Source organism: Streptosporangium sp. NPDC049376, from assembly GCF_044466505.1.
In the GTDB taxonomy this organism is placed as follows: domain Bacteria; phylum Actinomycetota; class Actinomycetes; order Streptosporangiales; family Streptosporangiaceae; genus Streptosporangium.
The window spans coordinates 1-41258 of sequence record NZ_JBITMT010000037.1; the positions used below are offsets into that span (position 1 = coordinate 1).

Annotated in this window: 36 protein-coding genes and 1 pseudogene; 8 read left to right on the plus strand and 29 right to left on the minus strand. The window is 71.8% G+C overall.

What is annotated here, in order from left to right; translation table 11 throughout:
* From ACIBVQ_RS39715 to menC, 3 genes and pseudogenes are all read left to right on the plus strand, one after another.
* Window positions 1-219: pseudogene (locus tag ACIBVQ_RS39715) on the plus strand (membrane dipeptidase); the annotation flags it as partial.
* The gene (locus tag ACIBVQ_RS39720; protein WP_399184078.1) at window positions 216-1022 is read left to right on the plus strand and encodes a GNAT family N-acetyltransferase; all 807 of its coding nucleotides are present in this window, start codon (window positions 216-218) and stop codon (window positions 1020-1022) included. The pseudogene ACIBVQ_RS39715 and the gene ACIBVQ_RS39720, both read left to right, overlap by 4 nt.
* 80 nt (window positions 1023-1102) lie before the next feature.
* Window positions 1103-2221 (plus strand): o-succinylbenzoate synthase, encoded by a 1119-nt coding sequence (menC, locus tag ACIBVQ_RS39725; RefSeq protein ID WP_362775925.1) that lies wholly within the window; start codon window positions 1103-1105, stop codon window positions 2219-2221.
* Between the two features lie 66 nt (window positions 2222-2287).
* On the opposite strand, the gene efeB is transcribed toward menC, so the two are convergent.
* The 3 genes from efeB to efeU are packed head-to-tail and all read right to left on the minus strand — an operon-like array spanning window position 2288 to window position 5596.
* Window positions 2288-3547, minus strand: a complete 1260-nt coding sequence (efeB, locus tag ACIBVQ_RS39730; protein ID WP_362775927.1) for an iron uptake transporter deferrochelatase/peroxidase subunit — start codon at window positions 3545-3547, stop codon at window positions 2288-2290.
* Window positions 3548-3590: 43 nt separating this feature from the next.
* On the minus strand, window positions 3591-4733 hold the full coding sequence (gene efeO / locus ACIBVQ_RS39735) for an iron uptake system protein EfeO (protein ID WP_352012074.1): 1143 nt from the start codon (window positions 4731-4733) through the stop codon (window positions 3591-3593).
* Window positions 4734-4747: 14 nt separating this feature from the next.
* On the minus strand, window positions 4748-5596 hold the full coding sequence (gene efeU, locus ACIBVQ_RS39740) for an iron uptake transporter permease EfeU (RefSeq protein WP_399184082.1): 849 nt from the start codon (window positions 5594-5596) through the stop codon (window positions 4748-4750).
* A gap of 242 nt (window positions 5597-5838) precedes the next feature.
* Between efeU and ACIBVQ_RS39745 the strand changes: the two genes are divergently transcribed.
* A complete protein-coding gene (locus ACIBVQ_RS39745) occupies window positions 5839-6690 on the plus strand; it encodes a hypothetical protein (protein WP_399184084.1) in 852 nt (283 codons plus the stop codon).
* Window positions 6691-6694: 4 nt separating this feature from the next.
* Here ACIBVQ_RS39745 and ACIBVQ_RS39750 read toward each other — a convergent pair whose 3' ends face one another.
* The 4 genes from ACIBVQ_RS39750 to ACIBVQ_RS39765 all read right to left on the minus strand — a co-directional run bounded on the left by ACIBVQ_RS39750 (window position 6695) and on the right by ACIBVQ_RS39765 (window position 11801).
* Window positions 6695-7390, minus strand: coding sequence for an ATP-binding cassette domain-containing protein (locus ACIBVQ_RS39750; RefSeq protein ID WP_352012071.1), 696 nt, complete (start codon window positions 7388-7390; stop codon window positions 6695-6697).
* A complete protein-coding gene (locus tag ACIBVQ_RS39755; protein ID WP_399184086.1) occupies window positions 7387-9210 on the minus strand; it encodes a dipeptide/oligopeptide/nickel ABC transporter permease/ATP-binding protein in 1824 nt (607 codons plus the stop codon). The genes ACIBVQ_RS39750 and ACIBVQ_RS39755 overlap by 4 nt, the downstream gene beginning before the upstream one ends.
* On the minus strand, window positions 9210-10136 hold the full coding sequence (locus ACIBVQ_RS39760; protein ID WP_399184088.1) for an ABC transporter permease: 927 nt from the start codon (window positions 10134-10136) through the stop codon (window positions 9210-9212). The genes ACIBVQ_RS39755 and ACIBVQ_RS39760 overlap by 1 nt, the downstream gene beginning before the upstream one ends.
* A 78-nt stretch (window positions 10137-10214) precedes the next feature.
* Window positions 10215-11801, minus strand: coding sequence for an ABC transporter substrate-binding protein (locus ACIBVQ_RS39765; protein ID WP_399184090.1), 1587 nt, complete (start codon window positions 11799-11801; stop codon window positions 10215-10217).
* Between the two features lie 115 nt (window positions 11802-11916).
* Between ACIBVQ_RS39765 and ACIBVQ_RS39770 the strand changes: the two genes are divergently transcribed.
* On the plus strand, window positions 11917-13023 hold the full coding sequence (locus tag ACIBVQ_RS39770; RefSeq protein ID WP_399184092.1) for an RNA-guided endonuclease InsQ/TnpB family protein: 1107 nt from the start codon (window positions 11917-11919) through the stop codon (window positions 13021-13023).
* A 220-nt stretch (window positions 13024-13243) separates the two neighbouring features.
* On the opposite strand, the gene ACIBVQ_RS39775 is transcribed toward ACIBVQ_RS39770, so the two are convergent.
* From ACIBVQ_RS39775 to ACIBVQ_RS39860, 18 genes are all read right to left on the minus strand, one after another.
* Entirely contained in the window at window positions 13244-14833 is a 1590-nt protein-coding gene (locus ACIBVQ_RS39775; protein WP_352012066.1) for a helix-turn-helix domain-containing protein, read from the minus strand.
* Between the two features lie 29 nt (window positions 14834-14862).
* Complete coding sequence (locus ACIBVQ_RS39780) at window positions 14863-15741, minus strand: serine hydrolase (RefSeq protein ID WP_399184094.1); 879 nt, start codon at window positions 15739-15741, stop codon at window positions 14863-14865.
* Window positions 15734-17080, minus strand: a complete 1347-nt coding sequence (locus ACIBVQ_RS39785; RefSeq protein WP_386188028.1) for a serine hydrolase domain-containing protein — start codon at window positions 17078-17080, stop codon at window positions 15734-15736. The genes ACIBVQ_RS39780 and ACIBVQ_RS39785 overlap by 8 nt, the downstream gene beginning before the upstream one ends.
* Window positions 17081-17089: 9 nt before the next feature.
* Window positions 17090-18415 carry a serine hydrolase domain-containing protein gene (locus tag ACIBVQ_RS39790; protein ID WP_399184096.1) on the minus strand — a complete coding sequence of 442 codons (1326 nt, stop codon included), beginning with the start codon at window positions 18413-18415 and terminating at the stop codon, window positions 17090-17092.
* Window positions 18364-20292 carry a S9 family peptidase gene (locus tag ACIBVQ_RS39795; RefSeq protein WP_399184098.1) on the minus strand — a complete coding sequence of 643 codons (1929 nt, stop codon included), beginning with the start codon at window positions 20290-20292 and terminating at the stop codon, window positions 18364-18366. Before ACIBVQ_RS39795 ends, ACIBVQ_RS39790 begins: the two co-directional genes overlap by 52 nt.
* Window positions 20293-20389: 97 nt before the next feature.
* Window positions 20390-20935: a ferritin-like domain-containing protein gene (locus ACIBVQ_RS39800; protein WP_352012061.1), complete on the minus strand. Its 546-nt coding sequence runs from the start codon at window positions 20933-20935 to the stop codon at window positions 20390-20392.
* Window positions 20936-21020: 85 nt separating this feature from the next.
* Window positions 21021-21662: a GntR family transcriptional regulator gene (locus ACIBVQ_RS39805; protein ID WP_352012060.1), complete on the minus strand. Its 642-nt coding sequence runs from the start codon at window positions 21660-21662 to the stop codon at window positions 21021-21023.
* Window positions 21663-21710: 48 nt separating this feature from the next.
* Window positions 21711-22556: a DUF4438 domain-containing protein gene (locus ACIBVQ_RS39810; protein WP_399184101.1), complete on the minus strand. Its 846-nt coding sequence runs from the start codon at window positions 22554-22556 to the stop codon at window positions 21711-21713.
* Window positions 22553-23395 carry a DUF4438 domain-containing protein gene (locus ACIBVQ_RS39815; RefSeq protein WP_352012058.1) on the minus strand — a complete coding sequence of 281 codons (843 nt, stop codon included), beginning with the start codon at window positions 23393-23395 and terminating at the stop codon, window positions 22553-22555. The genes ACIBVQ_RS39810 and ACIBVQ_RS39815 overlap by 4 nt, the downstream gene beginning before the upstream one ends.
* The gene (locus tag ACIBVQ_RS39820) at window positions 23392-24735 is read right to left on the minus strand and encodes a TldD/PmbA family protein (protein ID WP_399184103.1); all 1344 of its coding nucleotides are present in this window, start codon (window positions 24733-24735) and stop codon (window positions 23392-23394) included. Before ACIBVQ_RS39820 ends, ACIBVQ_RS39815 begins: the two co-directional genes overlap by 4 nt.
* A gap of 62 nt (window positions 24736-24797) precedes the next feature.
* The gene (locus tag ACIBVQ_RS39825; RefSeq protein WP_352012056.1) at window positions 24798-26279 is read right to left on the minus strand and encodes a TldD/PmbA family protein; all 1482 of its coding nucleotides are present in this window, start codon (window positions 26277-26279) and stop codon (window positions 24798-24800) included.
* Window positions 26276-27448, minus strand: coding sequence for a Gfo/Idh/MocA family protein (locus tag ACIBVQ_RS39830; RefSeq protein WP_399184106.1), 1173 nt, complete (start codon window positions 27446-27448; stop codon window positions 26276-26278). The genes ACIBVQ_RS39825 and ACIBVQ_RS39830 overlap by 4 nt, the downstream gene beginning before the upstream one ends.
* Window positions 27449-27483: 35 nt before the next feature.
* Window positions 27484-28416, minus strand: coding sequence for an ABC transporter permease (locus ACIBVQ_RS39835; RefSeq protein ID WP_352012054.1), 933 nt, complete (start codon window positions 28414-28416; stop codon window positions 27484-27486).
* A 4-nt stretch (window positions 28417-28420) separates the two neighbouring features.
* Window positions 28421-29323, minus strand: coding sequence for an ABC transporter permease (locus ACIBVQ_RS39840; RefSeq protein WP_399184109.1), 903 nt, complete (start codon window positions 29321-29323; stop codon window positions 28421-28423).
* Window positions 29320-30291 carry an ABC transporter ATP-binding protein gene (locus ACIBVQ_RS39845; protein ID WP_362911785.1) on the minus strand — a complete coding sequence of 324 codons (972 nt, stop codon included), beginning with the start codon at window positions 30289-30291 and terminating at the stop codon, window positions 29320-29322. The genes ACIBVQ_RS39840 and ACIBVQ_RS39845 overlap by 4 nt, the downstream gene beginning before the upstream one ends.
* A gap of 35 nt (window positions 30292-30326) precedes the next feature.
* The gene (locus tag ACIBVQ_RS39850; RefSeq protein WP_362911784.1) at window positions 30327-31340 is read right to left on the minus strand and encodes an ABC transporter ATP-binding protein; all 1014 of its coding nucleotides are present in this window, start codon (window positions 31338-31340) and stop codon (window positions 30327-30329) included.
* Window positions 31341-31346: 6 nt separating this feature from the next.
* On the minus strand, window positions 31347-32996 hold the full coding sequence (locus ACIBVQ_RS39855) for an ABC transporter substrate-binding protein (protein ID WP_352012050.1): 1650 nt from the start codon (window positions 32994-32996) through the stop codon (window positions 31347-31349).
* 326 nt (window positions 32997-33322) lie between these two features.
* Window positions 33323-34354: a D-2-hydroxyacid dehydrogenase gene (locus ACIBVQ_RS39860; RefSeq protein ID WP_399184111.1), complete on the minus strand. Its 1032-nt coding sequence runs from the start codon at window positions 34352-34354 to the stop codon at window positions 33323-33325.
* Window positions 34355-34611: 257 nt separating this feature from the next.
* Here ACIBVQ_RS39860 and ACIBVQ_RS39865 point away from each other — a divergent pair, with 257 nt between their 5' ends.
* Together ACIBVQ_RS39865 and ACIBVQ_RS39870 are read left to right on the plus strand one after the other, a co-directional pair.
* The gene (locus ACIBVQ_RS39865) at window positions 34612-35112 is read left to right on the plus strand and encodes a hypothetical protein (RefSeq protein ID WP_352012048.1); all 501 of its coding nucleotides are present in this window, start codon (window positions 34612-34614) and stop codon (window positions 35110-35112) included.
* Window positions 35113-35164: 52 nt separating this feature from the next.
* Window positions 35165-35974 carry a GntR family transcriptional regulator gene (locus ACIBVQ_RS39870; protein WP_399184113.1) on the plus strand — a complete coding sequence of 270 codons (810 nt, stop codon included), beginning with the start codon at window positions 35165-35167 and terminating at the stop codon, window positions 35972-35974.
* Between the two features lie 150 nt (window positions 35975-36124).
* Here the strand turns inward: ACIBVQ_RS39870 and ACIBVQ_RS39875 are convergent, their stop codons facing one another.
* The 4 genes from ACIBVQ_RS39875 to ACIBVQ_RS39890 form a co-directional block, all read right to left on the minus strand.
* Window positions 36125-36679, minus strand: coding sequence for a cysteine hydrolase family protein (locus tag ACIBVQ_RS39875; protein ID WP_399184115.1), 555 nt, complete (start codon window positions 36677-36679; stop codon window positions 36125-36127).
* Window positions 36680-36831: 152 nt separating this feature from the next.
* Window positions 36832-38292 (minus strand): serine hydrolase domain-containing protein, encoded by a 1461-nt coding sequence (locus ACIBVQ_RS39880; RefSeq protein WP_399184117.1) that lies wholly within the window; start codon window positions 38290-38292, stop codon window positions 36832-36834.
* A 78-nt stretch (window positions 38293-38370) separates the two neighbouring features.
* Window positions 38371-39033 carry a response regulator transcription factor gene (locus ACIBVQ_RS39885; protein WP_352012044.1) on the minus strand — a complete coding sequence of 221 codons (663 nt, stop codon included), beginning with the start codon at window positions 39031-39033 and terminating at the stop codon, window positions 38371-38373.
* Entirely contained in the window at window positions 39030-40184 is a 1155-nt protein-coding gene (locus ACIBVQ_RS39890; RefSeq protein ID WP_362911779.1) for a histidine kinase, read from the minus strand. Before ACIBVQ_RS39890 ends, ACIBVQ_RS39885 begins: the two co-directional genes overlap by 4 nt.
* Before the next feature lie 321 nt (window positions 40185-40505).
* Here ACIBVQ_RS39890 and ACIBVQ_RS39895 point away from each other — a divergent pair, with 321 nt between their 5' ends.
* Window positions 40506-41066 carry a hypothetical protein gene (locus ACIBVQ_RS39895; protein ID WP_399184120.1) on the plus strand — a complete coding sequence of 187 codons (561 nt, stop codon included), beginning with the start codon at window positions 40506-40508 and terminating at the stop codon, window positions 41064-41066.
* Window positions 41067-41258: the final 192 nt, after the last annotated feature.

Here is a 41258-nt window from a genome sequence, read left to right on the forward strand (position 1 = left end):
GACTTCGTCCGCGAAGTCATCCACGACACCACCCCACCCTGCTGCGAGGACACCGCCCCCGACGGACTCGACGCCACAGCCGCCATCCCCGGCCTCGACGGGCCGCGTGGCCTGCCCATGGTCACCGAGGCGCTCCTGCGGCGCGGGCTGCCCGAAGAGGACGTCCTCAAGATCCTGGGCGGCAACGTGCGGCGTCTGTTCCAGCGGGAACTGCGATGAGCGGGGTCGGGCTCGACGCGACCGCGACCGGGGTCAGTCTCCGTGAGCTCCACCGCCTTGAGGAGCTGGAGGAGGTGTACCGGCTGCTCGTCGAGATCTGGCAGTCGGAGCCGGGCAACGCGCCGATCAGCGTCGAACTGATGCGGGCGCTGTCGCACGCGGGCAACTACATCACCGGGGCCTACCTGGACGGGCGCATGGTCGGGGCCTCGGTCGGCTTCCTCGCCGCCCCCGCCGGACGGGCGCTGCACTCCCACATCACCGGGACCACCCTGGGCAACGGCGTCGGCTTCGCCCTCAAACAGCACCAGCGTCTGTGGGCCCTCGACCGCGGCCTGGACACCATCACCTGGACCTACGATCCGCTCGTGCGCCGCAACGCCCACTTCAACCTGGCCAAGCTCGGCGCCTTCCCCACCGAGTACCTGCCGTCCTTCTACGGCGTCATGGGCGACGCGATCAACGCCGGTGACGAGTCCGACCGTGTCCTGGCGACCTGGCCGCTGACCGTCCCGCACGTCGTCGCCGCGGCGGCGGGCACGCCGTACGCGGTGGACGTCCCGGTGGACGCCGTCGTCGGGCTGCGCGACAGGGACGGCCGCCCCGCGCCCGGCCGTACCGACGCGGAGATCGTGCTGATCGACCTGCCCGCCGACATCGAGACGCTGCGCCACACCGACCCGTCCGCGGCCCGCGCCTGGCGCCAGGCCCTGCGCGAGGTCCTCGGCGGCCTGATGGCGCGGGGCGCCCAGGTCGTCGGCTTCCACCGCAAGAGCAGCTACGTCGTCCGGCTCCCCGCCTGACCCCTCAGGACGCTCCGAAGACCGCAGGCACACCACAGCAGGCACATCGCAAAGGAGACGCGGCACCGGCCGCACACATCATGAAGATCACCGGAATCGAACTCCGTCGCATCACGATGCCCCTCATCGCCCCCTTCCGTACCTCCTTCGGCACCGAGCACCACCGCGACACCCTCCTCGTGCGCGCGGTGACCCCGGACACCGAGGGGTGGGGCGAGTGCTCCGCGATGACCGCCCCGCTCTACTCCCCCGAGTACACCGAGACGGCCATCGACGTCCTGCGCCGCTACCTCGTCCCCGCGCTGGTCCCCCACCTGGCCCAGCCCGGCCCCTTCGACATCAACGCCGTCCACCGGGCCCTGCGCCGCTACCGGGGCCACCAGATGGCCAAGTCCGCCCTGGAGACCGCGGTTCTCGACGCCGGGCTGCGCACCGCGGGCCAGTCTCTCGGCTCCTATCTCGGCGCCGCCGTCCCGTCCGTCCCCTGCGGCGTCTCGGTCGGCATCATGAACTCCGTCGAGGCCCTGCTCGACGCCGTCGACGACTACGTCGGCCAGGGTTACCGGCGCATCAAGCTCAAGATCGAGCCGGGCTGGGACCTGGCCCCGGTCCGCGCCGTCCGGGAGCGCTTCGGCCCCGACCTGCTCCTGCAGGCCGACGCCAACGCCGCCTACACCCTCGCCGACGCCCCCCACCTGGCCAAGCTCGACGCCTTCGACCTGCTGCTGATCGAACAGCCCCTGGCCGACGACGACCTCGTCCAGCACGCCCAGCTCGCCAAGCGGATGAGCACCCCCGTCTGCCTCGACGAGTCCATCCACTCCGCCGAGCACGCCGCCGCCGCCATCACCCTGGGCTCCTGCTCGATCATCAACATCAAGCCCGGCCGGGTCGGCGGTTACCTCGAAGCCCGCCGCATCCACGACCTCGCCAGTGCCCACGGCGTGGCCGTCTGGTGTGGCGGCATGCTCGAAACCGGCATCGGCCGCGCCGCCAACGTCGCCCTGGCGGCCCTGCCCGGCTTCACCCTGCCCGGTGACACCTCGGCCTCAAGCCGTTACTACACCACCGACATCACCGCCCCGTTCGTCCTCCAGGACGGTCACCTGCCGGTTCCCACCGGCCCGGGCATCGGCGTCGAGCCCATCCCCGAGCTGCTCGACGAGGTCACGGTCTCCACCGAGTGGATCCCCTTCTGAGCACGCCGTACGGCCCGCGCGCGACCTCCGCGCGGGCCGTCTCCGTACGTCACGGCCGGGCCCGGCTCAGGTGAGCAGGGTCCTGCCCCAGTAGTCTCCGGCGTCGCGGACCCCGCCCGGGCAGGCGAACAGGCCGCTCGACACGTGCTTGATGTACTCGTTGAGCGCGTCGTGCCTGGCCAGGGAGAGCTGGATCGGGACGAACTGGCGGTGCGGGTCGCGCTGGTAGGCCATGAAGAACAGGCCCGCGTCCAGGCGGCCGAGCCCGTCCGAGCCGTCCACGTAGTTGTAGCCCCTGCGCAGCAGATGGGCGTTGCCGTTGCTGCTGGGGTGGGCCAGCCGTACGTGGGCGTCGGCCTTGATGAACGGCTGTCCCGCCGCGTCCCTGGCGTTGAAGTCGACCGGGTCGAACTCGGCCTTCCTCCCCAGCGGGGCACCCTCGCCCTTGTCACGGCCGAAGATCTGCTGCTGTTCGTCCAGCGGGGCCCGGTCCCAGGTCTCGACCATCATCCGGATCTTCCTGGTGACCAGGTAGCTGCCGCCCGTCATCCAGTCCTGGCCGTCGCCGGGGGCGACCCACAGCTGCTCGGCGAGCAGCGCCTCGTCCTCCAGCTTGAGGTTGTTGGTGCCGTCCTTGAACCCCATCAGGTTGCGGGGCGTCGCCTGGGCCCGTGAGGTCGAGGAGGTACGGCCGAAGCCGAGCTGCGACCAGCGCACCGAGACCCGCCCGAAGCCGATGCGGGCCAGGTTGCGCACGGCGTGCACGGCGACCTGGGGGTCGTGCGCGCACGCCTGGACGCAGATGTCGCCGCCGGAGATCTCCGGCAGCAGGGCGTCGCCGGGGAACTTCGGCAGCGGGGCCATGGCGGCCGGTCTGCGGGCCGCCAGGCCGAACCTGTCGTCGAACAGCGAGGCGCCGAAGCCGACCGTCAGGGTGAGCCCGGAGGCCGGCAGTCCGAGCGCCTCCCCCGTGTCGTCGGGAGGCGCCTCGGGCAGGCCGCCGACGGCGCCGAAGGTGCCCGCCTCCCTGCCCTGGGTCATCCGTGCCGCGGCGGCCGTCCACTCCTGCATCAGCTCGTCGAGCTCGGCCTTCTTGTCGGTGATGACGTCGAAGGCGACGAAGTGCAGCCGGTCCTGGGCCGGGGTGACGATGCCCGCCTGGTGCTCGCCGTAGAAGGGCACCGCGTCGGTGGCGGAGGCGACACGGGCCGCGGTCGGGCCCTGCCCGCCCTCGCCCGCCCGCAGCGCGACCACACCCGCCCCGGCCGCCGCGACCCCCGCCGCGCCCAGGCCGAACAGCTTCCTGCGGCTGATCCGCTCACTCATGCCTTCTCCTCAGTCCGGCCCGCGCCGCAGGCGACGGTCCCGGTTACTTCGCGACGATCGCGGCGATCTTGCTGATCGGTTCGGCCAGCGCGTTGATCGAGTCTGACAGCTTCTTCAGTTCGTCCTTGGACAGCTCGGTGTGGAGCTTCCATCCGTCGCCCGCGCGGTGCGTACCGAGCTCCGCCTCGGTCGCGGCGAACCTCTCGTCAAGTGTCTTGACCAGGTCGGGAGCCCGCTCCTCAAGCACCGGCCTGAGCGCCTGCACGGCGGCCTTCGAACCCTGCAGGTTGGCGTCGAAGTCCCACAGGTCGGTGTGCGAGTAACGGTCCTCCTCACCGGTGATCTTGCCGGAGGCCACCTCGTCCAGCAAGCCCTTGGCGCCGTTGCCCAGCAGAACCGGGGAGATCTCGGCGCCGTTGGCCTTGTCCACGATGGTCTTGATGTCGGCCATCAGCTTGTCGGCGACCGGGCCGTCCTTGCTGACGTCCTTGGTGACCCAGAGGTCCTTCTCGATCTTGTGGAAGCCGGTCCACTTCTCGCCCTCGGCCAGGTCGTTCTCCCGGGCGTCGATGGCCGGGTCGAGGTCGCCGAAGATCTCCGCGACCGGCTCGATCCGCTCCCAGTAGGTCCGCGCGACCGGGAAGAGCGCCTTGGCCTTGTCGATGTCACCGGCCTTGACCGCGTCGACGAACTCCTGGGTCTTGGTCAGCAGGGTGTCGCTCTGGGTCTTGATGTAGCGCTTGTAGCCCGCCGTCGCCTCGGCCAGCTTGGCGTCGTCGCTGAGCGGCTTGTGCTCGCCGGTCACCTTCAGCGGGCCCCTGATGCCCTTGCCGGTCATGCCCGGCTTGCAGGCGGTCTCGTAGGCGCCCGCGGGCAGCTCGACGATCACCTCACGGGTCAGGCCGGGCACGATGTTCTCCACCTCGCCCATCACCCGGTCACCGGGGGCGTAGACGTAGAACTCGGTCACCTTGCTGCCGGCGTTGGTGATCGTGAAGGTCGAGGTGCCCGCGGTGACCTCGGTGACCGCGACCTTGCACTCGGTGTCGTTCGCGGCGACGGCGATGGGGCCGCCCGCCGAGCTGCTCGCCGCCTGCGGGCTCGCGGCGGGGGTGCCGCCGCCTGAGCAGGCGGTCAGGCCCGCCATGGCGAGGAATCCGATGGCGACGACGATGGGAGTACGCATGTTGAACCCTGGTTTCATGCCGCGGGACGCGGGTCGGAGACGGAGAGGGGCGGGGAGGCGGGCCGCTTGCGCTGGGGCCGCAGGAAGAGGAAGAGGGTGGGCACGACGTAGAGGAGCCAGGCGGCGGTCTCCAGCACGCTCGGCTGCGGGGTGATGTTGAACATCCCGGACACCAGCGCGCCGTACCAGGAGTCGGCGGGCATGACGGAGCTGATGTCGAAGGCGTAGGTGGACAGGCCGGGCAGGATGTTGGCCTCCTGCAGGTCGTGCACGCCGTACTTGAAGATGCCCCCGGCGACCAGGATCAGCAGCAGGCCCGTCCAGGTGAAGAAGACGGTCAGGTTGATCCGCAGTGCGCTGCGGTACAGGCCCCAGCCGAGGGCGACGGCGGTGAGGATGCCCAGGGTGATGCCGATCAGCGGGCTCGCCGACGTCGTCGCGCCCTGCACGGAGGCGAAGAACAGCAGGGCGGTCTCCAGCCCCTCGCGGGCCACGGCCAGGAAGGACATGACCACGACGGCGCCGGTGCCCACCTGGATGGCCTCGTCCAGCCTGGCCCGCAGCTCACCGGAGAGGGAGCGGGCGGCCCGGCGCATCCAGAAGATCATCCAGGTGACGAAGACCGTCGCCAGCAGCGAGGTGACGGCGTCGAACATCTCCTGCTGGCCGTGGCTGAGGTGCGCCGCGGTGAAGGTCAGCAGGGCGCCGAACCCGACGGAGAGGGCGACGGCCACGCCGACGCCCGCCCAGACCTGGGGAAGCCGGTTCTTCCTGTCGCTCTTGACGAGGAAGGCGACGAGGACGGAGACGACGAGGGTCGCTTCGAGGCCCTCTCGCAGTCCGATGAGGTAGCTGGCGAACACCTGGACTCCCGGGAAAACTACGAAGGCTTACCTAATTTAGGGCAGGGCAACCTTACTCTCCACACGAGGATGCTCCTTTTCCGGTCCCCGGTCGAGTTTCCCTTCCGGATGGTTTCGGTTCACCACGACGTCGCCGAAGAGGCCGGGGCGCCGGTTTCCGGTCCGCTTTCCGAAAACGGCGCTGTTCTCCGTCCGGACCGGCCAGCACACTGAGGCCGAGAGGATCCGAGAGGAGGACGCCCGTGGACCCCACATCGGCCAGACGTCTCTGGCGGTCCGTCGAGCCGTTGCACGCCGCGGTGTACTTCACGCCCGAGCCCGCCCAAGCGGCCAGGGCGCTGGGACTGCCGGGGTGGTGGGCGGGTTACCTCACCGGGCGGGTCGCGCCGCTAGGCCCGCTCGACGCCCCCGCCGCCACGGCCGTGCTGTACGGCTTCGCCCCCGGCAGGGTCGCCAGGGCGCTTCCCGGCGCCTGGGCCCACACCTCTCCGGGGGACGTGCTCGCCGCCCGGCTCGACGCCGTACGCGCCGTGCTGGAACGGGCGCTGCCACCCGGCCGGGACGGTCTGGAACGGCTGGCGTCGCTGCTGGAGACGGCGGCCGGGGCGTGCCGTTTCGACGGCAGGCCGCTGGCGGCCGGGTGGTCCGGCGTCCCGGCTCCCCCTGACCCCGTGGGGCGCCTGTGGCTGGCGGCGACGGTGCTCCGTGAGCACCGGGGGGACGGGCACGTCATCGCGTCGGTGCACGCCGGGCTGCGGGGGCTGGACGCCATCCTCACCCACGTGGCCACCGGGGCGATCACCAGGGAGTCCATCCAGATCAACCGGGGCTGGAGCGACGAGGAGTGGCGGGAGAGCCACGACGGGCTCACCGCCAGGGGACTGCTCGACCGCGCCGGGCGGCTGACCGGGTCCGGTGAGCGGCTGCGGCGCGAGATCGAGGACGCCACCGACCGGCTGGCCGCCGACCCGGTCACCGCCCTCGGGGAGTCCGGCCTCAAGGAGGTCGTCGCGCTGGCCGCCCCGCTCGGCAGGCACCTCGTCGACACCGGTGTCGTCCCGGTGCCCAACCCGATCGGCGCCCCCAGGCCGTGACGTCTCAGGAGGTACGGCCCAGGCGGGGGACGGCTTCGAGCAGGGAGCGGGTGTAGTCGTGCCGCGGGGCGCCGACGACCTCCTCGGTCGGCCCCGTCTCCACCAGCCTGCCCTGGTGCATCACCGCGACGACGTCGGAGACGTAGCGGACCACGGCGAGGTTGTGCGAGATGAACAGCATCGACAGGCCGAGTTCCTCGCGCAGCGAGCGGACGAGGTTGAGCACCGCGCCCTGCACGGAGACGTCCAGGGCGGAGGTGATCTCGTCGGCGACCAGCAGCTCGGGCCTGGCGCCCAGCGCCCTGGCGACGGCCACCCGCTGCCGCATGCCGCCCGACAGCTCGCGCGGGTAGCGACCGGCCAGGGCCGCGGGCAGCGAGACCAGCGAGAGCAGCCGCTCGACCTCGGCCCGGCGTTCCGCGCGGGGCAGGCGGAGCCCCTCGCCGACCGAGGCGCCGACGGTCATCCTGGGGTCGAGGGAGGCGTAGGGGTTCTGGAAGACCATCTGGATGCGCCGCGGATCGGCCCCGGTGATCTCCCCCCGGTACGGCACCAGCCCGGTCACCGCCTTGGCCAGGGTCGACTTGCCCGAGCCGGACTCCCCGACCAGCCCGACGATCGCCCCCGGCGGGATCTCCAGCGTGACGTCGTCGACGGCGGTGAAGGCACCGAACCGCACCGTCAGGTTCTTGATGATCATGAGGCCTCCCAGCAGGCGACGCGGTGCGCCTTGCCGTACGGGACGAGGGGCGGCAGTTCGGCGCAGCGGTCGCCGGCCAGCTCGCAGCGGTCGGCGAAGGCGCAGCCGGAACCGACCTCGGCCGGGGCGGGCTGACGGCCGGGGATGCTGGCCAGCGGCAGGGACCTGTCGGTGTCCATGTCGGGCAGCGAGGCGACCAGGGCGCGGGTGTAGGGGTGCGCGGCGCCCGTGGCGAGCTGCTCGACGGGCAGTTCCTCGACCACCCTGCCCGCGTACATGACGACGACCCGGTGGCACAGCTCCCCGACCACGGCGATGTCGTGGGAGATGAACAGGGTCGCGGCGCCGGTCTCCGCGGTCACCTGGCGCAGCAGGCGCAGGATCTGCCGCTGCACCGTCACGTCGAGCGCGGTGGTCGGCTCGTCGGCGATGATGAGCCGTGGCGTGCCCATCAGGCCCATCGCGATCACCACGCGCTGGCGCATGCCGCCGGACAGCTCGTGGGGGTGCTGGCGGGCCCGCCTGGCGGGTTCGGGGATGCGCACGTGGTCGAGGCGGTCGACCGCCCGTTCCCAGGCCTGGGCGCGCCCCGCCCCCTGGTGCACGGTGGACACCTCGGCGAGCTGGCCGCCGATCCGCAGCGCGGGGTTGAGGGAGGCCATCGGGTCCTGGAAGACCATGGCGAGCGAGGTGCCGAGCAGCTTGCGGCGCTGCTGCTCGGTCAGGTCGTCGAGGTCGGAGCCGCACAGCCGCAGCCTGCTCGCCGTCACCTCGCCCGGGTAGGGCACCAGGCCGCCGACGGCCGAGGCGGTCAGGCTCTTGCCGCTGCCCGACTCGCCGACCAGGCCGACGATCTCACCGGGTGCGATGGTCAGCGACAGGCCGCGGACCGGGGTCACGCCGCCGGGGAAGGTGACGGTGAGGTCGCGCACCTCCAGGACGGCCTCGGGGTCGGGCTCGGTCTCCTGCCGGGGTACGGCCGCGCCCGCGGGGGCGGCCTTGACCGCCGCGCCGCCGCGTGCCGCCGCCCTGGCCAGGGCGTCTCCGAGCAGGTTGAACCCGATGCCCGCGAGCGCGACCGCCACGGCGGGGCCGAGGGCGACGGCCGGGGTGTCGTAGATGCGGCCGAACCCGTCGAACAGCAGACGGCCCCAGTCGAACGACGGAGGCTGCACGCCGAGCCCGAGGAAGGACATCCCGGCCAGCGCGAGCAGGGCGTTGCCCAGCGCCTGGGTGAGGTTGAGGATCAGCGGTTCGGCGATGTTGGGCAGGACGTGGCGGGTCATGACCCGCATCCGGGGCACGCCGAGCATCCTGGAGGCCGCCACGTAGTCGGCGCTCGCGACGGAGGCGGCGAGCGTCTGGGTGAGCCGCGCGAAGCCGGGCGCGAGGGCCACGCCGATGCCGAGCACGGCCCCCTTGGCGCCCAGCCCGGAGATCACCGCGGTGAACATGGCCAGCAGCAGGCTGGGGAAGGCGACCAGGGCGTTGACCGTGCCGGTGACCAGGCGGGCGCCCCTGCGGGGCAGCACCGAGGGCAGCGCGCCGAGCACGACGCCCGCGGCCGCGCCGATGAGCGTGGTCAGCAGGGCCAGGACGAGGGAGAGCCGTCCGGCGACGAGCACCCTGGCCAGGATGTCCCGGCCCAGGTTGTCGGTGCCGAGGAGGTGTTCGCCCGAGACCCCCTGGAGGATGGCCGCCGGGTCGATGCGCTCGGCCTCCGCCCCCCAGATCGGCGGCCCGATGACGGCAAGGACCACCATGAGCGTGACCAGTATGGTCCCGGCGAGCCCCGCCGGGGTCCGCAGCAGGTGCCGCATCAGGTCTCCTTCAGGGCGGAGGTCGGGTCGAGCAGGCCGAGCAGCACGTCGACGAGCAGGTTCACCACGAGCACGATCGCGCCGTAGACGAGGATCACGCCCTGGGCGACGGGATAGTCCTTCTGGGTGATCGACTCCACGATCCGCAGGCCGAGACCGGGCCAGGCGAAGACGTACTCGACCAGTACACTCCCGGCGATCAGGCCGGTGAGCAGCAGGCCGCCGATGGTGAGGGTCGCGGTGAGCGTGTTGGGCAGGACGTGCCGCAGGTGGATCCGGGCGGAGGGCAGCCGTTTGGCACGTGCCAGCCGTACGTAGTCGCTGCCGAGTTCGCGTAGCGTCTCCACCCGGGAGATGCGGGCGATCATCGCGGCGGGGGCGATGGCCAGGGCCAGGACGGGCAGCACGTAGGACTCGGGGCCGCCCTTGCCCGCGGGCGGGAACCAGCCGAGCCCGATGGCGAACAGGGCCACCGCGGCGATGGCGTAGAGGAACTCCGGTATCGCGACGGCCGTGCCGGTGGCCGAGGTGAAGGCCGCCTCGGTGCCCCGGTTGCGGCCGTTCTCCGTACGGACCCCCGCCCACATGCCGAGCGGGACCGCCACCAGCAGGGCGACGACGGTCGCGAGCAGGGCCAGCGCCAGGGTGTTCGGCAGCCGGGAGGCGATGACCTCGCCGACCGGCTCCCCGCTGAGGAAGGAGGTGCCGAAGTCGCCGGAGAGCACGTGGCCGACGTAGGAGGCGAGCTGGGTGAGGATCGGCTGGTCGAGACCGAGGGCCGCGCGCCTGGCCTCCACCAGTTCGACCGGGGCCGCCGGGCCGAGCGAGGCGCGCACCGGGTCGCCCGGGATGAGGTGGATCATCGCGAACGACGCGACGAGCAGCACGGCCAGCGAGATCACGAAACGGACGAGGTGCCGCAGCACGAACGCCCCTCGCGCACGGCCCCGGGAGCCGCCGTCCGTGGACGGGCGGCGGCCCCGCAGACGAGGGATGACGGCCACTCAGCCCGCCTCGGTCATCCGGATGGAGGTCGGCACGAACGTGCCCGCCACCATGTCGAACGTGGCGTTCCGCTTGGCGATGAGCATGGTGGTGTCCACGGCGGGCACCAGGTCGGAGGCCTCGAACAGGGCCGACTCGGCCTGGGTCCAGAGCTTGCAGCCCTCCTCGCCGGGCTTGGTCACGGCCTCGGCGACGAGTTCGCTGTAGCGCTGGTTGCTCAGGTGGGCGAAGTTGGCGCCCTTGGGGGCCGCGGGGCCGGACAGGAACCCGACCAGCTGGGTGGGAAGCGTGACCCCGATGGGCAGCCAGACCACGTCCCAGTCCTGGGCGGCGTTGAGCGACTCCGACAGCTTGGTGTCGATGACGCCGTTCAGCGTGACCTCGACACCGGCCTTCTTCCAGGACTGGGCGAGGTACTCGTTGGCGGCCTGGATTCCCGCGCCCTTCGTGGTCACGTACAGCAGGCGCAGGCTGAGCCGCTTGCCGTCCTTGACACGGACGCCGTCGGCTCCGGCCTTCCAACCGGCGGCGTCCAGCGCCGCGGCGGAGGCCGCCGGGTCGAACGCCGGGACGTGGCCGGTGACGCTGTCGCCCTGGCAGGGCTTGGGGTCGCCGACCAGCCCGGTCGCCGGCCGTCCCGTGCCGCTGGTGGCGATCCCGGCCAGTTCGGGGAGGTTGATCGCCTGGGTGAGCGCCTTGCGCACCGCCGGGTCCTTGGCGGGCCGATCGTCGCCCTGGTGGTAGAAGAACTGCCCGTTGCCCGCCGACGCGATCGTCTTGCCCATGCCCGGGGTGGCCTCAAGACGCTTGCGGTCGGCGCCGTAGACGATCGCCCCGTTGAGGTCGCCGGAGATCAGCATGTTGGCGGCGGTCTGCTCGTTCGGCACGACCTTCAGCACGACCTTCTCCGGCATGCCGGACCCCTTCGTCGCCGCGCCACCCGGCCCCCAGACGTAGTCCTCACGCAGTTTGAAGGTGTAGTGGTCGCTGGGCACCGCCTCGGTCAGCGTGTACGGCCCCGAGCCCGAGGTGGCGTGCGCGATCGAGGAACGGTCCTTGAGTCCCTTGCCGCAGACCACGAACATCAGCGTGGTGCTCTCCAGGATGAAGCTGAACGGCTGGGGCGTGGAGAGCGTCACGGTGCCCGCCGCGTCGTCCGCCTCGGCCTTCATCCCGGCGGGGACGAGCACGCCGTACACGGGGGACTGCGTCGCGGGGTCGGCGATGTGCTTGACGTTCTCGGCAACGTCGGACGGGGTCAGCTTGGAGCCGTCGGAGCAGGTGACGTCCCTGCGCAGGGTGAAGGTCACCGAGTCCGGCTTGACGTCCCACTTCTCGGCGAGCCTGGGCAGGAGCTTCCCGTCCGGGGCGTAGGCGACCAGGGTGTCGTAGGCCAGCGACAGCGTGGTGTTGGTGACCCCGAGGATGCCCATGGCCGGGTCGAGCGCTCCGGGATCGGCGCTGAGCGCGAAGGAGAAGGTGCCTCCCGCCGCGGCCTTGCCCGAGGGGCCGTCGGAGGTGCCGCCACAGGCGGTCGCGAGCAGGCTCAGGGTGGCGAGAGCGGCCACCGCTCCTGTCTTTTTCATCGAAGCTCCTTGAGCGTGGATACCCCGTCCTTCAGGGCAGGGAGGAAACGTGGCACGGCGCCGCTGTATCGAACGCACGAACGAGTCTTAGCTGATCGTTGTTAGAATGTGAGGCATGGCGCAGATCGTGAAGCGGGCCTACAAGTACCGCTTCCACCCGACCCCCGAGCAGGCCGAAGATCTCGCCCGGACGTTCGGCTGCGTCCGCCTCGTCTACAACAAAGCGCTTGAGGAGCGGACCCGCGCCTACACCTTGGAAGGGCACCGCGTCTCCTACGTGGAGTCGTCCGCGCGCCTGACCGAGTGGAAGCGCGACGGCGACCACGACTTCCTGTCCGAGGTGTCGTCCGTCCCGCTTCAGCAGGCACTCCGCCACCTTCAGGCGGGGTTCGCGAACTTCTTCGCCAAGCGCGCGAAGTACCCGACGTTCAAGAGCAAGAAGAAGTCGCGACCGTCGGCGGAGTACACCCGCTCGGCGTTCCGCTGGAGGGACGGCCGGTTGACGCTGGCGAAGATGGACGCGCCGCTGAACATCGTGTGGTCGCGCCCGCTCCCGCAGGACGCGGAGCCGTCCACGGTGACCGTGTCGAAAGACGCCGCGGGCCGCTGGTTCGTGTCCCTGCTGGTCGAGGAAAAGATCGCTCCGCTTCCGTCCGTCGAAGCGAACGTGGGAATCGACGCGGGCCTGAACCACCTGCTTGTCCTCTCGACCGGAGAGAAGATCGCCAACCCGCGTCACGAGCGGGTCGACCGGCGCAAACTGGCCAAGGCTCAGCGGGCGCTCGCCCGCAAGGAGAAGGGCAGTGCGAACCGGGCCAAAGCCAAGCTGAAGGTGGCCAAGGTGTACGCCCGGATCGCCGACCGCAGGAGGGATCACCTGCACAAGGTCACCACACGGCTTGTTCGCGAGAACCAAGTGATCGCCGTGGAGGACCTGACCGTCCGCAACATGATGAGGAACCGCTCGCTGGCCCGCGCCATCTCGGATGCCTCCTGGCGGGAACTGCGCTTGATGCTGGAGTACAAAGCCCGGTGGTACGGGCGGGAACTGGTGGCGGTGGACCGCTGGTTCCCGAGTTCGAAGCTGTGCTCGGCGTGCGGGACCCTGCAAGGCAGGATGCCGCTGAACGTCCGGGAGTGGGCCTGCCCATGCGGCGCGGTCCACGACCGGGACGTCAACGCCGCGAAGAACATCCTCGCCGCCGGGCTGGCGGAGAGGTAAAACGCCTGCTGAGCTGGTGTAAGACCTCAACGAGAGTCCTCTCGGGCGGGCAACTGGCCGTGAAGCAGGAACCCCCACGGGCGACCGCGGGAATCCCCTCCCTTCAGGGAGAGGAGGATGTCAACGGAACTCCAGGAAGGTGGAGGGCGATGCCCCACAATCGCTCTTTCGCGCGGCTCGTTCTTCGTGCTCAATCACAAAAAGCGGGTCGCCCGTCGTGTTATCTGCCGAAGATCCGCATCTGGAGCATCACGGTCAGCCTGGCCTCGGAGTCGCCCAGGTCCAGGCCGCCGATCTCGGTGAGCCGCTTCAGCCGGTAACGGAAGGTGTTGGCGTGCACGTGGACCCTGGCCGCGGCGGCGTTGACGTCGCCGAAGGCGTCGAGGTAGGCCCGCAGGGTGGGGACGAGCTCGCTGCCGTGTTCGGCGTCGTAGGCCAGCAGCCGTTCGTAGGGGCCGGTCGGCGCCTGCTCCTCCGCCTCGGCCAGGTCGGCCAGCTGCAGCAGCAGCGCCTCGAAGTGCACGCCGGTGTAGCCGGCGACGGCGCCGGAGGCCTCCCTGGCGCGCAGCACGCGCAGCGCCCTGTCGGCGTCGGCCCTGGACCTGGCCACCTCGGAGAGGTTTCCCGCCAGGCGCCCGACCCCGATGTTGGCGGGGTGTCTCGGGCCGACGCGGGCCAGGAAGCTCTCGGCGACCCGTACGGCCCGCGACTCCTCCTCGCCACCGCTGCCCGCGTGCAGCGGCAGGACGGCGTAGGCGACCGAGCCGACCAGCGCGGCCGCCGCCTTGGGGTGGATGGCCCCGACGTGCAGGGCGAGCGCGTCGCAGAAGCGCTGCCTGTCGCTCTCCCTGCGCGCGGCGTCGCCGTCGGACCTGCCGCTGAGCTGGGCGGCGAGCACGCACAGCCGTTCGCTGGCGACGCCGAGCCGTCCCGCGGCCTCCGCGGCGTCCTTGCCCCCGGCCAGCACGGTCGACAGCAGGTCGGCGCGGAGCCTGCGGCGGGTGTCGGCCCCGGCCCGCTGCCGCAGCAGCTGCAGGGCGACGATCTTGGCGGCGTCGGCGAGGGCGCGCTGCCGCTGGTCGCTCAGCGGTTCGCGCACCGCGGCCCAGATGGAGCCGAGGATCTCGTCGCCCGACCGTACGGCGACCGCGGCCCGGTGGATGCTGTCGCCGTCCAGTTCCAGGTAGATCGGCTCGTGGCTCTGGTAGAGCTTCCTGAAGAAGCCGCGTTCCTCCAGCATCCGCCGGTAGCGCATGGGCACCTGGCGGCCGAGCACCGTCTCGACGCGGCCCGGGTCGGCCTCGTCCTGCCGTCCCGAGTAGGCCAGCACCCTGGAGGAGCGGTCCTCGATGGTCACCGGGGCGTCCAGCAGCGCGCACACGGCGTTGGCCAGCGAGAACAGGTCGTCGGCAGGGGCCTCCCCCGGCTCGGCCAGGTCGCCCTCGGCCAGCAGGGAGCGCAGCAGGGCCGCCACCTGCGCCCAGGAGGCGGCCCTGGTCAGCCCGAGGACCGCGACCCCGGTCTCCAGCACCTTGGCGCGGACGAGTTCGTCGACGTCGACGGGCTGCTTGACGACGACGCCCGCCGCCGGGCCCGCCGCGTCGAGCAGGGCGCAGATCTGCTCGGCGCGGTCGACCCCGACGGCCAGCAGGATGTTCCCCTCGGCGAGCAGCAGCTCGTCGAGGGGGTCGTAGATGTGCACGCCGGTGACCTCGGCGTCGAGCTCGCCGGGCGAGGCGGCCACGTCCAGCACCGTGCTTCCCAGATCTTCCAGGATGCGCCGGAGGCTGGAACGTGGCCGATTGCTCATCCGCTCACGATAATGGACATAAAGTGACATTAGGTGCGCAGATGGTCTATCGCCACACGAACCGCACGACCGATGGCCGCGTCCGCCTTGGGCAGCCTGAGCCCGAACGAGCGGGTCCGCAGGAAGACCGCCGCCGCGTACCGCCGCCCGTCCGGATACTCCAGCACGCCCGCCTCGTTGCGGATGCCCCAGAGCGTTCCGGTCTTCCCGGAGATCTTCACCTCGTCGCCGAACGCGGAGGACAGGCGGTGCGGCCAGATCTGGTTGCCCAGGATCCTGCGCGCCTCGGCGCACGCCTCGGCCGGACCGGCCTCGTCCCGCCAGATCAGGCCCAGCAGGGTGGTGATCTCCCGGGGCGTACCGGAGGTCGTCCGCTCGGGGTCGCGCACGGCGAGCGACCTGATCCGCTCCTCGGTGACCGCGGCGAGCCCCTCCTCGTCGTCCAGGCCGGACAGGCCGAGTTCGGTGACCACGCTGCCCAGCAGTTCGACGCAGCCGCCGATCAGCCGGGTCCGCTCCAGGCCCAGCTCGCGCAGCGTGGCGTGCACGTTGCCGAGCCCGACCCGGCGCAGCAGCACGTCGGTCGCCGCGTTGTCACTCATGGTCATCATGAAGTGGGCCAGGTCGCGCAGGGTGAGCGAGACGTCGTCCACGCACCCGGAGGTGCCGATGCCGCCGTCCTTGTCGGCCGCGGTCACCGTCAGCCGCTCGGTGCGCTCCAGCCTCCCGTCCGCCGCCTGCCTGGCGTACTCCAGCAGGATCGGAAGCTTGAACACCGAGGCGAGCACCACCGGGTCGTCGGCGCCGAGGCAGACCTCGGCGTCGCCGTCGATCTCCCGGACGTGGACGAAGCCCTCGGTCTCCGCCTCCTCGAACACCGCGCGCAGCGTGCCGGAGATCTCAGACACGACGCAACGTCCTGGCGCCCGAGTGCAGGTGGGTGATCCGCCCGTCCTCGCCGACCACGAAGGTGACCGTCTCGTGCATGCCGCCCCTGGGCTCGGCCGCGATGAAGGAGTGGCCCTCGTGGTGCACGAACCGGGTGGTGGTCCGCGTCTGGCCGGTCTGCCGCATGAACTCGCCGGGGACCAGGGTGACGTCCAGACCGCCGGGGGCCCCGGCCACCTCCCAGCTGTACATCGGCCCGGAGTACTCACCGAGGTAGGGCGACGGATCGACCTCCCCCGGCGCGGGAGCCGGGACGGGCAGGTCGGGCACGGGCAGGCCGGTGACCTCGCGGATCAGCGGCAGCGCCAGGTCGGAGATCATCCCGGCGACGGAGCCGCCGTTGACGCTCATCGCGATCACGAAGTCCGACCCGGGCACGACCCGCCAGAACGTGCTCTGCCCGATCGTGCCGCCGTCGTGCCCGTAGACCTCGCCGCCCCAGTCGAACAGCTCGAACCCCAGGCCCCAGCGGTCGGCGAGCAGCCCGGGAACGCCGGGCACGTCGATCTGCCCGGTCCGCATGGCGGCGACGGCCTCCTCCGACAGCAGCCGGGTGCCGTCCTGCGCCACGCCGCCCGCGACGAACATGCGGCCGAAGCGGACCAGCTCGCGCAGGGCCAGGCACATGGTCGAGCCCGCGGGGGCGTTGGAGCGCGGCATCGCCCACGACCGGTGGACGGCGCCGTCGGGGCCGAGGTGCCCGGCCGCCGCCCGGAACAGGATGGCCTCCTCGGGCAGCAGCGCCCAGTGCGTCGCGCCGAGCGGCCCGAGCAGGTGCTCGCGCATGGCCTGCTCCCAGGTGGTGCCGCGCAGCCTGGCGACCAGGGCGCCGAGCACGCAGTAGCCGGAGTTGCAGTAGGAGAACAGGGCTCCGGGCTCGTGGACGTGCCCCGCGTCGTGCAGGAAGCCGATGTACTTGTCCAGGCAGTCGTCGCCGCGCCCGGTGTCCTCGAACAGGTCGCCGTCGAAGCCGCCGCTGTGGGTGAGCAGGTGCCTGACGGTGATGACCTTCTCCGAGCCGTCGGCGACGGCGAACTCCGGCAGATAGTCCCGAACCGGACGGTCCAGGTCGACCAGGCCCTCGTCCACGAGCTGCATGACCAGCGTGGCGGTCCAGACCTTGGTGGTCGAGCCGACCTGGAAGACGCTGTCCGGCGTGGTCTCCACGCCGGTGTCCCGGTTGACCACGCCGGTGGCGACCTGGATCAGCTCACCGCCTGCCCAGAGCGCGAGCGAGGCGCCGGGCACGTCGTGCTCACGGGCGATCCCGTCGAGACGTTCCTGAAGGTTCTCCAGCATTCTCACTCCTCAGGCGATCTTCGGGGTGGCGCGGACGCCGAGGTGGACGTACGGCGAGCCGTCGGGGAGCTCGTAGAAGACGGCCGAGAGCCACTGGGGGTCCCCCTCGGGGCGGCCGACGAAGGTGGTCTCGTTCACGGCGAGGAGCTCGATCTCCACGGGCGGCTGCAGCGCGGCGAGGGCCCCGGTGGGCTCGATGAGCAGGAACATCCTGTCCTCGCGCAGGCTCACCGTCATCCGGCTGCCCGCCCGCTGGTACACGCCGGTGTAACGCTCCCGGTCGGCCTGGAACGGCTCGGCGGGCGGGCCCAGCACGGGCGGGACCGTGATCCCGGCCAGCTCGGCGAACAGCTCGGTGGCCACCGCCTGGTGGAAGGCCGCGGTGTGGCCGCCGTTGGCCAGCGAGCACACGACCGTCTCGGTGTCGGGCAGCACCCAGAACATGGCGGCCTGGCCGATGGTGTTGCCGCCGTGGGAGATCACCCGGTGGCCCTGCCACTCGTCCAGGATCCAGCCGATGCCCCACTGCCTGCCGAGGGTGTACGGGTTGGGGATGTCGACCTGCGGCTCCCACATCGCCTTCGGGTCGGCCAGCAGCCCGGTGCCCAGGTGGGCGCGGCCGAAGGCGACGACGTCGGCGGGGCGGGCGGAGATCAGCCCGGCGGGGCCGGCCGAACGCATGAGGCTGGAGACGGGGGCGGGCTTGCCGTCGAGGTGTCCCATGGCGGCGCGGAAGCGCAGCACGTCCTCGGGCAGCGTCCAGGTGTGGGTCAGCCCGAGCGGCTCGATGATCTGCTCGCGCAGCGCGGCGTCCCAGGTCTTGCCGGTGAGCCGCTCGATGACACGCCCGGCGATGACGAAGCCCGAGTTGCAGTAGGACTGGGTCACGCCGAGGGGGTGGTTCTGCGCGAGGTCGGCGCAGGCCGCGACGTACTTCTCCACGCAGTCGTCGCCACGGCCGGTGTCGAGGAAGAGGTCGCCGTCGATGCCCGAGGTGTGGGAGAGCAGGTGCCTGACCGTGACGGTCTTGGTCACCTCGGGGTCGGCGACCCGGAACTCGGGCAGGACCTCGCAGACCGGCGTGTCCAGCGTCAGCGCGCCCTGCTCGGCCAGGACCATGATCTGGGTCGCGGTCCACACCTTGGTGACCGACCCGATCTGGAAGAGCGAGTCCGTGGTCGCCTCGACCCCGGTGTCCACGTTGAGCAGCCCCGCGGCGAACTCGTGGACCTCCCCCTCGTGCAGGAAGGCCAGGTTCGCGCCGGGAACCTCGTACTCGGCGATCAGCTCGGCGAGACGGCCGTGCCAGCGCTGGGGATCCACTGTTCCAGCCATGCGACGATCCTTTCGTTGTAGTCCGTTCGGTGGGAGGGCCTGCCGTTGAGGATGAACAGGTGGGAGCCGCCGGGGTAGCGGACGAGCCTGACCGGGACGCCCCGCTCGCGCAGCGCGGCGAACCACTGCTCGGCCTGGCCGACGGGGCAGCGGTCGTCGTCCTCCCCGTGCAGGAGGAGGGTCGGCGTGGTGACCTTCCCGACGTTCTCCATGGGCGACTGGCCCGTGACGTCCCCGCCGCACTCGTGGACCTTCAGGAGGTACCCGAGGTCGGAGGTCCCGGCCATGCTGTTCAGGTCGCTGACGCAGCCGCCGGGGATGGCCGCCCGGAAACGGTCCGTCCTGGTCGGCAGCCAGCAGGAGACGTAGCCGCCGTAGCTGTAGCCGGTCAGCCCGAGCCGGTCCGGGTCGGCCACCCCCTCGGCGACCAGGTCGTCGATCGGGCTGAGGAAGTCGTCGGTGTCGGCGATCCCCCACGCGCCCACGGCCGCGGTGTAGAACGCCTCGCCGTACCCGTCGCTGCCCCTGGGGTTGAGGGTGAGCACGGTCCACCCCTTGGCCGCGAGCACCTGGTGGTAGAGGTGCACCCCGTCGAAGATCGGGGCCCACGTGTTGTGCGGGCCGCCGTGCACGTCCAGCAGCAGCGGGCCGGGCCCGGTGAGCGTCTCGTCGCGCAGCACGAATCCCTCGACCGGTGTGCCGTCCGGCGCGGTGAAGGTACGGCTGCGCGGCGTGAACAGCTCGACGTCGTCCAGCGCGTACGAGGTCAGCCGCATCGCCGCGGGCTGTCCCGCCTCCCGGCCGCCCGGCAGGTCCAGGAGGTAGACCTCCCCCGCGCTGTGCGGCGTGGCCGCGACGTAGGCGATCCTGCCCGCGGCGGCGCTGACACCGGAGACCACCTGGTCCCCGCCGACGAGCTTTTCCCCGCCGGCGCGGTAGAGGTGCGTGCAGCCGCCGTCGCGGGCGCAGAAGATCAGTTCGTCCCCGGCCTGCTGGGGGACCGCCCCGGGGTAGCCGGGGGCGCCGACCATGAGGTTGCGGTCCAGGCCCTCGGTCACCTCGGTGAGGTCGCCGTCGTCCAGGTGGAACAGGCGGGTGTGGCCGACGGGCCCGCCGGTCATCCCGGCGACCAGCAGCCGTCCGCCGGTCCACCACGCCCCGGCGCAGATCAGCTCCTCACTGGTGAGCCGCTCCGGCACGCCCTCGGGGTCGCCCCCTGATTCGTCCTCGGGGCCGGGATCGGGCACGTCGATCGAGTAGGCGGCCCCACCGATGACCAGGTCGCGGTCCTGTCCCGTGTCGGTGACGAAGGTCAGGCGCAGGCCGTCCGGCGTCCAGGACGGCTCACCGGCGAAGGAGTCGCCCGAGGTGACCCGGACGGTCCGTCCCGTCTCGACGTCCACGACGAACAGCTGCGTCGTCAGGCCGCGCAGCAGGCCGGCGCCGTCGGCCTTGTAGCCGAGCAGGTCGGTCACCACCGGCGCCACCGGGTCGGCCTCCCCGTGCGGCGCCACGTAGGCGATCCTGGTCCCGTCGGGCGACCAGACCGCCGCGCCCGCTCCCAGCGGGGCGTCCGTCAGGACGCGCGGCTCGCCGCCGTCCATCGGCAGCAGGTGGATCTGCGCCCTGCCTTCGACGGGGCGCAGGAAGGCGAGCGTACGGCCCGCCGGAGACCAGCGGGGGGAGGAGTCGTGCGGCCCGCCCGTCAGGCGGCGCGGCTCGGCGCCGGGGGCGGCGAGCCAGATCTCGGAGTGGTTGGCGTCGGTTTCCCGGTCGGCCGTCGTCACCGTGTAGGCGACGGCGCCTCCGTCGGGGCGGAGCCGGGGGTCTCCCGGAACCGCTATGCGGTAGAGGTCGCTGAGGGAGAGGCGGGGCATGTCCGAACGCTAGGCGCCCGTCCGCCCCGCTTCTTCGGCCGCCACGACGAACCGGGCCGGTCCCGTTGTGCCGTCCTCCAACCGGTGCCCGGCGCCCTCAGCCCTTCAGCGCGGCGGGAAGTCGTTCGAGCAGTCCCCTGAGGTCGTCGGCGTGGTCCTCCTCCTGGGCGAGGATGTGCTCGAAGACCCTGCGGGTGGTGACGTCGTGGTCGCCGAGCCACTGGATGATCTCGGTGTAGGAGACGATGACGATCCGCTCCGCGATCAGGTCTTCCTTGATCATCTCCACCAGGTCGAGGCTGGCGTCGTACTCGGTGTGGGACCGGGTCGCCAGTGCCTCGGGGCTGAGATCGGGATCGCCGCCGAGCTGCACGATGCGCCGGGCGAGCATGTCGGCGTGCTCCTGCTCCTCACCGGCGTGTTCGAGGAACTCGGCGGCGACCGGCTCGGCGTAGATGCCGGTCGCGGTGTAGTAGTGCCGCTTGTAGCGCAGCACGCAGACCAGCTCGGTGGCCAGCGCCTCGTTGCACACCTGGATCACGCGCTCCAGGTCGGCGCCGTACGCGGGGGTGATCGGCCCCTTGTCGATCTCCTGCCGGGCCCTGTCCCGGATCTCCGTGATGTCGGTCAGAAACTCTGCCATGTCCCTCCCTCTACCCTGCTTGTCTCACACGGCAAGCCCTCCGCTCCCCCAAGAGGAGACCTTCGAACGTGCCGGCTGAGAAAAGTCAGCCCCCGGTGTCCGCGGGCAGCGTGGGTTCGAGGTAGTGGGCGTGGATGACCGACTCGATCCGTTCCGGGTCGCCGGAGGCCAGGCCGCTGATGACGAGACGGTGGCGGCCCGCCGCCTCGGCCATCTCCAGCTGCTGGCGGTCGAGCGAGGAACGCATGAGGGCGTACATGTGGCCGTTCATGGTCTCCCACAGCTCGGCCAGGCGGCGGCGCCCGGAGGCCAGGACGATCTCGCGGTGGAAGCGGGTGTCGATGTCCACCAGCTCCTGCATGTCACCCGCCCTGGCCGCGCCGTCCATCTCCTGGACGAGCTGTTCGAGACGTTCGAAGAAGCCGGAGGGCAGGTTGGTCACGGCGTCTCGGGCGGCGGCGGACTCAAGGACACAGCGGGCGTAGCAGATGTCCTGGATGTCCTCGGTGGACATGCGGGTGACCATGCTGTACCTGCGCGGGTTGATGTCGACCAGTCCCTCGTTGGACAGGTCGCGCAGCGCCTGACGCACGGTCGCCCGGCTCACGCCGTACTCCTCGGCGATGCCCGCCTCGACGAGCCTGGTCCCGGCGGGCAGCTCGTCGTTGAGGATCTTGCGTCGCAGCGCCAGCCGTACCGTCTCGGGTAGGGATAGGTGTTCGAGCACTTCCCCTGGTGTCCTCTCTCGCGTCGCTCGCGTTGACGCCTGTCTGGTTCAGTATGGAGCGCCGCTCAGCACGGTCTCCGACAGCGCGGGTTCCCCGCCGGGGTCGACCGTGACGGGCAGCAGGTCCGCCGGGCCCGTCAGGACGGGGGTGACGCCGGGGCCGTGGCCCGGCAGCGGGCTGTCGCCGTGCGCGACGACGCCGACGGTGCGCCAGCCGCGCCGGTAACCCATGTTGTGCCGCACGTCGACGTCGTCGAGCGCGACCAGGTCGCCCAGACGCAGCCCGCCCAGGCCCGGGGTGGAGGGCGTGACCTGCACGTCCAGGTCCCACATCTGCGCGGGACGGCCCAGGCCGTTGCCCACCAGGCGGCTGGGGACCGTCCCGCGCACGGTCACCGTGACCTTCCCGTCCTCCACGCGCAGCGGCAGCAGGCCGAGCAGGCGCGGGTCGAGGTTGAGCACCTCGACGCCGGGCACGCCGAGGGAGGCGCCCTGGCCGTGCCCGCGCACGGAGATCCCGTCCCCCGGGCGCAGCGCCGCCAGGTGCTCCTGCGCCATGCTGACGATCACCCGGCCCGCCTCGCCGCGTTTGCCGACCACCCAGCCCCGCGCGCCCCGCGCCGCCCCGGTACGGACCACGACCTCGTTGCCCACGCAGGCGTAGGCGGTAAGCGCGCGCCGGGCCGCCGGATCGGGGTGGACCAGGCAGACCCCCGGTGCCACGTGGTCGGCGTCGAAGCCGAACGCCGGGTCGCCGAGCCGTACGCCGAGCACGACACCGCCGTCGCCTGCCGGGACGTACGGCCTACCGTCGGCGTCGATCCGGTAGGGCGTCATGCCGTCGATCTCCGGGTGTTCGACGATCCCGAGCAGGTTCACGGCCAGCGTGCTCATCGGATCACCTCCAGGTTGGCGTCGGGACTGCGGACGATGTGGAAGGCCTCGGCGGGGCCGGTGATCAGGGACGACGGCCCCGGTCCGTGACCGTGCAGCATGCAGTGCCCGGTGGAGATCACGCCGATAGTGACATATCCGGACCGGTAGCCGCGACCGAAGCGGTGGTCGGCGTCCTCGATCGCCACGAAGTCACCGATCCGCAGCCCCTCAAGGCCCAGCGACAGGTCGGGGGACAGGCCCGCGTAGGCGCCCATGAGGTCGGTGTTGGCGAACTCGGAGGCCATGCCCGCGCCCGCCCCGACGGCCTCGGCCGGCACCGTCGCCGCCACGTGCACCTCAAGCCTTCCGTCTGCGCGGGTGCCGCCCGGCATCCGTTCGACCAGCTCGGGAGAGCAGTTCTTCACGGTGAGGGCGGGGTGGTCGGTGAGCCGCAGCCCCTGCCCCCTGGCCACGACCGTGACGGGGTCGCCGACGGTGACCTCGGCGAGCGCCTCCTCCGGCAGGTCGGCGAGCACGTAGGCGTGCTGGCCGATCACGAACCCCTCCGCCCCCGAGGCGGTGCGCACCGTGTTGCCGACGCAGGTGAGGAACTGCAGCGCCATGTTGGCCCCGGGGTCGCGGTGCCGGATGGACAGGCCGGGTTCCAGGTGGTCGGCGGCGTAGCCGGTGGCCGGGTCGCCGCAGTGCACGCCGAGCGTGACGCCGCCCATGCCGGGCAGCAGGAAGGCGCGGCCGTCGGCGTCGGGCCTGGGGCCGTTCCTGTCGGCCAGCGGCGGCCAGACCTCGCCGGTCAGGATCTGGGTGACCAGGCGGGCGGCGTTGGTCTCCGCCCTCATGGCCTGGGTCCGAACCTGAAGCCGCGCACCCGCAGGGCGGGGGCGGTCGCGGCGCCGTTCCACACGTTCATCAGCGGCTGGGTGGCGAGTGTGTCGCCGACCGCGTCCACCCGGGACAGCAGCCCGAAGACGCTCTCGGTGAACCGCTTGCCCGCCACGGGGCGGGTGATCCTGCCGTTCTCGATCAGGAAGCAGCCGTCCCTGCTCACCCCGGTGATGGTGGTCCGCCCGGGGTCGACGACCCGGGTGTACCAGAAGCGCTGCACGTAGACGCCGCGTTCGACCCCGGCGACGAGCTCCTCGTACGGCGTCGCGCCGGGGGCCATGACCAGGTTGGCCGGGATCGCCAGGGGCGACTCCTCGCGGGCGATGTGGGCGTGCCCGGTCGAGGGGACGCCGAGTTCTGCGGCCGTGGCCAGATCGGTCACCGCCTCCCCGACCCGCCCCGCGATGAGGAACCCGACCCGTCGTTTCGGTGTCCCCTCGATGTCGAACGGGAACGGCAGCCCGACCCCGGCGAGCGCGTCGTCGGCGACCGTGACGCACGGCGCGGCGACCGTCTCGCCCGGGGTGCGGGCGACGGCGCCGACCCCGGCGGCGAGCGCCTGCCCGGTGAACCCGAAGGCTCCGAAGAAGTGCAGCAGCTCACCTGCGGCGATCGGGCCGAGGACGACGTCGTGCACGCCGTCGGGCAGCTCGACCGGCCGCCTGGCCCGCGCCGCCTCGGCCACGGTACGGCTCGCCGCCTCCCGCAGGCCCAGCGCCCGCGCCGACCTGCCCAGGTCACACCAGTAGGAGGAGCCCTCGCCCGCCTTGACGGTGAGGGCGCCCGAGGCCTCGGTCGCGGCGGCGTAGGCCCGCACGCCGCCGGTCCCGGCGACCGCGAGCTCGGTGACGGCGCGGCCGAACATGCCGTAGGCCCCGGCGCCCGCGGCCCTGGCCTCACCGATGACGTGGGCGGCCTCCGCCGAGCGGGCGGCGGCGTCCCACCCCTCGACGTCGGCGTGCCACAGGTCCGGTTCCGGGTACGGCCGCGCCCGGGCGACGCCGCAGGCCCCCCGGGCGCCGCCGCGCGCCAGTTCGAGCGCGGCCCGCGCGGCCGTCTCCGGCTCCTCGATCCTGGAGGTCGCGGCCCGCGCGGTACGGCCGTCCACGACGACCCGCACCATGAGCTGCCGTTCCACGATGTCCTGCGCCTGGTGGATGCGCTCCCCTGCGAAGCGGGTGTACTCCCCCGAGCGCACGGCGAGGAACGCCTCCGCCTCGTCGGCCCCCGCGGCGCCCGCGAGCGCCCGTTCGACCGCCTCAAGCGCGCGGTCCCCGCCGGTGTAGGGCCTCATCCCGTCTCCCCCGTCCAGGTTTCCGTCCCGGCCTCTGTCCGGGATTCCGTTCGGGCCCGTCATCACGCGACCCCGATCCGCACGCCGCGTACGAGCGCCGGGGAGGCGCCGTGCCCGAGGAAGCCCCACTGTTTCGGCTCGCCCTTGCCGCAGGGCATGCCGAACGCCCTGAACTCCTCCGGGCCCGCGACGGCCTCGACCGAGCCCCAGAAGCGCGGCGTCACACCGCCGTAGGAGAGGTTCTTGAGCAGCCGCCCGCGCCTGCCACGCCGTACCTCGTAGGCGACCTCGGTGCCGAACTGGAAGTTCCAGCGGCGCTCGTCGATGGACCAGCTGCGGTTGTCGTCGACGTAGTAGCCGTCGCCGAGGCGGTCGAGCAGTTCGTCGAGGCTTCCCGAGCCGGGTTCGAGGAAGACGTTGGTGGCGAAGCAGACCGGCGGGTAGGCCCAGCCGTCGGCCCTCGCGGCGCCGATCGGGGTGAGGCCGAGCCTGGCGGCGCTGTCCCTGCTGGACAGGAAGTCGACCACGACGCCCTCGCGGATCAGCTCCCGGCGCGCGGCCGGGGTGCCCTCGTCGTCCCAGCCGAAGGAGCCCCGGGTGCCGGGCACGGACGGGTCGGCGGTGACGTTGACCGCGGGTGAGCCGTAGCGCAGCGCGCCGAGCGCGTCCGGGGTGATGAAGGACGTCCCGGCGAAGTTGGACTCGTCGCCGAGGATGCGGTCCAGTTCGAGGGCGTGGCCGCATGACTCGTGGATCTGCAGCGCCATCTGGGCGGGGCCGATCACCAGGTCCGCGGTGCCCGAGGGGGCGACCGGCGCGGTGAGCAGGGCGACGGCCTCCTCACCGACCCGCGCGGCCTGTTCGGCCAGCCGCAGCGACTCCACGTACTCCCATCCGGCCGCGGCGGTGTTGCCGTGGAAGGAGTTGGGGTAGGAGCGGCGCTGCACGTCGTGCTCGTCGGCGGCGAACACCAGCACCATGGCGCCCGACTCGACCAGGTGCTGGTGCTGGCGGGAGCCCTCGCTGTCGGCGAAGTGCCGGTGCTGCCGTTTGGCGTTCAGCCCGACCTCGGCGGAGACGACCTTCTCCGGTGCCCCGGCGGCGGCGAGGGCCTGGTCGAGCAGGCCGTACCTGCCGGGGAAGGAGAAGGGGTCGGTCGTGACCTCGGTGGTGTGGCGCCCGCTTGAGGGCGGGCGCGGCGGGAGGGCGACACGTTCGGCGCCCGCGAAGGCGGCGGCGCGTGCGGCGGCGACGGCCCGTCCCGCGACGGCGCGGACGTCGGCCTCGTCACCGAGCGGCGCCGCGGCGAACCCCCAGACCCCCTCGCGCAGGACCCGCACCCCGACACCCATGTTCAGCTCGGAGCGCTCGTCGCGCGCCCCGCCGTGCCTGCCGTACAGGCGGGTCTCCTCGCACTCGACGAGCCGGACGTCGGCGTACTCGACGCCGGGACCCGAGGCGGCGCCGAGTGCCGTCTCACACAGGGCCCGTGCCGCCGCGTCGTCGTGGGCGTTCCCCCAGGTGTGCGCCTCCTGGCCCGTCACCTGGCCTCCTCAAGCGATTCGAGCGGGTCCTCAAGAGGGCTCTCCAGGGGGCCCTCAAGGGGAAAGGTGACCCAGCTGCGCTCGCGGAAGGACCGTTCGAAGGTGTTGATCGTCTCCTGGACCAGCGCGCCCTGCCCGAAGTCGCCCTGGTTGAGCGGGCCGCCGGAGAGGATCTCGTCGGCGAAGTCCCGGCACAGGTTGGAGTAGAACAGCAGCGGCCAGGGCTCGGTCGAGCGGCCGCCCTCGGGGAAGAAACGCTGCGGGATCTCCCGTTCGACGAACTCGACGGAGCCCTTGCTGGCCGTCCTGATCGTCTGGCAGACGCCCGCCTCCTCGACCAGCCTGACGACGATCGCGCCCTCGGAACCGTAGACGCGGGCCTCGATGCCGGGGAAGTTGCCGACCGTGACGAACGACGACTGGATGGAGGCCAGCGCGCCGCTCTCGAACTCGGCGATCCACATGTCGCCGTCGTCGATGTTCATCCTGGTCATCAGGCCGGTGTCGCGTACGACGCGTTCGGGGACGAAGTTCCGCATCGTGCCGACCGCCGAGGTCATCGGGGAGTCGACCCACCAGTGCATGATGTCGATGATCGGCGCGCCGTACCCCTCGATGGACGACACCTGGATGACGTCCGGGTCGGCGTCGGCGTCCACCTGGCGCAGCGGGGTCGAGGGATCGAGCCACTGGCTGTTCTGCTCGTAGCCGTTGAAGATGTACGGCTCGCCGACGAAGCCCGCGTCGATGAGCTCCTTGGCGTACAGCACGGCGGGGGCGTATCTGAAGGTGAAGCCCAGCTTGGTCTTCAGCCCCTTCGACCTGGCCAGTTCCGCGGCCCTGCGCGTCTGCCGGTAGTCGTGGTGCACCGGCTTCTCGCACAGGACGTGCTTGCCCGCCTCAAGGGCGGCCCAGGAGATCTCGAAGTGCGCCCGGTTCCCGGTGGCCACGTCGACGACGTCGATGCCGGGGTCGTCGAGCAGCTCGCGGTAGTCGGTGACGACGCGCCCGACGCCGAAGCGCCTGCCGGCCTCCCCGGCCACGTCCGCGTCGGAGTCGGCGAGGGCGACCACCTCGACGCGGGGGTCACGCTGCCAGCCGGGGATGTGGGCGACCTGCGCCCACCGGCCCGCGCCGACGACGGCGACCCGCACCTTGTCCTGTCCCATTGTGAGAGATCCCTTCGGGGGTTGTGCCGACCCGGTCAGCGGCGGTTGCGCACGCGAGGGTCGACGACCGCGTACGTGAGGTCCACGAGGAAGTTCATGACGACGACGAAGAAGGCGGCCAGCAGCACCGCGCCCGTGACGATCGGGACGTCGAGCTGGTCGATGGCGTCGTAGGTCAGCTTGCCGACGCCCGGCAGCCCGAAGACCGACTCGATGATCAGGACTCCGCCGAGGAAGTAGCCGAAGTCCATCCCGATCATGGTGATCAGCGGGGTGAGCGCGTTGCGCAGCGCGTGCCTGGTCAGGACGGTCCGCTCACGCAGCCCCTTCGACCGCGCCATCTGGATGTACGGCGAGCGCAGCACCTCCAGCATCTGGGCGCGGGTCATTCTGGCGTACCACGCCGCGCCCGCCAGGCCGAGGGTGAAGGTCGGCAGCGCCAGGTACCACCAGAGCGGGTCGCCGAGCCCGTTGAGCGGGAAGATCGAGAACCGGTAGGCCAGGTAGTACAGCAGCAGCAGCCCGACCCAGAACGGCGGGGCGGACAGGCCGATGAGCGCGCCGAGCGTAGCGAGCCTGTCGGCGGCGCTCTTGGGCCGGTAGGCGGCCACGATCCCGGCGGGGACGCCCAGGAGGAGCTGCCAGACGATCCCGCCGACCGCGATGAGCGCCGAGGTCGGCAGGGCCTGGGCGAGCTGTCCGGCGACCGGCGCGCCGTGCAGCGCGTAGGAGGTGCCGAGGTCGCCGTGCAGGAGCCTGCCGAGGAAGGCGGTGTACTGCGACCACAGGGGGGCGTCGAGCCCGAGCTGGTGCCGGATCGAGGCCACGGTCGCCGCGTCGGCGTTGGGGCCCGCGATCAGCCTGGCCGGATCGCCGGGTACGGCGTAGGCCATGAGGAAGGCGAGTGTGACCACGCCGAGCAGGACCAGGACCATCTGCCCGATCCGGCGCAGAACCCATCCCGTCACGCCGTCACCTCCGTTCCGGTGCGGTCGGGTCGAGCAGGTCGCGCAGCCAGTCGCCCGCCAGGTTGAAGGCCAGGACGGTGGCGATCAGGCAGAGACCGGGGGCGAACAGCAGCCACGGCGCGACCTCGTAGTATCTGCGGCCGTCGTCGACCATCTGGCCCCAGGAGGCCTCGGGCACCGGCACGCCGACGCCGATGAACGACAGCGAGCTCTCGATGAGGATCGAACTGGCCACGCCCAGCGTCGCGTAGACGATGATCGCCGGGACGAGGTGCGGGAGGATGTGCCTGACCATGATCCGCGTGTCGCTCACGCCGAGCGTGCGGGTCGCGGTGACGAACTCCCGCTCGCGCAGCGAGAGCACCATCCCCCGGATGACACGGGCCAGGTAGGTCCAGTAGACCAGCGCGATGACCAGCACCACGTTGCGCTGGCTGGGCCCGGTGACGGAGATCAGCGCGACGCAGAAGAGCAGGATCGGGAACGACATGACCATGTCGGTGATCCGGCTGATCACGGTGTCCACCAGGCCGCCGAAGTAACCGGCGGTCACCCCTGCCACGACCCCGACGACGGTGGCCAGGCCGTTGGCGACGACGCCGATGGTCAGCGAGACGCGGGCGCCGTACAGGAGCCTGGACAGCACGTCGCGGCCGTTGGGGTCGGTGCCGAGCGGGAACTCCCCGCCGGGCGGCACGGGCGCGCCCCTGGCGGTCAGCCCCTCGGCGTAGGTGCGCATCGGGTCGTGCGGGGCCAGCAGCGGCGCCAGGATCGCGGCGAGCACCAGCAGCACGAGCACGGCGACCGAGACGAGGGCGGGGATGTCCCGCAGGAGGCTGCGTCCCGCCCTGCGCAGGCCGTCGCGCACGCGGGGCTCGATGGGCTCGATGGGCTGTGCGGCGGTCACGGTGTCACCTCGGGATCGCGCTCCGGTTCGGGCGCGAGGTGGCAGGCGGTGAGCTGGCCGCCCCGTTTGACCGCGAGTTCGGGCCTGACGGTGCGGCAGATCTCCTCGGCGAGCGGGCAGCGCGGATGGAAGGCGCAGCCCGCGGGCGGGTCGGCGGGGCTCGGCGGCTCCCCGGCGAGCCTGACCCTCGGCCCGGTACGGCGCGCGCCGGGCACCGGGACCGCCGCGAGCAGCGCCTGGGTGTAGGGGTGCCGCGGGGCGCCGAAGACCTGGTCCCTGGTGCCGATCTCCACCAGCCTGCCGAGATACATGATCGCGATCCGGTCGGCGGCGAACCGCATCGTGGACAGGTCGTGGGAGATGAACAGGTAGGCCAGCCCGCTGTCCTCCTGCAGGTCCTTGAGCAGGTTGAGGATCTGGGCCCGTACCGAGACGTCGAGGGCGGAGACCGCCTCGTCGCAGGCGATCACGGCCGGGTCGACGCCGAGCGCGCGGGCGATGGAGACCCGCTGGCGCTGGCCGCCGGACAGCTCGTGCGGGTAGCGGGTGGCCAGGGCGGCCGGCAGCCCGACCCGCTCCAGCAGCTCCCGCACCCGCGCGGGCCGTTGCCCGGCGGGCAGGCCCCTGACGATCAGCGCCTCCTCGACGGTCGCGCCGATCCTCATGCGCGGGTCGAGGGAGTCGTAGGGATCCTGGTAGACCATCTGCATCTGACGGCGGAAGGTCTTCAGGGCCGCGCCCCGCAGCCCCGCGATGTCGCGCCCGCCGATGCGGACGCGCCCACCGGCGGGGTCGGTGATGCGCAGCAGGGCGCGGGCGACCGTGCTCTTGCCCGAGCCCGACTCACCGGCCAGGCCGAGGGTCTCCCCCGGCGCGACCGTGAACGAGACGCCGTCGACGGCCCGCACGGTCACGCCGCGGCGGCGGGAGAAGTGCACGCGCAGGTCCTCGACCTCGACGACGTTCACCTCGCGTTCTCCTCTCTGGTGTGCGGTCCCGGTGCTCACGGGCGCTCCCCGGCCCCGGTGGCGACGTGGCAGGCGACGCCGTCCTCCATCCGCGGTTCGATCTCGTGGCAGACGTCCTCGGCGAGCGGGCAGCGTGAGGCGAACGAGCAGCCGGGCGGGCGGGCGCCCGCCTGCGGCGGGCTGCCCGGGATGGACGGCAGCCTGCGCGGCAGCGGCCCCGTCATGGCGGGGATCGAGCCGAGCAGGGCGCGGGTGTAGGGGTGGCGAGGGGCGCCGACGATCTCCTCGGTCGTGCCGCTCTCGACGACGCGCCCGCCGTACATGACCAGGACGCGGTCGCAGAACGTCGAGACGACGCCCAGGTCGTGGCTGATCAGGATGACGGCCGTGCCGAGTTCGGCGGTCATCCTGTCCATCAGGTCGAGCACCTGGGCCTGCACGGTGACGTCGAGCGCCGTGGTCGGCTCGTCGGCGATGAGCAGCCTGGGCGAGCAGGACACGGCGATGGCGACGGCGACCCGCTGCCGCATGCCGCCGGAGAACGTCATCGGGTAGTCGCGCAGCCGGGCCGCCGCGTCCGGGATGCCCACCTCGGCCAGCAGCTCCGCGGCCCGTACGGCGGCGGCCCCGCGGTCCATGCCCAGGTGCTCACGGAGCGTCTCGGTGACCTGGCGTCCGATCCGCACCAGCGGGTTGAGGCTGGAGAGCGGGTCCTGGAACACCATGGCCGCCTGCGCGCCCCGCCAGCGGCGCAGTTCGTCCCTGGGGAAGGCGAGCACGTCGCGTCCCTCGAAGCGCACGGCGCCCGACTCGACGGTCGCGGCGGGCCCGAGCAGCCGCATCACGGCCTGGGCCGTGACGGACTTGCCCGAACCGGACTCGCCGACGATGCCGAGGCGTTCGCCCGCGGCGACGGAGAAGGAGACCCCGCGAACGGCCGTGTGGTCGCCGTTGGGCGTCGCGAAGCGGACGACGAGGTCGTCCACGTCGAGCAGCGCGTCCATGGTCAGCCTTTCACCGGGGGCAGCGGGAGCATCGGGGATCGTCACAGGGGGTCAGCCGAGCGGCTTGCCGTCGGTCTTCCAGTAGTTGGTCATGTCCCAGGCCCAGACGGGCTGCGGGAAGTAACCGCCCACGTTCTTGCCGAAGACCTCGGTCTTGGAGCCGTAGTAGAGGGGCACCAGCGAGTTGCCCGCCAGCAGCCTGGTGCTGGCCTGCGTGTAGAGCCGCTGGGCCTCCTGCTCCGAGTCGGTGGCCAGGGCCTTCGCGACCAGGTCGTCGGTCTCCTTGTCACAGGAGAAGGCGTAGTTCTGGCCGCCCTGGACGGCCGCGGCGCAGGCGGTGAGGGCCTGGAAGAAGTTGCTGCCCTCGGGATAGTCGGCCACCCAGAAGCTGAGCGCCATCGGCGCCTTGCCCGGGGTGCCCGCCAGTTCGAAGAACGTGCTCTGCTGGAGCGGGCGGGGCTCGGCCTTCACGCCGATCTTGGCGAGGTCCTGCTGGAGCTGGGGCAGCAGGTTGGTCCACGGCGGGGTGTTCCAGGAGTAGAGCGTGGTGGAGAAGCCATCGGGGTAGCCCGCCTCGGCGAGCAGCTGCTTGGCCTTGGCGATGTCCTGGTCGTGGACCAGCTTCTCGTCGGTGTGGCCGAGCACGCCGGGCGGCAGGAACTCGTTGGCCACCTGGCCCTGGCCGTTGACCAGCTTGAGCAGGAAGGCGCGGTCGACGGCGTAGGAGACGGCCTCACGGACCTTCGGGTCGTCGAACGGCTTCATCTTGACGTTCAGCGTCAGGAAGTAGGTGCTGGGCTTGGCGATGGTGACGGTGCGGTCCTTCAGCGCCGCGTTGGCCGTCACCGACAGGTACTGGGCGGGCGGGATCGGGTCGCCCATCAGGTCGATCTGGCCCTTCTCCAGCTGCAGCAGCGCCACGTCGGGGTTGACCCCGAGCAGCTCGACGACCTTGTCCACGTAGGGGCGGGGCTTGTCCCAGTACTTGGCGTTCTTCTCCAGCACGATCTGACGGCCGGGGGAGAACTCCTTGAAGACGAACGGGCCGGAGCCGAGCGGTTTGGTGGCCGCCTCCGCGCCGGAGCCCTCGGGGATGACCGAGGCGTGCGGCATGGCCAGGATGTACTTGAAGGCGGAGTTCGGCTGGGTCAGCTCGATCCGCAGCTCGCTGTCGGAGACGGCCTGGATGCCCTTGGGGGTGCCCTCGGGCTTGTTTCCGTACTCCTCGGCGCCCGCGACGCCGGTCCAGAAGCCGCGCACCGGTGACTTGGTCGCGGGGTCGAGGATGCGGGCGAAGGAGTAGGCGAAGTCCTTGGCCGTGACGGGCGAGCCGTCGGAGAAGGTCATCCCCGGCCTGATCCTGATCGTGTAGGTCTTACCGTCGGGCGAGACCGCGGGCGGCGCCTCGGCGCCCTGCGGGACGAGTTCGCTGGTCGAGCCCTTGTAGTCGTAGAGGCGGTCGTACAGCATCCGCATGTTGTTCCAGCACGTCGCGTCGTAGCAGACGGCCGGGTCGAATGTCTTGGGGTCGGACTTGTAGGCGACGGTCATGGTCCCGCCGGCCCTGGGCGTGCCGTCGGCCGGGCCCGTGCCGGGGGTGTCCGCGTTTCGCTGGACCCCGCCGCAGGCCGCGGCGGCTCCGAGCGCGACCACGGTCGTCGCCGTGGCGAACATGATGCGGGAGCGGCGTGTTTTCGCCATCGGTTCCCTCCTCTGGAAGAGCAATGCGGAGTCCTCGATCCCCCGAGGACCTGGTGGAGGGACTGGCCCGCCGTCCTGCTCGCTGCCTCCGCTGTCGATCGTCGACAATCGACAATATGGAACGAGATTCGGGCTACCGTCAATAGCTGATTCAGCCCGTTATAAATCCGCGTTCAACATACCTTGCAGGGCTGTGAGCTGCCGAAACGCGGGCACGCCCGATCGCCCGCCCCACCGCGGCCCCCTTGGGGACACGCCGTACGGCGAGCCGCCCCACGGCGGCCCGCCGGAACTCCGGGACGGGCGTCAGGACATCCCTCGTGCGGTCAGTAACCCTTCTCCCGGTCGAAGACGTTGCGCAGCGGACGCCCGTCGAGCCAGCGCCTCAGGTTGTCGGTGAACAACTCGGTGATCGCCCGGTTCTCCGTGTCGACGGTCGAGGCGGAGTGCGGGGAGACGACGACGTTGTCCATGTCCCACAGCGGCGACTCGGGTGGCAGCGGCTCGGTCGAGAAGACGTCCAGGAAGGCGCCGCCGAGCCGGCGGGCGGCGAGCGCCTCCGTCAGCGCCCGCTCGTCGACCACCTGGCCGCGCGAGATGTTGACCAGCACGGCCCCCGGAGCCAGCGCGGCCAGTTGCCGTTCCCCGACGAGGCCCTCCGTCTCGTCGGTGAGCGGGCAGGCGAGCACCAGCGCCCCCGCCCCGGCGAGGGCGTCGTCGATCTCGGTGAACGGCCACAGCTCGGACAGCCCGGGGATGTCGTAGGCCCGCCCCGGTCTGCCGACGCCCACGACCTCGACCCCGAGGGCCGAGAACACCTTGACGACCTGGCGCCCGATGCCGCCGAGACCGACCACGGCCAGCCGCAGGCCCGTCAGCCCCCGGGTGGTGTAGCGCTCCCAGTTCCGCCGCGCCTGCCGTCGCGCCAGGTCGGGCACACCCTTGACGAAGTGCAGCACCCCGGTGAGCGCGAACTCCGCCAGGGGAACGGCGTGGACGCCCGCGGCGGTGGTGAGCACGAGGTCGCTGTCCGCCAGCCCGGTCCTGCGGGCGAACTGCCCGATGCCCGCGCTGGTGGCCTGCACCCAGCGCAGTTCGGGGCAGTTGACCGGCATGGCCGCCGGGTCGAGCCAGTCGAAGTCGAAGCTGACGTGCGCTCCGGCCCGCAGGTCCCGCCAGCGGCCGAGGTCGGTCTCCGACAGCTCGGGCCTGATCCCGGTGTGGTCGGCGGAATAACGCGGACGGGGCAGCAGATCCGGCTCGTAGAGGACCTCGACACGTGGATCGACGGCCCTGACGGCCTCCACATGCTCGGGTTCCAACGGTGACGCCACCAGCACGCGGAGCTTGTCTGCCACCACGCCTCCTCGATTGTCGATCGTCGACAATCGAGGCTAGGACGGCCTCTTTCCCTCCCGCAAGGCTCCGCGATCGTGAGTACCCCACAGTTCCCACACCTGCCGGTGAAGGAATCCTTAACGACGAGGCCCCTCGGCGGCCGGTTCGCGGTAAGGCCCTCCCCACCCCCGGCTCGGGTGCGCGCAGGCATGAACGGCCACGTCCTCGCGGTGGAGACTCTTCACGTATCGATCACCCCCGACTTCGAGGGGGCCTCATGTCCACCCAGCTCCTGGCCGGCTCTCCCTCCGTGCCCGCCTCCGTCAGGTCCGCCGCGTCGCTCTGGTTCATCGCCGTAGGCACCGGCGCGTTCGAGTCCGCCCTGGCCGTGGCCGATCTGCTCGCCAGGGGAACGGCCTCCGCGACCGGCTTGGCGGGCGGTCTCGGTCTCCGGCTCGCGGTCTTCGCCGGAGCGATCCTCCTGGCGGTGCGCCTGCGTCAGGGCCGGGGCTGGGCACGTGTCGCCCTGGCGCTGACCCTGGGGATCTTCGGCACGTTGTCGCTGGTCGTCGAGCCGGTCCGGTGGCTGATGGCCGGGAACTCGATCCTCGGGTTCTTCGCCGACGCCGACCTCATGACCCTCGCCTTCGTCCTCAGCCGGGTGGTGCACCTGACGGCGGTGCTGGCCGCGATGGCCCTCATGTTCAGTCCCGCGGCCAACGTCTACTTCCGCGACGTCCGTTCCGGTCTCTCCCCGACCCCCGGCGAGACGGCCTGAGGCCTCGTCCGCGCTCTGATGTATCAACGTTTCACGTTGATATCCTTGGCCGGTGTCCGACATCCATGACGTGGTCGCCGGAACGCCGCACGTCCCCGCGCTGTTGCTGGTCGGCGGGGACGAGAGCGGCCTCGACCGCACGAGCCAGGCCTACCGGGCGATCAGGCGCCAGATCATCGACCTGACACTGCCGCCCGGCAGCGGCTTCACCGAGACGTCACTCGCCCAGCAGTGGGGCATCAGCAAGACGCCCGTGCGCGAGGCGCTCGCCCGGCTGAGGCGCGACGGGCTCGTGACCGCGCTTCCGCGCGCGGGCTACGTCGTCAGCCCGATCACGCTCCAGGACACCGACGATCTCTGCGCCCTGCGGTCACTGCTGTCCGGTGAGGCCGCGGGCGCCGCGGCGCGCCTGGGAGTCACGGCACCGGCACTCGAACGGCTCGAAGCGCTGTCCAGGGTGCCCTTCGCGCTCGCGGCGGGCGAGACGGGGCAGGAGGAGTCCCTCCGGGCCGGGATCGAGTTCGAGGGCGTCATCGCCAACTTCAGCGGGAACAGCCGTCTGGGCAAGGCGATCGTCGACGTGCTCGACGAGCTGGAGCGTGTCCTGCGGATGGCCGCGTTGATCGACCCCGGCATCGCGAGCCCGCCCGGAGAGCTTGGGACCGTCTTCGAACGGCTGCGCGAGCGGGACGCGGACGGTGCCCAGGACGCGATGCGCGCACGGTGCGAACGCGTGCGCCGCGACGTGCTTCGGGTCCTCGCGAAGAGCGCCTCCGTGAGCAGGGCGCACATCGAGCTGCCCGCACCGTCGTGTCCCCGGCCCGGTGCCGCGGCCGGGAAGCCTCCCGGCGCCTCCGGATGACGGATCGGCTTGTCCTGCTCGCTCCGGCCCGAAGGCCGGGGCACTACGGACGGGCCCGGCCGTCTCCGATCCGGCCGAGCGCTCCCGGTTCCCGGTCCCGGCGTGGGACCCGCTCCGCCGGGACCACGAGGCCGCGACGCGACCCGGCCGTCACACCCGCCCTTCGTGCCACCCGGCGCAGGACACGACCTCGAACCCCCGGCTGGGGAAGACGGCGTCCATGAAGAAGTCGTGCATCGCCTGGTCGCCGTCGGCGCAGCCGTCGCGCAGCACGGTCACCCGGTAACCGCGGTCCGCGGCGTCGTAGCACGTCGCGGCCACCATCGCGCTGGTCGCGACCCCGGCGACGGCGAGCGCGTCGACGCCGCGGGCGCGCAGCACGAGGTCGAGGTCCGTACCGGCGAACGCGCCGGCACGGCGCTTCAGCACGACGACGTCCTCACCGGCGACCGGCAGATCGATCTCGGTCCCGGCCGAGCTCTCGTGGAAGGCGTCCCCGGCGTCGTAGAACGTCCGGTACAGCGCGTTGCCCGGCGGCAGGTCGGCCCCGTTGTCACGGAAGGCGAAGTGCACGAACACGACGAGCGCACCGGCCGCGCGGGCGCGCGGGAGCAGCTCGGTGAGCGGCGGCAGAACCTGCCCGGCGAACGGATAACCGCCCGTGATGCCCCGTTGGACGTCGCCGATGATCAGTGCGGTGGTCATGAAAAGCTCCCGTCCGGCCGCTCCGTCCTGCGCCCCCTCCGGTCGAGGACCGCGACCGGGGCACCGGGGTCTCCTTCGCGTGACGCGCGGCTGAGATCACAGTAGGTGCGAGTTAAGATATCAGCAACCTTCCACAGCCGCTCCGGCGAGCCTCACGACGGGGCGCCGCCGGGGACCGGGGCGGAGACCGCCTGGCCCGCGCGGCGCAAGCACCAGAGGCGACGGCCGAGCGCGACCGCCCCGAGCACGGAGCAGGTGAGGCAGAAGATCGCCAGCAGCGGCATCAGCCAGGCGGTGACGATCCAGTAATGGAAGCTGAACTCCCCCCAGATCGGTGTCGGCAGCACCACGCCCAGCACCGTCACCAGGGCAAGGGGAACGAGCCGCGGAACCAGCCTCGGCCGGCGCGCCGCACGACGCCGCGCGGCCCAGCGGCGCGCTCGGACGGCCACGGTGACCAGCAGCGCGGCCATCCCCGCCGTGAGCCCGAGCAGGATCGCGTTCACCATGGTGAGCGGGTTGCTCATCGGTGTTTCCGGGGACCCGATCCGTTCGGCGACGAGGTTGCCCGAGAGCAGGCTGGGATCTCCGCCGCCGTTGGTGAGGACGAGGGCGGCCACCCCTCTCCTGGGCGAGAAGACCATGTCCCCGGTCCACGTCGCCAGTGTCCCGCCGTGGCCGATCAACAACGGCGACGCGTCCGCCGTGACGGGGCGAACCTGCCAGCCGAGGGCGTAGCCACCGGCGTTCGGCTGGGCGGTGTGCAACTCGGCCAGGGAAGCGGCGCTCAGCAGGCCCGTACCGAGGGTGCCCTGGTTGAACCGCAGCCACCGCACCATGTCGTCCAGGGTCGAGATCACTCCGCCGTTGCCGACGCAGAACCCCGGCATCTCCGGTGCCACAACCGCGACCCCGAGAACGACCTCGTACCCGGACGTCAGGCCCTCGGCCTGATCCGAACATCCCAGCGTCGAGCCGGTGTCGGTCATGCCCAGCGGTGTGAACAGCTCGGTGCGCAGGAAGGCGTCGAAGGACTTCCCCGACACCACCTCGACGATCCGCGCCGCGATCGAGTAGTTGGTGTTGTGGTACTCCGCGTGGGTGCCCGGAGCGGTGGCCAGGGTCTTGTCGGCCAGCCCGGCCACGACTTCCCGTGCGCCGCGCGGGGGCGGGAACACGTACTCGTTGTTCGTGCTGATCGACAATCCCGAGGTGTGACTGAGGATCTGGCGCACGGTGATCCCGGTGAAGCGTGGATCGGCCATCTTGAAGTCGGGCAGGACCTTGACGACCGGGTCGTCCAGGGAGACGCGTCCACGGTCGACCAGCAGCATGATCGCCGTGGCCGTCATCGACTTGCTCATCGACGCGACCCGGAACCGGGTTCGCGCCGTCACCGCGTTGCCGTCCCCGTCCCGGCCGCGAACGGTCGTCTCGACCGAGGACCCGTCGATCACGGCCGCCGCGACCCCCGGCGTGCCGAAGACGGAGCGATAATCGTCGACCAGTCGTCCGCCGGCGGCAGTGACGGTGGCGGTGGCGATGGCCGGTGCCGTCCAGCCGAGCAGTACGGCGACGAGCGCGAGGAGGGAAATCACACGTAGGAAACGCACGACGTCGAACCTAGGCCGGGCGTCACCGGCCGACATCACCCCGAGGGGTGAGAGGGCACCGCCCGGCGGGGTGGAATCTCAGACAGGCAGATCGTTGCGGCCCACCAGCCCGTTCTCGTAGGCGTGGATCACCACGTGCACACGGTCGCGCAGGTTCAGTTTCTGCAGGACGGCCCGGACGTGCGACTTCACCGTGTTCTCGCTCAGCACCAGTTCCGCGCGGATCTCGCTGTTGGACCTGCCGCGGGCGAGCAGGTCGAAGATCTCGACCTCGCGTGGGGTGAGGCCGTTCAGAGCCGCCGTCCTGCGCACCGGCACCTGCCGTACGAAATCGAGGACCGTCGCCGCCACCCCGGGAGCCAGTGCCGACGTCCCGGAGGCGACGTCGCACACGGCCTGGGCCAGGGCGGCGGGCCGGACGTCCTTGGTCAGGTAACCGCTCGCGCCGGCCCGGATGGCGGCCACGACCAGTTCGTCGTCGTCGAACGTCGTCAGCATGAGCACCCGGGTCGCCGGGGAGATCCTGACGATCTCCGCCGTGGCGGCGACCCCGTCCACGCGCGGCATGCGGATGTCCATCAGCACCACGTCGAGCCGGTGCCGCCGGACGACCTCGATCGCGTCGCCGCCGTTCGCGACGTCGTGAGTGACCTCGATGCGTTCGTCGGCCGACAGCACCGTACGGAGCGAGGCCCGCAGCAGTTCCTGATCGTCGACGAGCATGACGTGGATCGCGGTCATGCCCCCTCCTTCGTGGGGAGCCGCGCCCGCAGCACCCATCCGTCGTCCCCGTCGTCGATCGACAGGGTGCCACCCGCGGTACTCACGCGTTCCCCGATCCCCATCAGGCCGGTCCCCTGGCCGCTGCCGCCGCGAGGCGCCCTGCCGCCGTCGTCGCGCACCTCGACCACCACCTCGGCCGGGGTCCAGCGCAGGTGAACGGTCACCTCGACCGGTGGTTCGAGGTGACGCAGCGCGTTGGTGACGCCCTCCTGCACGGTCCGGACCACCGCGACCTCCGCGCTCAGGCTCAACGGCCGTCGCTCCCCCACCTCGGCGAACGTCACCGTGTGGAGCGGGCTGGCCGCCGAGGCCACGAGGTCGGGGAGGACGTCGAGCGAGATCGGGACCTTTCCCGGCCGGGAGTCGGCGCGCGGTGCCACGGTGGCCAGCATCGCGCGCAGGCCCTGGTGGGCGTCCCGGCCGGTCTCGGCGATGTCACCGAGTTCGCGTCGGGTCGCCGGGTCCGCCGTCGTCACCGCCGCGGCCTCGATCCGCGCGACCATGACGGTGACCGTGTGGGCGATCACGTCATGCAGGTCGCGGCGGATACCGGCCCGTTCCTCCGCGACCGCCGCGGCCAGTCGTTCGCTCTCCGCCCTTCGGCGGGCCTCGTGCCTGCGGCGCACCAGCAGGGCCGCGAGCCACACGCCGCCGACCACGGACATCAGCAGCCCACCCTCGACCAGGTGGGTCCACGCGGAGACGCCGGAGGGCAGCCGGGCCCATGTCACCAGCTCGTTGAGGACGATCCCGAGCAGGGCGACGGCCAGCGCGGCCACCGAGGACCTGACCGGGACCAGGCCGGTCAGCCGCCACAACGCGAGGGGGAAGCACACAGCCGAGGGCAGCATGGTCGGTGACCAGCCCAGCAGGGGTGTCAGCACCAGGACGAGCATCGCCAGCGCGCCGATCGCGTATCCCTCCCACGGCCGTCGGCGAGCCGTCACCGCTCCCACATGGAGCAGGACGGCGGCACCCGCCACGGCGAGGGTCTGCCACAGGCCCGCGCCGAGGTACCACAGGGCGCCCGCCAGGATGACCGTCGTCAGGAGGAACAGGACCACGTGCGCCACCACCGGCCATGCGCTCCGGCGCTGGGAGGCTGTCACGGTCGTCGCCTTCCGGTGGGCTCGTGGTGGGGAGCCGTGCCCGGCTCGACGTGCCACAGGATAGCCAGCGGCGGGCGGGCCCGATTCCGGTGCCCCGTCACGAACCCGTCGCCGAGGCCCGCCCATGAGCCCCTCGTCGGACGCCACGGGGCGCTCATCCACGCCTGATCGGCTCCGCCCGCGCCCCGCGGCAAGGACCGCCTTACCCGATGTCACGCAAAGTATTCTTGTATTCACTATCCGTGATGGCCATGGTGAGAGAGAACATCCAGGCGCGTCAAAGACCATGACGTGCCCGATCAGCCCCCTGGAGGAGTTCCCATGTCCCAGCCCCGTCGCGTCCGCGGCGCCGCCCTGCTGGCCGCCCTGGTCGCCGCCACCGGTCTCACCGGTCTCACCTCTCTCACCTCACCCGCCCACGCCGCCGGGAGCGTCACCTGCGACACGGCGGGCACGATGTACTTCAAGCCCGGGGTGCAGATCGTCCCCCTCAGGCAGGACATCGAGATCCGCGGAGCCAACGGCTCCTGCCGCGACTCCACCGGCCTCGGCATCGACGAGGCCAGGCTCACCGCGAACTTCAGCGGTGTCTGGCTCACCTGCGAACTCGGCGGCGGCGGCACCGGCCACGGCACCGGCACCCTGGACTGGATTCAGGACGACGGCACGCGGACCCGCAGCAACCTCGACCTGAACTTCGAAAGCAACATCGCCAGCGAGGTGACCCTGTCCGGCCAGGTCGTCGGCGGCCCCCTCGACGGGGAGAGGTTCTCCGCCCACCTCAGCGCCGACCTGCTCCGGGGCACCCTCAAGTGCACCGTCGGCGGCCCCTTCGGCGGCGCCAAGAGCGTCGGCTACCACGGCGAGTTCACCGTCGGCTGACCCCGTCCCACCTCGTGCGAGGTGATCCCCGAACCGGCGAGGCGGGGGGGGGGGGCCCCCCCCCCCCCCCCCCCCCGGGGGCACCCCCCCCCCCCCCCCCCCCCCCCCCCCCCCCCCCCCACGCCCCCCCCCCCCCCCCCACCCCCCCCGGCCCCCCCCCCCCCCCGCCCCAAAAAACAAAAACGACAGTTA

Bases quoted from the DNA above. Each gene is read 5' to 3' on its own strand.
- ACIBVQ_RS39775 (WP_352012066.1), bottom strand. From the start codon at position 14,833: ATGAGCAATCGGCCACGTTCCAGCCTCCGGCGCATCCTGGAAGATCTG.
- efeO (WP_352012074.1), bottom strand. From the start codon at position 4,733: ATGCGTACTCCCATCGTCGTCGCCATCGGATTCCTCGCCATGGCGGGC.
- ACIBVQ_RS39750 (WP_352012071.1), bottom strand. From the start codon at position 7,390: ATGATCATCAAGAACCTGACGGTGCGGTTCGGTGCCTTCACCGCCGTC.
- ACIBVQ_RS39865 (WP_352012048.1), top strand. From the start codon at position 34,612: ATGTCCACCCAGCTCCTGGCCGGCTCTCCCTCCGTGCCCGCCTCCGTC.
- ACIBVQ_RS39785 (WP_386188028.1), bottom strand. From the start codon at position 17,080: ATGCTGGAGAACCTTCAGGAACGTCTCGACGGGATCGCCCGTGAGCAC.
- ACIBVQ_RS39875 (WP_399184115.1), bottom strand. From the start codon at position 36,679: ATGACCACCGCACTGATCATCGGCGACGTCCAACGGGGCATCACGGGC.
- ACIBVQ_RS39895 (WP_399184120.1), top strand. From the start codon at position 40,506: ATGTCCCAGCCCCGTCGCGTCCGCGGCGCCGCCCTGCTGGCCGCCCTG.
- ACIBVQ_RS39885 (WP_352012044.1), bottom strand. From the start codon at position 39,033: ATGACCGCGATCCACGTCATGCTCGTCGACGATCAGGAACTGCTGCGG.
- ACIBVQ_RS39765 (WP_399184090.1), bottom strand. From the start codon at position 11,801: ATGAAAAAGACAGGAGCGGTGGCCGCTCTCGCCACCCTGAGCCTGCTC.
- ACIBVQ_RS39720 (WP_399184078.1), top strand. From the start codon at position 216: ATGAGCGGGGTCGGGCTCGACGCGACCGCGACCGGGGTCAGTCTCCGT.
- ACIBVQ_RS39830 (WP_399184106.1), bottom strand. From the start codon at position 27,448: ATGGGACAGGACAAGGTGCGGGTCGCCGTCGTCGGCGCGGGCCGGTGG.
- ACIBVQ_RS39815 (WP_352012058.1), bottom strand. From the start codon at position 23,395: ATGAGGGCGGAGACCAACGCCGCCCGCCTGGTCACCCAGATCCTGACC.
- ACIBVQ_RS39800 (WP_352012061.1), bottom strand. From the start codon at position 20,935: ATGGCAGAGTTTCTGACCGACATCACGGAGATCCGGGACAGGGCCCGG.
- ACIBVQ_RS39795 (WP_399184098.1), bottom strand. From the start codon at position 20,292: ATGCCCCGCCTCTCCCTCAGCGACCTCTACCGCATAGCGGTTCCGGGA.
- efeB (WP_362775927.1), bottom strand. From the start codon at position 3,547: ATGAGTGAGCGGATCAGCCGCAGGAAGCTGTTCGGCCTGGGCGCGGCG.
- ACIBVQ_RS39855 (WP_352012050.1), bottom strand. From the start codon at position 32,996: ATGGCGAAAACACGCCGCTCCCGCATCATGTTCGCCACGGCGACGACC.
- ACIBVQ_RS39790 (WP_399184096.1), bottom strand. From the start codon at position 18,415: ATGGCTGGAACAGTGGATCCCCAGCGCTGGCACGGCCGTCTCGCCGAG.
- ACIBVQ_RS39810 (WP_399184101.1), bottom strand. From the start codon at position 22,556: ATGAGCACGCTGGCCGTGAACCTGCTCGGGATCGTCGAACACCCGGAG.
- ACIBVQ_RS39755 (WP_399184086.1), bottom strand. From the start codon at position 9,210: ATGCGGCACCTGCTGCGGACCCCGGCGGGGCTCGCCGGGACCATACTG.
- ACIBVQ_RS39770 (WP_399184092.1), top strand. From the start codon at position 11,917: ATGGCGCAGATCGTGAAGCGGGCCTACAAGTACCGCTTCCACCCGACC.
- menC (WP_362775925.1), top strand. From the start codon at position 1,103: ATGAAGATCACCGGAATCGAACTCCGTCGCATCACGATGCCCCTCATC.
- ACIBVQ_RS39820 (WP_399184103.1), bottom strand. From the start codon at position 24,735: ATGAGGCCCTACACCGGCGGGGACCGCGCGCTTGAGGCGGTCGAACGG.